Here is a 57,098-nt window from a genome sequence, read left to right as displayed (position 1 = left end):
GACTTCGTGCGCCGAGCCACCGCGACGTTCGCGCTGTCCCAAGAGCCGATCGACAAGGCCTGGTACGACGAGTTGGCGGCGGTGTCGGCGGTGGCTGCCGACATCGCCGGTGTGCAGACCACCCACATCAACCACCTCACGCCCCGCGTGCTGGACATCGACGAGTTGTACGCCCGGATGACCGCTCGCGGCGTCACCATGATCGACGCGATCCAGGGACCGCCACGCACCGCCGGGCCCGCGGTGCTGCTACGCCAGACTTCTTTTCGGGCGCTCGCCGAACCGCGACGGTTCCGCGGTCGGGATGGCGCGGTGACCGACGGCACGCTGCGAGTGCGCTTCGGCGAGGTCGAGGCACGCGGTGTGGCGCTCACCCCGGCGGGTCGCGAACGTTACGACGCGGCCATGGCCGATCCCGGTCGCTGGCACGCGTACTTCCCGGACACCCATGCGGCCATGGCCGCCGAGGGTCTCGCGTACTACCACGGCGGGGATCCGGCGAAACCAATTGTCTACGAGGACTTCCTGCCGGCATCGGCAGCCGGCATCTTCCGCTCCAACCTCGATACCGATGCCGAACCGGTGCACGAATCCGACGCGTCGGGCTACAACCTCGATTGGATGTCGGGCGCCATCGACCATCACATTCACGACCCTTACGCCCTCTACGAGAAAGCGGCATCATGACCGTCATGCAGACCAGTACCCTCCCCACCGCCGATGACCTCCGTGACCGGGTACGCGTCGCCTTGCAGGCGATCGGCGCCGACGCCCGGCTTGAGGCACCGAACGGGCCGGGGCTGCCCGCGGGCAGCCCGATCAGCGGCGCCGTGCTCTTCACTGTTCCCGAGCACACCGCGGCCGAGACCGATGACGCCATCGCCGCCGCCGCGGCGGCCTTCCTCGGCTGGCGGACCACTCCGGCTCCCGTGCGCGGTGCGTTGGTGGCGCGGCTCGGGGAACTGCTCACCGAGCACAAGTCCGATCTCGCCACGCTGGTGACGGTGGAGGCCGGCAAGATCACCTCCGAGGCGCTCGGCGAGGTGCAGGAGATGATCGACATCTGCCAGTTCGCCGTCGGGTTGTCCCGCCAGCTCTACGGCAAGACGATCGCCTCCGAACGGCCCGGCCACCGACTCATGGAAACCTGGCACCCGGTCGGTGTGGTCGGCGTCATCACCGCCTTCAACTTCCCGGTAGCGGTGTGGGCGTGGAACACCGCGGTCGCGCTGGTGTGCGGGGACACCGTGGTCTGGAAACCGTCGGAATTGACCCCGTTGACCGCCATCGCGTGCCAGGCGCTGCTCGAGCGCGCCTGCGCCGACGTCGGCGCGTCGGAGAACGTCGCCCGCCTCATCCAGGGTGGCCGCGAGATCGGTGAACAACTCGTCGACGATCCCCGGGTCGCGTTGGTGAGCGCGACCGGTTCGGTGCGAATGGGTCAGGCGGTCGGCCCGCGGGTGGCTCGCCGTTTCGGCAAGGTACTGCTGGAACTCGGCGGCAACAACGCCGCCATCGTCACCCCGTCAGCGGATCTCGACCTCGCGGTGCGCGCCATCGTGTTCTCGGCGGCCGGGACGGCCGGGCAGCGGTGTACGACGATGCGACGGGTGATCGCGCACTCCTCGATCGCCGACGAGCTGTGCCGACGGATCGCCGCGGCATACAAGACGCTGCCCATCGGTGACCCCTCCGTCGAGGGCACCCTGGTGGGCCCGCTGATCCATGCCCGCGCCTACCGCGACATGGTCGGTGCACTGGAGGCCGCCCGCGCCGACGGCGGCGAGGCCATCGGCGGGCACCGTCACGACATGGGTGACGAGGGCGCCTATTACGTGGCACCGGCGCTGGTCCGGATGCCCGAGCAGACCGAGGTGGTACACAACGAGACCTTCGCCCCGATTCTGTACGTGCTGACCTACGACGATCTGGACTCCGCGATCGAGCTGAACAATGCGGTGCCGCAGGGACTTTCGTCGGCAATCTTCACCACCGACGTCCGTGAGGCAGAGCGGTTCATGGCCGCCGACGGTTCGGACTGCGGTATCGCCAACGTCAACATCGGTACCTCGGGCGCCGAGATCGGCGGCGCGTTCGGCGGCGAGAAGCAGACCGGCGGCGGCCGGGAGTCCGGATCGGACTCCTGGAAGGCCTACATGCGCCGGGCCACCAATACCGTCAACTACTCGTCCGAGCTGCCGCTCGCCCAGGGCGTGCAGTTCGGCTGAGCGGGGCCGGGTCCAACCCCGGGTCGATGCGCTCCTGCCCGCCGCACGTAATATCGCGGGCTGTGAGCGAGCAGGTCGAACAGAGAGAATTCCAGGCCGAGGCCCGTCAGCTGTTGCAGCTGATGGTGCACTCCATCTACTCCAACAAGGACTCGTTCCTGCGGGAACTGGTCTCGAACGCCTCCGACGCGCTGGACAAGTTGCGGCTCGCGGCGTATCAGGACAAGGACCTGGACGTCGACACGTCCGACCTGCACATCGAGATAGATGCAGACAAGGCCGCAAGGACGCTGACCATCCGCGACAACGGGATCGGCATGTCCCGCGACGAGGTCGTCGACCTGATCGGCACGCTCGCCAAGTCGGGTACCGGCGAGTTGCGCCGAAAGCTCAGCGAGGCGCAGCAGCAGGGCGAGGTCAGCGACCTCATCGGTCAATTCGGTATCGGTTTCTATTCGACGTTCATGGTGGCCGACTCGGTCGTCCTGCTGACCCGCAAGGCCGGCGAGAGCACCGCCACCCGTTGGGAATCCAGCGGCGACGGCACCTACACCATTGCGGCCGTCGACGATGCTCCGCAGGGCACGTCGGTCACCTTGCACCTCAAGCCCGAGGATGCCGACGACGAGTTGCACGACTACACCGCGCCGTTCAAGATCCGGCAGCTGGTCAAGAAGTACTCGGACTTCATCTCCTGGCCGATCCGGATGCAGGTCGAGAAGACGGCCCCGGCCACCGAGGACTGTGGCGAGCCGACCGTCACCATCGAGACGGAGACCGTCAACTCGCGCACCGCCTTGTGGGCGAAGTCCAAGAGCGAGGTCTCCGAGGAGGAGTACCGGGAGTTCTATCGGCACATCGGCCATGCGTGGGATGAGCCACTCGATGTCATCGCGATGAAGGCCGAGGGCACGTTCGAGTATCAGGCGCTGTTGTTCATCCCTTCGATGGCACCGTTCGACCTGTTCAACCGCGACGGGCACACCGGCGTGCAGCTGTACGTCAAGCGGGTCTTCATCATGAGCGACTGCGACGAGCTCATTCCGGAGTACCTGCGGTTCGTCAAGGGTGTCGTCGACGCACAGGACATGTCGCTCAACGTGTCTCGTGAGATTCTGCAGCAGGACCGCCAGATCAAGGTGATCCGGCGCAGTCTCACCAAGAAGGTGCTCTCGGCGATCAAGGAGCTGCAGGCAAACCGCCCGGATGACTACGCGACCTTCTGGACGCAGTTCGGCCGCGCGTTCAAGGAGGGGCTGCTCTCCGATACCGACAACCGCGACACCGTGCTGGGCCTGTCGTCATTCGCGTCCACGTTCAGTCCGGAAACGCCCACGACGCTGGCCGACTACGTGGGACGAATGAAGGACGACCAGGAACAGATCTTCTATGCGACCGGCGAATCACGCCAATTGCTGGAGCACTCTCCCCATCTGGAGGCTTTCAAGGCCAAGGGCTATGAAGTACTGCTGCTCACCGACCCGGTCGACGAGGTGTGGGTCGAATCGGTGCCGGAGTTCGGCGGCAAGGCACTGCAGTCGGTGGCCAAGGGCGAGGTCGATCTCGGCTCCGCAGACGACAAGGCCGATACCGACCGCAGCGACTTCGCCGATCTGCTCACTTGGCTGCAGGAGACGCTCGACGAACACGTCAAGGAAGTGCGGCTGTCAACCCGACTGACGTCGTCGCCGGCCTGCCTGATCACCGACGCCTTCGGCATCACCCCGCAGTTGGCGCGCATGTACCGCGCCTCCGGTCAGGAGGTGCCCGTGGGCAAGCGGATCCTGGAGCTCAACCCCGATCACGCCCTCGTCGCGGGTCTGCGGGACGCCCTGGCGTCGTCACCGGACAGGCTCGCCGATACCGCCGAGTTGCTGTACGGCACCGCTCTTCTCGCCGAGGGCGGGTCCCTCGACGACCCGGCGCGCTTCGCTGCCATTCTCGCTGACCGGTTGGCCAAGACCTTCTAGGGCCGGCCACACAGGCCACGGGTCGCCTCTGACCGGGGCACGTTGGCGTGGTTCGCCGTGGCGGGTCCGGCGGCGTGCTCCCCGCCGGCCCCGCCTGCGTGGGCGGTGTTCTCTGTGGAGTTGTCAAGGTGCCGTGCGGGTTTGGTTATGCGGCGGTGGGCAGGTCGGTCATGGTGCGTCGGGCGTGGGATCGCAGATGTGCCGGTTCGGGGCCGGCCGGGTCATGGGGCGGGATGAACCAGGGGTGGCGGTCGGCGCCGAGGTAGACCTGCCAGCCGCCGTGGTGGATCGCGGTGTGGTGCAGTCGGCACAGCAGCACCCCGTTGTCGATGCTGGTGCGCCCGCCGCTGCTCCAGGGTTGGATGTGGTGGGCGTCGCACCACGACACCGGACGCCCGCACCCGGGGTGCGCGCACCCACGATCGCGGACCGCCAACCCTTTCCGGATGGCGGGTGTGAACAGTCGCTCGCTGCGCCCGACGTCCAGCGGTGCGCCGGCGGCGTCGATGGTCACCGAGGTCAGGGTGCTGTCGCACATGATGAGGTCGGCGGTGCGGGTGCTGACGGGCCCGCCGAATCCGAGAAAGTCCACGGATCCAGCTGCGGCGGGGCGGGTGAGGGTGACGTGCGGGAGCACGCCCCCGCTCATCGGGCGCAGGGAGCTCGACAGGTAGGTCCGCATGATCTGACCGAACGCGTCGGCGCGGCGGCGCCCGGTCGGGCGTGGGTCCGGGGACCCGTCGGGCAGCGGTATCGGCCGGCACAACGGGTCCAGCGCGGCGAGCAGTTCTTCCGCGGTGAGCGCGTCGAGATCCAGGCTGGCCGCGACCCGCCCGTCCTCGGTCTGCACCACAGTCATGTCGTTGAGGTCAGTGTTTTCGGCGACCGGCACCACATCCTCAGCCTGCGGCGATACGGCGGCCTTCGCGATGGCGATCTCGCGGGCCTTCTTATCGACACCGGAGGGTGTGGTCTCGATCATCAGCGTCGTCACGACAGCGGCCCGGTCCTCATCAGACAACGCGACCCTGCCGGACACATGCGCGACGCCCTTGCCGACCGCGTCGGCGAACTCGATACCGACCCCACCAAGGCGCTGCAACTGCGTCAACGCCGGCAAGGTGTGCGCCGCCCGGCCCACCCGCGCAGCCCGGTACGCCGCACCCGGCGCCACACCCAGACTGGTGAGCAGATCGGCCCCCGTGCGCAGGTGCTTGCGTGGCGGGATCCCAGCCCGCTCGGCGGCCGCGACCGCTTGGGCGATCACATGATCGAACAGATTGCGCAAGGTCACCGCCGCCGCCAGCACCGCCAACAGGGGTGGTTCATCAACGATCCGGCGGGGACTGTCGAGCAGATGACACAACCGGCGATCGGCGTCATCCTCGGGTGCAGGCACCGGGGTGAGGTCATCAATCAACGCATCAATGAACGTGTCGAGATCAGTGGCGTCCATGTGGATACCGACTTTCACAGAAGGTGCCCAACGGGCACGATCAGTCAATACGGTCCGGGGGTCCCCACAGGAGCCATCGAACCTCGCGGCGACCGGAGTCGCGGTCTGTGCTCACCGAGTGGTGATGGGAGCAACGTCGCATTCGAACTTGTGTTCGATGCTACGCCGAGTCTTCGCCCCGTGCAAGGGTGATGGTCAGGACACCGGTGAGCAACACCATTCCCGTACGACAAACACCTGCTAATGCCGCGGCAGCGCCTGAAGTTCAGCCATCACCTTCTCGGTGTCGGCGCCCAGCTCCGGTGCCGGCCCGTGCACGCGGCCGGGTGTCCGGGAGAACCAGGTCGGCACGCCCGGCAGACGAATCGGGCCGTGCGCGGTCTGGATGGTCTCGAACAGTCCGACGGCATTGAGATGTTCGTTGTCGAACAAGGCGTCCGGGGTGTTGACGGCGGCGGCCGGGATCTCCAGTTCGCGGAACAGTTGCAGCCACTCTTCGGTGGTGCGTTCCTTGAGCGTCTGCGCCACCAGCCCGTACACGGTGTCGATCTGCTTGGCGCGCTGCTCGAGCGTGGCGAACTCGACGCTGTTCCAGACGGGCTGCACCCGCTCGATGAAGGCGTGCCAGTGCTTGTCGTTGTAGATCAGCGCCGCGATCTGACCGTCCTTGGTCTCGTACGGCTTGCGGTTGGGCGCCACCGCGCGGGGATACACGGCCGGGCCGAGCGCGGGGTCGAACATGGCGCCGTTGGCATGCTCGACCAACATGAACGATGCCATAGTCTCGAACATGCTGACCTCCACCTCCTGCCCCTCACCGGTGCGCTCGCGGTGGAACAGCGCCATCGTGGTGGCGTACAGGGCCGTCAGACCCGCCACCTTGTCGGCCATGATGGTGCCGACATAGCTGGCCTCACCGGTCAATTGTTCTTGCACCGCAGGCAATCCGCATTCGGCCTGGATGGTGTCGTCGTAGGCGGGGCGGTCGGCGTCCGGGCCCCGCCTGCCGTACCCGTAGCAGTTCGTGTAGACGATGGACGGGTTCAGCGCGGCGACGTCCTCATAGGCGAACCCCAGCTTGGCGATGGCCTTGGCCCGCATCGAGTGGATGAACACGTCGGCGGTTTCGATCAACGACCGCAACGCGGCCTTGCCCGCATCGGTCTGCAGGTCCAGCATCACGCCCCGCTTGCCGCGGTTCACGTTGATGAAGACACCGCTCAACCCGGCCACGGGACCGACCGAGATGTAGCGGGTGTTGTCGCCGGCCGGCGGTTCCACCTTGATCACATCGGCGCCCATATCGGCCATGATCTGGGTGCAGTACGGCCCCATCACCATGGCGGTGAGGTCGATGACCCGCACCCCTTTGAGCGGCCCCTGGAATTCGGTCATTGGGCGGCCATCCCGAATGAGAAGCGGATGTGGTCGGTGTGTCCGTCGGGCACCGGCGCGAACTCCAACGGTGCGGTGCCACCGCGGATGGCATCGATGTTGGTCGCGACGTCCTCGATGGACCAAGATGGCTGATACACCCCGGGCGTCTCCGCTATGAACGCGCGGGCGACCCGGCCGGCGATCGCCACGAACAGTTCGCCACTCACCGAACACGATTCATGCGCCAGCCAGCCGACAGCAGGCGCCACCAGATCCGATCCCATCGGCGGGTATGCCGAGGTGTCCAGTCCCTCAGCCATTCTCGTGACCGCGCCCGGGACGATCGCATTGCAGGTCACGCCCTCGGCGGCGCCTTCGAGTGCGGCCACGTTGGTGAGACCGATGATTCCGGCCTTGGCAGCGGCGTAATTCGCGACACCGTGGTTGCCGTACAGACCGCCGATCGAGGAGGTGAGCACGATCCGCCCGTAGCCGGCGGCACACATGAGCGGAAACGCCGGACGCACCACATGGAAAGCGCCGCGCAGGTGCACATCGAGTACGGACTCGAAATCCTGATAGCTCAATTCCTTGAGTGAGCCGCGGCGCACGATACCCGCATTGTGAATGAGGATGTCGATGCGCCCGAAGTTCGCAATGGCGGCGTCGATGATGGCCTTGCCGCCGTCAGGGGTGGCGACCGATTCAGTGCAGGCGACGGCTTGCCCACCGGCAGCGATGATCTCGCGCGCCACGTCATGGGCCGGGCCCTCATCCGACCCGTCGCCGGTCAGGCTGCCGCCGGGATCATTGACGACGATCCTGGCGCCCCGCGATGCCAGCAGCAGCGCGTACTCCCGGCCCAGACCGCGTCCACCACCGGTGATGACGGCGACGCGGTCGTCGAAGCGCAGCTGGCTGGTCAAGCGAACGGTTCCTCGCCCTCGAGCTTGGTGCGCTGCAACAGCCGCCCCGAGCTGGGATCATACGGTGTGGCCCGGTGCATGGTGCCGGTGTTGTCCCAGATCACCAGGTCCCCGACGGTCCACTTGTGCCGGTAGGTGAACTGCGGTTGGGTCGCCCAATCGCGCAGGCGCACCAGCAGTTCCGCACTCCGGGTGTAGTCGATGTCGGTGATGTGGCGCGCGGTCGCCCCCAGCACCAGCGACTTGCGACCCGATTTGTGGGTCCACACCAACGGCAGCTCCCGGTCACCGATGGCCATCATCTGCTTGAGGGTCTTCACCGAAGGCTCTGGGTTGTAGTAGAACAACGTGTTCCACGCCGAGTGCATCACCCGCAGATCCGCGATCTCGGCCTTGTCCTCATCGGGCAGGTCGTCATAGGCGGCGTAGGTGTTGCAGAATTCGGTGTCGCCTTCATCCGGGTTCCCCAGCGCCACGCTCTGCAGCAGCGAGGCGAGGATCGGCACCTCGTTCATGGTGCCGTCCAGGTGCCAGTACAGCGACCCCTTCAGATAATCCGCCTGCTTGTTGACTTCGGTGTCCAACGACACCTTGTACAGCTTCTCACCGCGAGCCTCGGGGGCGAAGGTACCGAGCGTCTCGGTGAAGGCGATCTGCTCCTCATCGCTGAATCCGATCTGCGGGAGGACCAGCACTCCCCGCTGCTCCAGCAGCTCCCGGATCTCACCGGCGTATTCTCCTGACAGCAAGGTGTCTTTGTCGGCGCGCACCTCCGATCCGATGCGCTCCTTGATAGCCCGTGTCTGCAATGCCTCAGTGGCGGTCGTCATGGGGTGAGCTCCAGTCCGTCGAGGTCGCCCGCGGCCCGCCATTGCGCGATCAGGTCGTCGAAGGCGTAGAAACCCGGCGAGTAGAAGTCACCGAGGAAGGAGCCGTTGCGCTCCGCGCCACCGCGGCCCTCGTTGTTGTAATATCCCGGCGTGCAAGATAATTCGAATGCCGAGTTGTCGATCGACAGTTCGCGAACCGTGGCGACCCAGGCATCCTGGCCCTGCTGGCTGGGTTCGACCGTCCTGGCGCCGCGGTTCTGAGCTTCGGCAATGATGTAAGCGATGTGCTCGGCCTGCTGCTCGAACATCGCGGTGGTGTTGGCCGACACGCCGCCCTGGATGAAGCCCATGAAGAACTGGTTCGGGAACCCGCGGGTGGTCATCCCGTGCAGCGTCTTGTAGTCGTTCTGCCAATAGTCGAAGAGCGACAACCCATCCCGGCCGACGATGCTGTCGATCGCGAAACGCCGACTGATCTCGGTGGAGATCTCGAAACCGCTGGCGAAGATCACGCAGTCGACCTCGTATTCGACACCGTCGGCGACGATGCCGTTGGCGGTCAGCCGTTCCACGCCCTTGGAGGCCGACACGTCGACGAGTGTCACATTCGGCCGGTTGAAGGACGCCAGGTACTGCTCACTGGAGGTCGGCCGCTTGCACATGAAGCGGTAGTACGGCTTCAGCGCCTCGGCAGTCTCGGGATCCTCGACGATCTCGGCGACCCGGCGGCGCAGCCGCTCCATGATCTTGTAGTCCTCTTCCTCCCGGAACGCCATGATCTGTTCGATGGTCACCGACGCGGGATCCTCGCTGGCCGCGATCCGGGCCGTCAGGTTGCGTCCGAGCTCGGTCCAGAAGTCGCAGACCAGATCCGGTTCACCGAACACCACGCCGACGAACGGTGACCAGTTGTGGAAGTTGCGCTTGCGCTCCGCCTGCCAGCCCGGTTGCAGGGACGCCGCCCACTCCGGATCGGTGGGCGGATTGGACCGCGCATCGACCGAGGACGGTGTCCGCTGGAACACGAAGAGCTCCTTGGCGTCCCGACCCAGATGCGGCACCAGCTGGATGCCGGTCGCACCGGTGCCCACCAGCGCGACACGTTTGTCGGCCAGCTTGCCCAACCCGCCGTCGGCGTCACCGCCGGTGTAGTCGTAATCCCAGCGGGCGGAATGGAACACGTGCCCCTCATAGTCCTTGATCCCGGGGATTCCGGGCAGTTTCGGACGGTTGTAGGACCCCTGCGCCATCACCACGAACCGGGCCCGGATATCGTCGCCGCGATCGGTGCTGATCTGCCAGCGCTGGGTGGAATCCTCCCAGCGCAGATCGCGTACCTGCGTCGAGAACAGCGCGCCGTCGTACAACCCGAAGTGCTTGCCGATGTTGCGGCAGTGCTGGAAGATTTCGGCGCCGTCGGCGAACTTCTTCGACGGCATGAAGCCGAGTTCCTCGAGCAGCGGGACGTAGCAGTAGGCGTCGTTGTCGCACTGGATGCCCGGGAAACGGTTCCAGTACCAGACACCGCCGAAATCGCCGGCCATCTCGATGACGCGGATACCCTCGACGCCGGCCTTCTTCAGGTGGGCCCCGGCCAGCAGCCCGGCGAAGCCACCGCCGAGGATCACCACGTCGACGTCTTCGGTGACGGCGTCCCGTTCGGTGACCGTCGTGTACGGGTCGACCTCGTAGAATTCGGCGAAATCGCCTTCCAGTTCCAGGTATTGATCGGCGCCCTCGGAGCGCAACCGCTTCGCCCGCTCGGCGGCGTACTTCTCCCGGATCGCCGGGATGTCGATATCGGTCGGGGTGTCGGTCGGCCCGCAGGTCTGCTGGTCGGTCATACGGTGGCGTTCTCCGGCAGGGCGGCGGGATGCAGCGGGGCTGCGAGTTCGTGTACGGCCGGCAGCACCTCCTTGGCGAACAGCTTGGTGCTCTCGAAGGCGTCCTCGTAGGGCATGGTGCCGAACTGCGGGACGATGGTCACCTCGGAGAACGAGCACGCCTCCTGGGCGGCCTTGAGCTTCTCGAAGACCACCTCGGGGGTGCCGATGAGCAGGTTGGAGGCGTGGTACCCGGGCGGGCCGCCCTTCTTCTGGTCGCCGGTGACCGAGGAGGCGAGCACCGCGGTGGCGGTCGCCTCGCGGGCCGCGTAGGCCTCATAGCCGCTGACGCCCTTGAAGTTCGACGCGTCGGCGAAGCCGTAGTGGACGTTGACGTCGCGATTGGCGGTCCAGATCCACTGCTCGGTGAGTGCGGCGAGGGTGTCGTCCTCCTTCTCCGTGACGTACATGAACATCACGTTCTTGGGCTGACAGGGCTCGAAGCCCTCCTCCGCGCGGAAGGTGTTGACCTTGCGGACCTCCTCGCCGGCATCCCAGATGGGCTTGTTGCCGACGAACAGCGGCACCATGCCGCGCCGGGACAGGATCTCCAACGATTCGGCGGTCGAAGACGAGCTGAAGATGCGGGAGAACAGATCCTTGCTGAGCGGCTCGGGGCGCAGCGACATCTCCGGGAACTTGAAGATCTCACCGTCGTAGGAGAACCGCTCGCCGGAGAATGCCAGTTCGAGGATGTCCAGCGTCTCGTTGAACCGTTGTCTGCTCTGCTCGCGGGGTACACCGACGGCGTCGAACTCGCTCTTGGACACCCCGCGGCCGATGCCGATGGTGTTGTAGCGGCCATTGGAGACGATGTCGAGGTAGGCGATCTGGTGGGCCAGCCGCACCGGGTTCCACCACGGCGCGACGGCGACGAAGGTGCCCAGGCTGACCCGCTCGGTGCGGCCCGCGAAGTAGGTGAGCGCCTGAATCGGGTTGGGCGTCATGCCGTACGGAGTGCCCTGATGCTCGGGGAACCAGATGCCGTCGTAACCGAGCGGCTCGGCCAGGTCACCCAATGCCAGCGCGGCTTGCACACACGTGTAGTCCGGCGTCGCGGGCGGGCTGCTGAAATCGCCCGCCATGACCCGTTCCCAGTCCTGCGAGTTCTGCGCACCGGTACCGAGATTGACCTTCATAATCGTCTCCTTGCTGAGGTGATTTCGGCGTGATTCGCTGCGCTCAGCGCGTCCGATCAGGCCGAAATCGCTAAATATCTTGAGGTTCGCCGCTGCCCATGTACTTGGACAGCTGTAGATGCAGATTCACGGTGCTGCGCTCGCGGTATGGATTGGGCAATGTGCCGGGGAATCCCGCCGACTTCATACCCTGTTGCACCGCAGCCATATTGGAGAAGTCCTGCGGTAGCACCGACAGCCAGTTCGGTGAATCCTTGGGGGTGTAGGCCCACTCCGTCGCGGGCTCTTCGCCCTTGGGATACAGCTCGAACACCGCGACCTCGAAGATGCACTTGTTCGGGTCATAGCTCGGGTCGGGGCGTGCGGAATAGCACAAAGCACTGGTCAGGCCCTGTCCCACCTGGAAATTCGGGAAGATCTGCCACGCGGTGCCGCTCTGGCCGAGAATGTCGGGCGGAATGGTCGGCCAGATCACGCCTCGGGCCTCGTCGTCACGGCGGGCCGAGGCCAGCCAGTGCTGCAGCACCTGATCGGCCGGGGTGCCTTCGGGCAGTTCGTCCACGAGTCGCTTGGCGGCGTTGACCAGAGTCTTGGTCGTCGTGGCGTTGGTCTCTTCCATGGTGTAGACCTGCATCTCGGCGGTGGAGATACGCGGATCGCCGGTGCCCAGGCGGATCTTGGACTTGGTCTCGTCCATCCCCTTCGGGGCGTCGTAGCCGATGTTGCTGTGCTTGCCCTGCGCCTTGGCCCAGCCCTTGAATTCACCGAACTTGTTGAATTCCGGATGGGTGGTGAACACGTGGTAGGTCTCGTTGAAGGCCTCCATCGCGACTTTCCAGTTGCAGTCGAAGTGCAGCCATTTGCGCCATTTGTAGCGCATGTTCTCCAGGCCGAACGGGTCGAGGATCTTCGCGGCCGGGTGCAGGTAATCGACCAAGGACTCGCAGTGCGGGTCCATGTTGACGAAAAGCCATCCACCCCAGGTGTCCACCTGCACCGGGGCCAGATGAGTGGTGCCCGGGGTGAGCTTGCCCTGCCAGTCGTCCTGTTCACGGATATGGGTGCAGGCACCGTCCAGACCGTAGGTCCAGCCGTGGAAACCGCAGACGAAGGACTTGCGTGCGCGGCCGGTCGCGTTCTTGGCGCCCTCGGGGTTGTCGATCAGTTTGCGACCGCGGTGCATGCAGACGTTGTGGTGGGCGGCAAAAGTGTCCGCTCCGGTGCGCACCACGATGATCGAGTCGTCGAGGATGTCGTAGGTCAGGTAGCTACCCACCTCGGGGATCTCCTCGACCCGTCCGACCTGCTGCCAGACTTTGCGCCACAACCTGTCTCGTTCGTTGCGCGCATACTCCGGAGAGATATAGGCATCGACCGGGATGGTCATCGCCGTCGACAGATCCTCGGCGATCTCACCCGTGGAATCGTCGGGTTCGGCGTCGATCTCGATCGCGGCGTCGAGATCGGATTCGGTGTGGGTCATGTGCCTGTCCTCTCAGATCCGGCTGATCGCTTCGCGGAAGTTCTGGTCTTTCAAGAACAACGACGTGTTGTCTGCTCCCAGATGCGTCCACCGCAGATTGAGTCCACCGTCGACCAGCAGCGTCTGCCCGGTGACATAGCCAGAAAGATCCGACAGCAGGAACAGGATCGCCCCGGCCTGTTCCTCGGGGGTGCCCCGGCGGCCCATGGCAATGGCCCGCTGATCGCGGTCCGGGTCCGCGTCGACGTAGGTGGCCGATGCCGCGGTCTCGGTGACCCCGGGCGCCACCGCATTGACACGGATGTCGTGGGGGGCCAGCTCGACGGCCAAGGTTCGGGTGGCGGCCACGATCGCGGCCTTCGCAGTGCCGTACGCGATGTGGAACGGTGCGCTGTTCATCCCGCTGATCGAGGACACCGACACGATGGAGCCGGGGTGACCGGCGGCGCGGATCTCGGCGGCCACCGCCTGGCTCATGAAGAACATGGTCTCCAGGTTCGCGGTGAACAGCTCACGCCAGTCCGAGCGGGAGACTCGGGTGGCCGGCATCCAGGTTCCCGGTGCGGCACCGCCGGCGATGTTCACCAGACCGTAGAGCGTGCCGTCGGCCGTGCGCGTCGCGTCCAGCACCGTCTCGATGCCTTCATCGGTCGAGGCGTCGGCGGCCACCGGGATCACCGGCAGGCCGCGGTCGGCCAGCGGGGTGACGTGGGTGTCGAGATTGTCCTTGGAGCGGCTCACCGCGATCACCGTCGCTCCGGCCTCGGCCGCCAGTCGAGTCACGGTGGTGCCGATTCCACCACCACCGGCGCCGGAGACCACCACAATGCGGCCATCCAGGCTCAGGAGATCAGTCATAACCGCCTTCGGTCAGGTGTCTCTATTTGTCCGTACAACATATGTCACTCTGCACAACGGAGAACACTATTCCGCAGCACTTATCTGCTCGTCAAGGGCGGGCCGTCGCCACTGCCGGACTATTGTCTGGACTAGCAGGGGCTTGATAGCGTCCAGCCCATGAGCACCCCGCAGGCCGGCCGGTACCCGGCCGCGTCGTCACCGGAAGCCGCCACCGGCTGGACCCTCACCCGCCTCACCCAGCCCAGCCGGCTGTTCGGCGCCAACGGCCTGCGCACCGGCCCCGACGGCCGGCTCTACATCGCGCAGGTGACCGGCAGCCAGATCAGCGCGCTGGACGTGACCACCGGCGAGATCGAGACGATCAGCGCCAAGGGCGGCGACATCATCGCCCCCGACGATCTGGCCTTCGGAGCCGACGGCAGCCTCTTCGCCACCGAGGTGATGGACGGCCGGGTCAGCGCGCGCGATGCGTCCGGGACCACCCGGGTGCTACGCGACGATCTGCCCTCGGCCAACGGCATCACCACCCATCAGGGCCGGCTGTTCGTCAACGAGTGCCGCGACGGCGGCCGCCTGGTCGAGATGGACCTCGACGGCGGCGAGCCGCGGCTGATCCTGGCCGACCTACCCTCCCCCAATGCCATGGAATTTGGACCGGACGGGCTGTTGTACTTCCCGGTGATGAACGCCAATCAGATCTGGCGGGTGCACCCCGATGGCGGGGACGCCGAAGTGGTCGCCGGCGACCTCGGGGTGCCGGATTCGGTCAAGTTCGACGCCGACGGCAGCATCGTTTCCACCCAGGTCGCCAGCGGTCAGGTGCTGCGCATCGATCCGCGCACCGGCGCCCAGACCGTGCTGGCCACCCTGACACCGGGGCTGGACAACTGCGCGTTCGTCGACGGGCGGCTGTTCGTCTCTCACTTCACCGGCGCCATCACCGAGATCCTCGGCGGCGGAGACACCCGCGCGCTGCTGCCGGGCGGGCTGAACTGGCCGCTGGACATCACCGTCGGCGCCGACGGCGTGCTCTACATCGCCGACGGCACCTATCTCTACAGTCTGGGTGACGGAGGCGCACTGCAGACGGTGGGCATGTTGTTCAGCCCCGGCTACCCGGGATTCGTCCGCGGGCTGACCCCGGCGGGCCCCGGCGAGTTCGTGGTCACCACCTCCGGCGGGCAGGTGGCCCGCTACCGACCCGCCGACAACGAAACCGACTATCTGGCAGACGGTTTGGATCAGCTCTACGGGGTAACCCTGCTGCCCGACGGCACCGCGGTCGTCGCCGAACAGGGCACCGGGCGAGTGCTCGCCATCACCGACAACGGCATCCAGGTGCTGGCCGCCGATCTGGACACCCCGGTCGGGGTGACCACCGACGCCGATGGCAGCATGCTGGTCTCGGTGAACTCCGCGGTGCTGCGGGTGACGGCATCAGGTACCGACACCGTCGTCGACGGGCTGATCACCCCGCAGGGCATCCTGGTGCGCGACGGCCTGCTCTACATCGTGGACGCCGGCAGCAAGGCGGTCATCGCAGTCGAGTTGGCCACCGGAGCCCGCCACACCATCGCCGCCGGGCTGCCGGTCGGCGCGCCACCCGGGGTGAGCGTCAAGCCGCTGCGCGGCATGCCACCGTTCTCCGGACCGCAGGGCCCGTTCGCCGGTATCGCCGCCGGACCCGATGGCACGCTGTATGTTTCGGCCGACGGCGAGGGAAGCGTGTACGCGCTGCGGAAGTGGTGACGCCGAAACATGACCACTGAAGGCGAGCGCGAAGTGAAGATCGCAGCGGAGCGAGGACCGGAGCGACCGGGAGCCGAGCTATGACCACTGAAGCGACAGAACACCGCTATCTGCAGGTGGCGCGGACGCTGCGCAAGGAGATCGTGGACGGGGTCTACCCCGTCGGCTCCCAGCTGCCCACCGAGCACGAACTGTGCGATCGCTTCGCGGTCAGCCGGTACACCGTGCGCGAGGCGCTGCGCCGGCTGCGCGACGACAACCTGGTGTCCTCGCGTCCGCGGACCGGCACCCTGGTCGTACCGCGTCCGTCGTCGAGTTCCTATGCCCAGGACGTGATGTCGATCGATGACCTGCTGGCGTTCGCGGCGGGCGCACAGTTCGAGATCGACTCCCATGCGATGGTCACCATCGACGCCGAGCTGGCCGACCGCACCGGCTTGGGGCTCGGCGAGCAATGGCTGGCCGTGCGGGGATACCGGCGGGATGCCGCGACCAACACTCCGATCTGCCGCACCGAGTACTACATCAATCGGGCTTTCGCCGCCGTCGGCCGGATGCTGCAACGTCATTCGGGACCGATCTTCCCGCTGATCGAGGATCTCTACGGTGTCAGCATCACCGAGGTGCACCAGGAGATCACCGCGATCGCGCTTTCGGCCGAACTGGCCGACCTGCTGTGCATCGAGACGGGTGCCCCCGCCCTGCAGATGCAGCGCAGCTACACGACCTCCGATGGTGAGGTCGCTCAGGTCACCGTGAACACCCACCCGGCGGCCCGGTACCGCCATTCGATGACGATGCGCCGCGTCAAGGGCCGGCCGTGAGCACACTCGCCGACGCGCTTCGCGTTGCGGCGCAGGACACTCCGGACCGGGTCCTCATCGTCGACGGCGACGTCGACCTGACGGTCGCCGCGTTGCACCGGCAGGCCGGGGCTCTGGCCACCGAGATGGCGCGACGGATGCCCACCGGCAGCGTGGTGTCCTTCATGCTGCCCAATTGGCACGAGGCCGCGATCGTCTATCTGGCCGCGACCATGGCGGGCATGGTGGTCAACCCGATCCTGCCGTCGCTGCGCGACCGCGAGCTGCAGTTCATCCTCACCGACGCCGACGTCCGAATGATCTTCATTCCCGGGCAGTTCCGAGGATTCGACTATGCCGCCATGGTGTCGCGGGTGGCGACCACCGTGTCCTCGCCACCGGAGGTCGTCGTGGTCCGCGGGGAACATCCGGGGCAGACACCGCTGCCGGAGCTTCTCGCCGCACCGCCCGCCGATCCCGTGGACCTGGACTCCGACGCGGTGCGGATGATCATGTACACCTCCGGCACCACCGGGCGACCCAAGGGGGTTCTGCACAGCCATGTTTCGCTCCATGCCCTGATACGCCAGCTCGGTGAGCACTGGCGCATTGACGAGGGTGACGCCTTCCTGGTGCCCTCCCCCATCGCCCATATCGGCGGTTCGATCTACGCCTTCGAGTGTCCGCTGCTGCTCGGATCGGTCGCCGTCCTCATGGAGAAGTGGGATCCCGACGAGGCCGTGACCCTGATGCGCACCCACCGCTGCACCCACACGGCCGGCGCCACACCGTTTCTGGTCGGGCTGCTCGATGCGGCCGAACGCGCCGGCAGCCGGTTGCCCGATCTCAAAGTGTTCGTCTGTGGAGGCGCGTCGGTGCCGCCCTCGCTCATCCGCAAGGCCACCGGGTATTTCGACAAGGCGATCGTCACCCGGGTGTACGGCTCCACCGAGGTCCCGGTGTCCACCGTCGGCTCGCCGGAGGACGCGGAGCGCGCGGCGGACACCGACGGCCACCCCGGGGTCGCCGACATCAGGGTCGTCGACGGCGAGATCAGGGTTCGCGGACCCCAGATGCTCACGGGCTACCTGCACGAGGAGGACGCCTCGGAGGCCTTTGATGACGAAGGCTACTTCCGCACCGGCGATCTCGGCCACCTCACCGAGGACGGCCACCTGGTGGTGACCGGACGCGCCAAGGACATCATCATCCGCAACGGCGAGAACATTTCCCCGAAGGAAGTCGAGGACATCCTGATCGGGCATCCCGGTATCGCCGAGATCGCCGTCGTGGGGATTCCGGACTCCCGCACCGGTGAGCGGGCCTGCGCGGTGATCATTCCCGCGGCAGAGAGCACGCCCGGGGTTCAGGATCTGCGGGATCTGCTGAGCGCGCACGGCCTGGCCACGTTCAAGGCCCCCGAGCAGGTGGCCATCTGGGATGCACTGCCCAAGAACGACGCCGGGAAAGTCCTCAAACACCAGATCCGAGCGACGCTGACGAAAGGGCTCCACTGATATGCAGGTAGCGATCGTGACCGGAGCCAGCAGCGGGATCGGCTTCGGCTGCGCCGTCAAACTTGCCGAGGCAGGCATGGCGGTGCTGGGCGCGGGCCGGGACCGGGACCGGCTGGCCGAACTCGAAGACCGCGGTCGGCGATCCGGACCGGATCGCGACGCTGGCCGTGGACCTCACCGCCGACGAGGCACCGGCGCAGATCGTCGAGGCCGCGGTGTCCCGTTGGGGTCATGTTGATTTCCTGGTCAACAACGCCGGCGTGGGCAGTCCGAAACCGCTGCACGAGACCGATGACGAGTCGCTGGACTACTTTCTGGGCCTGATGCTGCGGGCACCGTTCCGGTTGGCCCGCGATGTGCTTCCGCACATGGGGCCGGGCTCGGCGATCATCAACGTGACATCGACATTCGCGGTGGTCGGTGGGATGCGTGGCGGCGCCTATTCCGCGGCCAAGGGCGGACTGACCGCGCTGACCGGCCACATCGCCTGTCAGTACGGCGCCGAAGGCATCCGCTGCAACGCGGTGGCGCCCGGAGTCACCCTGACGCCGATGGTCGCCACCCGGTTGGAGGACGAGCGCTTCCGCAAGATCAACACCGAGATGACACCGCACACCCGCCTCGGCACGGTCGACGATATCGCCAGCACGGTGGCGTTCCTGTGTTCTCCCGGAGGCGCTTTCATCAACGGCCAGACCATCGTCGTCGACGGCGGCTGGAGCTCGACGAAGTACCTGTCGGACTTCGCGCTTACCTCCGAGTGGGTTGCCAGGTGAATCTGTTTGCGGTACTCGACCAGGCCGCGGCGCGCTTCGGGGAGCGCGGCGCGGTGTACCGCGGTACTGAACAGTTGCACACCTTCGCCGAACTCCGGGACCGCGCGCTGCGGCTGGCCACGTCGGTGACAGGCCATTCCCCTGTCGCTGCGGTCGCCCCGCGCGGCCTCGATACCGGCGCCCGAATCGCCATCGCCAGCGAGAACCGGCCCGAGATCATCGAGCTGATGTTCGCCGTGTGGGCCGCCGGCTGCGCCGTGGTCCCGATCAACTTCAAACTGCACCCGCTGGAAATGGCGCAGATCCTCGATGATTCCGGCGCCGCGGTGGTGTTCGCGTCACCGAAGATCGCCGCCGCGCTCGCGGGGGTCACCGGCGTTCCGGTCGAGGACATCGACTCCCCCGCCTACGCCGCCCGCCTGGGATTCGACCCCGCGGTCCCGGCCAACACCGATCCCGGCGCCCTGGCCTGGCTGTTCTACACCAGCGGTACCACCGGCAGGTCCAAGGGCGCGATGCTCTCGCACCGCAACCTGATGGCGATGACGGTGTCGCATCTGGCCGACTTCGACTCGCCGGACGAGAATTCCAGCTTGGTGCACGGCGCACCGATGTCGCACGGCTCTGGTCTCTACATCGCGCCGTACATCCTGCGTGGTGCCCGGCAGGTCATTCCGGCATCGTCCGGCTTCGAACCCGACGAGTTCCTCGACCTCTGTGACCATCACCCCGGCGCCAGTTGCTTTCTGGCGCCCACGATGGTGCAGCGGCTGGTCGCCACCGGCCGGCCACGCCCGGCGAACCTCACGACCGTCGTCTACGGTGGCGGCCCGATGTACGTGGACAGTCTCAAGAAGGCGATGGCGGCGTTCGGCCCGATCTTCGTCCAGCTCTACGGCCAGGGCGAGGCCCCGATGACCATCACCGGGTTGCGTAAGCAGGATCACCCGGATGCCGATGACGCGGTGCTCGGCTCGGTCGGCTACCCGCGCTCGGGTGTCGAAGTCGCGGTACTCGACGCCGACGGCAACCCGGCCGCCGTCGACGAGATCGGCGAGATCGCCTGTCGTGGCGACGTCGTCATGTCGGGCTACTGGAACAACCCGGCGGCCACGGCGGCCACCCTGGTCGGCGGCTGGCTGCACACCGGGGACATGGGATCGTTCGACGCGCGCGGATACCTCACCCTGCGCGACCGCAGCAAGGACGTGGTGATCAGCGGCGGCAGCAATATCTACCCGCGCGAGGTGGAAGAGGTGCTCATCGAGCACCCCGGAGTCATCGAGGCCTGTGTCGTCGGTGCACTCGATGAGGAGTGGGGCGAGGTGGTGGTGGCGTTCATCGTGGGCACGGCTGCCGAGGATGCCCTCGATGCCCATCTGCTCGAGCGGATCGCCCGGTTCAAGCGGCCGAAACGCTACGTCTACGTGGACGAATTGCCGAAGAACAGTTACGGCAAGGTGCTCAAGCGGGAGTTGCGCGAACTGGTGGCGGGGCGAGCGAAGCGACGGGGATCGATGCGGTAGACACGTCCCATGCAGATCGAAGGCAAGGTCGTGGTCATCACCGGGGCGGGTTCCGGAATCGGTCGCGCCCTGGCGCAGCAATTCGCTGACGCCGGGGCCTCGGTGGTCGCCGGGGACATCGATGCCGACGCCGCCGACGCGACCGCTGCCGGGATCGGCGAGCGCGCGGCAGGTGTCGGCGCGGACGCCGCCTCCGTCGCGGGTATCGCCACCCTGCTCGACGCCGCACGGGAGGGGTTCGGCCCTGTCGACATCTACGTGGCCAACGCGGGTGTCATCGGCGCTTCCGGGTTGGGGTCCGATGGCGACTGGGACCGGGTATTGGAGGTGAACCTACGCGCACACATTCGGGCCGCCGATGCGCTGCTGCCGGACTGGATCGCCCGCGGCAGTGGCCACTTCGTGAGCGTCGCCTCGGCGGCCGGTCTACTCACCCAGGTCGGGGCCGCCGGCTACGCGGTGTCCAAGCACGCCGCGGTCGGGTTCGCCGAATGGCTGTCGATCACACACGGCGACAACGGTATCGGCGTGACGTGCGTGTGCCCGATGGGGGTGGCCACCCCACTGTTGGACGCCATCACCGACTCCGCCGATGCCACCGCGCGGGTCGCGGCCGCATCCATCACCACCGCCGGTGACGTGCTGAGCGCCGAGGACGTGGCGTCGGCGACCCTGGACGGCATCCGCGAAGGCCGCTTCCTGGTGCTACCGCACGCGTCGGTACTCGACATGTACCGCGGCAAGGGCGCAGATTACGACCGCTGGATCTCCGGGATGCGCCGTTATCAGCGGGCGTTGGGTGGCTGAGCCCGCGCGATCATCCGGTGAAGACCGACAACTCGTTGCCACGGGCTCCGCCGATAGGCAGCGTCAGTGACGTGAACGCCTGACGCGGCCTCGGCGCTGGTCCTTCCGAGACTCAGTCCATGTACTCGGTGGAACAGGACAGATCCACGTACACGGTGGAACCAGGAGCGTCGCTTGACATTCCGCGCACCGCATCCACCGAGCAGTTGGACAGCGGCCCACTGCGGGTGCCGTTCACCTGCACGTTGTACCCCCGGGCGCGCAGGTCCTCGACGGTCTCGGTGGCCGATGCACCCGACGGCGCCGCCGAGGCGGTACTCGCCATCCCAAATGCTGTGACTGCCAACGTGATAAAGGTCGCCGCGGAGATGAGTGTCTTCTTCATGTCGAAATCCTCTTCTTGTTCGGCCATTCCCTGCTGATATGTCAATGCGACAGCGGGAGTGGTCCGGGTGAGTGTGCGCCGGACGGCGCAGAGCGTTGTTGCTGCCGACATATTCGATTGTTTCTCAGAGGCTTTGAGTTCGACGATTCGCACCTCGCGAAACCGGTCCTCTCACACCCTCAACGGTATGGGCTCACCCGGACACTGTCATGGGACTCATAGGAACTACCAATACTTCTCCGGAGAAGGAGCTTTCGGCGCCGGCGCTTCCCGGTCGGGAGCAGGAATCGGCGGTGTCAGCCCGACAGCGGATCAGAGCCTCGCGCACCGCATTCGATGCGCGGAATATGCGACAGCGCGCAGAGCAACTCCTCGGGGAGGTCGCGGCCGAACGTCACGAGGACGGTGACCCCCGAAACCAGGCTCCGATCTTGTCGAGTGGGAGGACGCGAGGACACAGGCATCGCCAGTACCAGTCAGCACGGCACTGCCGGTCCTACCGTGATGGAACGGTGTCGCTGTCGCCGATGAGCCACCGTCGGGTCCGCCGTTTAGGCTGGGGTGACGGATGGGTACAGCGTTGGTACCGCGTTCCCGGTTCAGGATTGCTCAGAGGAGAAATATGCGTCGGCGGCTTCGTCATCGCACGATGACAGCGATGGCAATCGTAGGTGTGGCGCTGCTCGTCAACGGTTGCGAGGCGCGGTCCTGGGGTGCGCCACCGGCCACCGAGAACGTCCCGCAGGCTCCGGTCGTCGCTCCCGCTCCGCCCGAGGCGCCGCCCGGCCCGCCTCCCACGTTCGCCGGACTCGAGGCGCGCGTGCAGCAGGCTGCCGCGGATGCGGCCAGGTCCGGCGCCGACATCACGGCGGTCGTGCTGGACCGCAACACGGGCCAGACCGCTGCGACCGGGGCGAACCAGTCCTTTCCGATCGCGTCCGTGGTGAAGCTGTTCATCGCCGACGATCTGCTGCTGCAGGAAGCGGAAGGCAAGACCACACTCTCGGCTGCCGATCGCAGCTCCCTCGACGCCATGCTGCGCTCCTCGGACGACAGCGCGGCCCAGAACTTCTGGGATCGTAGCGGCGGCAACGCCGTCATCGCCCGCATCAAGGCACGGTACGGGTTGGCCGGCACCACAGCGCCCTACAACGGGCGCTGGGACGTAACCACAAGCACCGCAGGCGATCTGGTGCGTTACTACGACATGCTGCTCAACGGCAGCGGCGGGCTGCCGCCCCAACAGGCCAGCATCATCATGAGCAACCTCGCGCAATCCACCCCGACCGGCAACGACGGCTACCCACAGCGGTTCGGCATCCCCGAGGGGCTCTACGCCGAACCGGTGGCGGTCAAGCAGGGCTGGTTCTGCTGCTGGAGCGGCCCCAACCAGCTACACGTGTCCACCGGCGTGATCGGCGCCGACCGCCGCTACGTGATGGCGATCAGCTCGCTGGACCCCACCAGTGAGTCCGCCGCCCGCCAGGACATCACCCAGGCCGTCAAGACGATGTTCCCGGGCGGCACGATCTAACCGCCGGCCGCCGCCGCGATGTCGGCGGCGCTGATCCCGGAGAGATCGGGCACGTTCTGCATGAGTTCGATGCGCGTGCCGTCGGGGTCGGTCAGATAGATGAACCGGCCCGAGGTCGGGTCCGCGGCATCACCCAGCACGGTGCGCGTCGACTCCACCAGAGTCCCGCCCGCGGCAAGGATCGCCTCGGTGAGGCCGTCGACGTCTTCCACCCGGAACGAGAGGTGGGTGAAACCGAGCTCCGTCATCGGCTTGCGCTGCCCCGACCCGGTGATCGGGACGTCGACCCACTGCAACAATTCGATCCGGATGTCGTCGCGGATGAGCATCGCGGAACGGAATCGCCCCTCCTGCTCCATGGTGGCGGCCACTTCGTTGTTGTCGAAGTCGAGCTGGTAGAGCTGCGCGAACCCGAATACCTCGGTGTAGAAGCGGATCGAACGGTCGAGATCGGTGACACCGATGCCGATATGGGAGAAGCCCTGGATCATGACTGGAGTGTGACAGACCGGGAGGCTCGCACGGTCGCTGGTCCGGATCTACGGTGGCACGCGTGCGCACTACGATGCCTGCGTGGGCGAAACCCGGCGCCGGCTCTCCCCCGGCGATCGACGCAGCGAACTGCTGATCCTGGGCGCCGAGGTCTTCGGTCAACGCCCATATGACGAAGTCCGGATCGACGAGATCGCCGAACGTGCCGGGGTGTCCCGCGCCCTGATGTATCACTACTTCCCGGACAAACGCGCCTTCTTCGCCGCGGTGGTCCGGGCCGAGGGCGAGCGGTTGTTCGAAGCCACCAACGCCCCGGCCGATCCCGGACAGTCGCTGTTCGACCAGGTCCGCGCAGGCGTGCTGGCCTATCTGCACTACGACGAGCAGCATCCGCACGGCGCGTGGGCGGCATACCTGGGGATGGGGCGGGCCGATCCGGTGCTGGGCGGCGTGGACGATCTGGTCGAGACGGCCAATGCCAAACAGGCCGAACGGATCATCGATCGCCTGTGCGCCGCCGCGGGCCGACCGTTGGACGGCACCACGGCCCGCGACCTGCGGGCCACCGTGTACGGCTGGCTGGCGTTCACCTTCGAGCTGTGCCGCCAGCGTGTGCTCGACCCCACCCTGGACGCCGATGTCGTCGCCGACACCTGCACCCACAGCCTGCTCGACGCCGTCGGGCGGGTGCCGGGTATCCCGGCACCCCTCGCCGCGGCGGTATCGGCCGCGAACCGTTAGCCGCCGCAGCGCGCGCGGAAGTCCCTGGTGGGTTGTCGGATACCCCGAAGTTCGTCGCGGACTTGCGGATTGGCGTCCAGGTAGGTGCCGAGCTCGGCTCGGCGCTCGTCCTGTGTCTTACCCTTCAGACCGGTGAAGAAATCGTTCACCGGAGGGTGGGTGAACAGATAGGCCGATGTCGCCGCGGTGACTCCGGCGATCACCCCGGCCAGATCTGCGGCGGTGCAGTTGGGCGGTGGTGGAGGCGGAGGCAGCGGCTCCGCGGATGCCGTTGCGACGGAGCAGAACACGGCGAGCGCAGCGAACGCCCCCGCCACTACCCGCCGTGCCGGGATGGGATTGATCAGCATGCCGCTCTCCTCGATCGATCTCTGGTCGTTCATCGACGGCCGCCTCCTCGCCCGCCACCGCGGCCACCGCCGGCGTTGGGCCGGCCGCCACCGGGCAGTCCGATATCAGGTCCGACAGGTCCACCCGGCCCGCCGAAGTCCGGGTCCAGATTGACGTCGATCTCCCATCCCCAGGCGTCGTTGCAGTCCGTCCAGTCGTAGTCGCAGGGGTAGGGCACGTAGGGCCCCGACGATCCGCTCGGACCGTCGCCGGTGTTCGAGCCGCGGACATCGCCCTGCGAGCAGATGGTCGTGCCACCGGCGCTGGTGCAGTCGGCGACGGCGAGGGGGGTGGGGGTTGCGGTGAGGCCCGCGCCGATCAGCACGGGCACGGCGAGCATCTTGAACAGTCGCATCACTGACTCCTTCAGTCGTCGTGAGCGAAACTGACGGCTTCGAAAAGAGCATATGCCTGTTCGAGCGCCATGAACAGGTGTTTGCGCAGGTCATCGTCACTTGTCGGTACCGGGGTGCACCATGGAGGACGTGCCCGCCCAGATCGACCCGCTGGCCCGGTTCAGTCCGCTGACCCGGGACTGGTTCCGTGGCACCTTCCCGGCCCCCACCGCGGCCCAGGAACAGGCCTGGTCGGCGATCGCCGACGGGGACAACACGCTGGTCATCGCCCCCACCGGCTCGGGCAAGACATTGGCCGCCTTCCTGTGGGCGATCGACGACCTGGCCCAGCATCCCGGCGAGCCGGCTGCCGGTACCCGTGTCCTCTACGTCTCACCGCTCAAGGCACTGGCCGTCGACGTCGAACGCAATCTGCGCACCCCGCTGACCGGACTGGCCCGGGTGGCCGAACGCGCGGAGGTGCCCGCACCGAGCATCACGGTCGGCGTCCGCTCCGGGGACACCACCCCCAAGGACCGCCGCGACCTGATCTCCAGGCCCCCCGACATCCTGATCACCACCCCCGAATCACTGTTCCTGATGCTCACCTCGGCGGCGCGCGACACCCTGGCCGATGTGCGCACCGTGATCATCGACGAGGTGCACGCCGTCGCCGCCACCAAACGCGGTGCACACCTTGCCGTTTCGCTGGAACGGCTGGACGCCATGTTGGAGCGGCCGGCGCAGCGGATCGGGTTGTCGGCGACGGTGCGCCCCGCCGAGGAGGTCGCCCGGTTCCTGGCCGGGACGGCTCCGACCACCATCGTCGCCCCGCCTGCGGACAAGACCTTCGAACTGCAGGTCCAGGTTCCGGTGCCGGACATGACGAATCTGACCGAGGGCTCGATCTGGCCCGATGTCGAGGAACGCATCGTCGACCTGGTCGAGGCGCACCACTCGTCGATCGTGTTCGCCAATTCGCGCCGCCTCGCCGAACGTCTCACCTCACGGCTCAACGAGATTCACGCCGAACGCAACGGTGTCGAACTGTCGGGCGGGCACAACACGAAGGTGGCCGGCGGCGCGCCGGCACACGTCATGGCCAGCGGGCAGAGCTTCGGCGCCCCGACGGTGCTGGCCAAGGCCCACCACGGCTCGGTCAGCAAGGAGCAGCGCGCCCTGGTCGAAGATGACCTCAAGAGTGGGCGGCTCAAGGCAGTCGTCGCCACCTCCAGCCTGGAACTCGGTATCGATATGGGCGCCGTGGACCTGGTCATCCAGGTGTCGGCGCCGCCGTCGGTGGCCAGCGGCCTGCAGCGCGTCGGCCGGGCCGGGCACCAGGTCGGTGAGATATCCCAAGGCGTGCTCTTCCCCAAGCATCGCACCGATCTGATCGATTGCGCCGTCACGGTGGAGCGGATGCGGGCCGGCCAGATCGAGACCATGCGGGTGCCGGCGAACCCACTGGACGTGCTCGCCCAGCACACCGTGGCCGCCGCGGCACTCGAACCGCTGGACGCCGATGCCTGGTTCGATACGGTGCGGCGGAGCGCCCCCTTTGCGAGCCTGCCGCGCAGCGCCTTCGAGGCGACGCTGGATCTGCTGTCAGGGAAGTACCCATCGACCGAATTCGCCGAGCTACGCCCGCGACTGGTCTATGACCGCGATGCCGGAACCCTGAACGCACGGCCCGGCGCCCAGCGGCTGGCGGTCACCTCCGGTGGTGCCATCCCGGACCGCGGCATGTTCACCGTCTACCTCGCGTCCGAGTCCGAAAAGCCCTCACGCGTAGGTGAACTCGACGAAGAGATGGTCTACGAGTCGCGGCCCGGCGATGTGATCTCGCTGGGGGCCACCAGTTGGCGCATCACCGAGATCACTCACGACCGGGTGCTGGTGGTGCCCGCACCGGGCCTGCCCGCGCGGCTACCGTTCTGGCGTGGTGACAGTGTCGGCCGCCCCGCCGAACTCGGCGCGGCGGTCGGCGCGTTCACCGGCGAACTCGCCCAACTGAGCTCTGACGACTTCCGGAAACGATGCCAGGAAACCGGATTCGACGAGTTTGCCACCGATAATCTGTGGCAACTGCTCGACGAGCAGCGCCAGGCCACCGGCGCGGTCCCCAGCGACACCACCCTGATCGTGGAGCGCTTCCACGACGAGTTGGGCGACTGGCGGGTGATTCTGCACTCGCCCTACGGCTTACGCGTGCACGGCCCGTTGGCGCTGGCGGTCGCGCGGCGGCTGCGGGAACGCTACGGCATCGATGAGAAACCGACCGCCTCCGACGACGGCATCATCGTGCGCCTGCCCGATGGCGGCGACGATCCACCCGGGGCTGAGCTCTTCGTGTTCGACGCCGACGAGCTGGAACCGATCATCACCGACGAGGTCGGAGGCTCGGCGCTGTTCGCATCCCGCTTCCGTGAGTGCGCCGCCCGGGCACTGCTGCTGCCCCGCCGCCACCCCGGAAAGCGGTCCCCGCTGTGGCACCAACGCCAACGCGCCGCGCAGCTGCTCGACGTGGCCCGCAAGTATCCCGAATTCCCCATCGTGCTCGAGACCGTCCGGGAATGCCTGCAGGATGTCTACGATGTGCCCGCGCTGACGGAGGTGATGAACAGGGTCGCCCAGCGCAAGATCCGGCTGTTGGAGGTCGAGACCGCCACGCCCTCACCGTTCGCCGCCGCCGCACTGTTCGGGTACGTCGGCGCATTCATGTATGAGGGCGACAGCCCGCTGGCCGAAAGGCGCGCCGCCGCACTGTCGTTGGACACCGTGCTGCTGGCCGAGTTGCTGGGCCGGGTGGAACTGCGCGACCTGCTCGACCCCGATGTCGTCACCGCGACGACCAGGCAGCTGCAACATCTCGATGTCGATCGAGCCGTCCGCGACGCCGAGGGGGTTGCCGATCTGCTGCGCCTGCTCGGGCCGCTCACCGAGGCCGAGATCGTCGAACGCTGCGTGCAGGACGATATCGGCGGTTGGCTGGAAGGGTTGCGGGCAGCCCGCCGGGCACTGACGGTGTCCTACGCGGGCTCGACGTGGTGGGTGACTGTCGAAGACGTCGCGCTGCTCCGGGACGGAGTCGGGGTCGCGGTACCGGTCTGGGTGCCGGCCAGCCTCACCGAAACCGTCACCGACCCCCTTGGCGATCTGCTCGGGCGCTACGCGCGCACCCGCGGACCCTTCAGCACCGAGGATGCTGCCGCCCGGTTCGGGCTGGGTATCCGGGTGACCGCCGACGTGTTGGGCAGACTTGCCGGTGACGGCCGGTTGATCCGCGGCGAGTTCACCGAGGCGATCGCCGGATCCTCCGGGCAGTGGTGTGACACCACGGTTCTCAAGATTCTCCGGCGCCGGTCATTGGCGGCCTTGCGCGCCGCGGTGGAACCGGTCAGCACCGCGGCGTACGGCCGGTTCCTACCTGCTTGGCAGCATGTCGGCTCCACCCGCAACCGTGGGGTGGACGGTCTGGCCGTCGTGATCGAGCAGTTGGCCGGCCAGGCACTGCCGGCCTCGGCGATCGAGACACTGGTGTTCCCCCAGCGGGTGGCCGACTACCAACCCGCCATGCTCGACGAGCTGCTGGCCTCCGGTGAGGTGACCTGGTCGGGTATGGGTCAGATCGCCGGGTCCGACGGCTGGATCGCCTTCCACCTCGGCGATTCGGCGCCGATGACGCTCGCTCCGCCCGCCGAGATCGAGTTCAACGACCATCACCGCGCCATCATGGCGTCACTCGGCCACGGTGGCGCCTACTTCTTCCGCCAACTGGTCGACGGATCGTCCGAGGGCGACCTGAAAACAGCGCTGTGGGAACTGATCTGGGCCGGCTGGGTGACCGGTGACACGTTCGCCCCGGTGCGCGCCCTGCTGTCGGGCCCACGCCGCACCGGCGCCCCGTCACACCGTCAACGCCAGCGCCCCCCACGACTGAGCCGCTACAGCCTGACCCAGGGCCAGCCGCGCACCGACCCGACGGTGGCCGGCCGCTGGTCGGCATTGCCCGCCGCCACCCCGGATTCCACGGTGCGCGCACACTTCCAGGCCGAGCTGCTGCTGAACCGCTTCGGCGTGCTCACCCGAGGTGCCGCCGATGGCGTGCCCGGCGGCTTCGCGATGCTGTACAAGGTGCTCACCGCCTTCGAGGACGCCGGGCGCTGCCAGCGCGGCTATTTCGTGGAATCACTCGGCGGCGCCCAGTTCGCCGCGGCGTCCACCGTCGACCGGCTGCGGTCGTATCTGGACGGTATCGACCCGCAGCGTCCGGAGTTGCACGCCGTGGTGCTGGCAGCCACCGACCCCGCCAATCCGTACGGCATGGCGCTGCCGTGGCCGGATGACACCGAGGTGACACACCGCCCGGGACGCAAGGCCGGGGCACTCGTCGCGCTGGTCGACGGACAGCTGGTGTGGTTCCTGGAGCGCGGCGGTAAGTCGCTGCTCAGCTTCGGCGCCGAGCCCGAAGCCCAGGCGGCCGCCGCAGCCGCTCTGGCGAACCTGGTCGCGTCGGGACGGATCCCGTCACTGCTGGTGGAACGCATCAATGCGGTGACCGTGCTCGATCCCGGCGCCGGTGCGGAGCACGCCATCGTGATGGAGGCACTTGTCACCGCCGGTTTCGCCCGCACACCGCGGGGGCTTCGCCTGCGCTGAACTTGTCAAAAGTGACAAAACTTGCGGCGCGGCTGGCCGATACTCCGAGCATGGTCTCGCTCATCGTTCACCTCGTTCTGGGCATCGGCGTCATCGCCTGGATCGTGCGCGCCAACCACCAGGTTTTCGCCCGCCCCGCCGATGGCGGCGCGATGTTCTCACCGCTCGAAATCCTGTTCTACGTCATCGGCATGGCATCGGTCGCTCTCGGCTACTACTTCAACCACCAGTTCGTCGCGACCTATGCAGTCGAGGGCGGCAACCCGATCTGGGGTCCCGGCAGCTGGCAACAGTTCATCGTGCTCGGTTACGCGAACCCGGCAGCCGCATCGGCCAGCCAGGACTACACCATCATCAACGTCATCCTGTTGCCGCTGTTCACGATCATCGACGGTCACCGGCGCGGCATCAAACGCCCGTGGCTGTACTTCGTGTCCAGCCTGTTCACCAGCTGCGCGTTCGCCTACGCGTTCTACTTCGCCACCCTGGACCGGGTGCACCGGCAGCAGAAGGCGCTCACCACCGTCTGAATCTGTTCGCGAAGGCGTGAGCATGTTCAATGGGTTATGCCCGAAGGTGACACCGTCTTCCGTACTGCCGCCAAGCTGCGCGAGGCGCTGGTCGGGAAAACGCTGACCCGTTGCGACATCCGGGTACCCCGCCATGCGACGGTGGACCTGACCGGGCAGGTCGTCGAGGAGGTCCTCAGCCGCGGGAAGCATCTGTTCATCCGGGTGGGCGAGGCCAGCATCCATTCTCATCTCAAGATGGACGGCAGCTGGGTGATCGGCGGGTTCCGCGGTCCCCAGCACCGGATCCGGATCGTGCTGGGCACCGCCGACACCGCGGCGTTCGGGATCGATCTGGGCATCCTGGACGTCCTGGCACGCGACCATGATCAGGACGTGGTCGCCCACCTCGGACCCGACCTGCTCGGCCCGGACTGGGATCCGCAACGTGCGGCGGCGAACCTGATCGCCGAGCCGGATCGCCAACTCGCCGACGCCCTGCTGGATCAGCAGGTGATGGCCGGTGTCGGAAACGTCTTCGCCAACGAACTGTGTTTCGTGTTGGGCCGCGGCCCCGAAGCACCCGTGAGCTCCCTTGCCGATCCCCTACGAGTCGTGCAGCGCGCGCGGGAGATGTTGTGGGTGAACAGGAACCGGCCGAATCGCATCATCACCGGCAATACCCGCCGCGGTCAGCAGTTCTGGGTGTACGGCCGGGCCGGAGAGCCATGTCGCCGCTGCCGTACCCCCATCAGGAGGGACGACAGCGGCGACCGGATCAGATATTGGTGCCCGAACTGTCAAGCAGCCTGAAACACTTCGGATTCCGCAGTGGCCGGCTTACGGTCCGGCAGAGCCAGCCGCAGGATCTTCTTGACCACCGTCCCGAACTGCTTGTACAGCGGTCCACTGTTGTAGGGCAGGCCGTAGCGCTCGCAGATCTCGCGGACCTCCACCGAGATCTCGGCGTGCCGGTGGGCCGGGATGTCCGGGAACAGGTGGTGCTCGATCTGGAAGGACAGATTGCCCGACAGAATGTGGAACCACTTGCCGCCCGTCAGGTTCGCCGAGCCGAGCAGCTGGCGGAAGTACCACTGGCCGCGTGATTCGCTCTTGGTCTCCTCGATGGAGAATTCCTGCGTCCCTTCCGGGAAATGCCCGCAGAAGATGATCATGTAGGACCACACGTTGCGCATCAGATTCGCGGTCAGATTGCCGGTGAACACCCACGGCGCGAACGGCCCGGCCAGCAGCGGGAACGCCACATAATCCTTCAGCGTCTGCTTCTTGGTCTTCTGCCAGATGCCGCGGATGATGTCGCGCTTGTCGGCAACGCTGATCTCGCCGGAGCGGATGCGTTCGGTCTCCAGCTCATGCAGCGCCACGCCGTACTGGAACAGCACCATCAGCAGGAACGCGTACACCGGGTTACCCAGGTAGTACGGCGACCACCGCTGGTCCTCGCTCATCCGCAGGACGCCGTAGCCGATGTCGCGATCCATGTCGACGATATTGGTGTAGGTGTGGTGCATGTAGTTGTGCGAGTGCCGCCACTGATCGGACGGGCAGGCGTTGTCCCACTCGAACGCCTTGCTGGCCAACGCCGGATCACCGGTCCAGTCGTACTGGCCGTGCATGATGTTGTGGCCGATCTCCATGTTGTCGAGGATCTTGGCGATCCCGAGCATGGCGGTGCCGGCCAGCCAGAACGGCGGGAAGATGCCACCGAACAGCAGGGCCCGGCCACCGACCTCGAGGGTGCGCTGAGCCTTGATGACCTTGCGGATGTAGGTGGTGTCGCGCTCGCCGAGATCGGCGACCACGCGCTCGCGGATCGCGTCGAGTTCGGCACCGAACGCGTCGGCCTGCTCGGGGGTCAGGGAGTACTTGTCGGAGCGCACCGCGCGGTTGCGGATGGTGGCCTGGGAAATGTCTTCCGGGCGAGCGGAGCGACGGGAAATATCCTCGGGGCGAACGGAAATTGTGTCAGTCATTGCTGTTCCTTCCGGTCTCAGAGATCGATGGCGACGTCACCGACGGCGGCGGTGACGCATATCTGGATGTCTTCACCATCAGCGGTGGACACCGCTCCGGTGATGAGGTTTCGTACGGCACCGCTCTTCTTGAAGCGGGTGCAGCTGTGGCAGATGCCCATTCGGCAGCCGCTCTCCGGGTTGAGCCCGGCGGCCTCGGCCTGGGCCAGCAGCGGCTGACCGTCATCGACGACCTCCACGCCGCTGTCGGCGAAGGTGATGGTGCCGCCGCTGGTTTCGGTGGGTAGCGCGAACTCGGGGGGCACGAAGCTCTCCGAGTACGCCTGCGGGAAGAGCTCCCGCACGGCCTCGATGAGCACCGCGGGACCGCATACGAACACGGCATCCGGGTCGGGCATCGCGGCCGCCAGGTGCTCGGGCCCGAACCGGCCGTCCAGCTCGGAGCCGGCGGTGTCGCGGGTGTAGCCGTGCAGCACCCGGACGCCGGGCAGCGCGTCGAGTTCCTGCCGATAGCAGGCCTCCGCGGCGGAACGCGCGTAGTGAATGAAGGCGATCTCTCCGGAGAATCCCTCGGTACGCAGCGTGCGCACCATGGACAGCACCGGGGTGATGCCGCTGCCGCCGGAGACGAACAGGATGCGCCGCGGACGAACGGCCGGCATCACGAAGTCGCCGCCGACGGAGTCCAGGCCCACGACCATGCCGGGCCGGGCGTGATCGCAGAGGTAGGTGGACACCAGGCCCTCGTCGTGCCGGCCGATGGTCAGTTCGATCAGCGGGCTGCCTTCGGCGCTTGCCGGTGAGTAGCAGCGGGTGCGGCGACGGCCGTCGATCTCGACGGAGAGGTTGATGTGCTGGCCGGCGCGAAAGCCGGCGAAGGCGCGGTTGGGCTGCAGCGTCAGGGTGACGCTGCGTGACGTCTGACGGCGGACGGCGACGACGCGTGCGCGGGCCTGTCCCTGCGTCCAGGTCGGGTCGACGATCTCGGTGTAGCGGTCGACACCATGGGGTCCGGTGAGCAGGTTCAGCAGCGAGGACCGGGACATCCGCCGCGTCAATGTTTCGGTGAACATATGTACACTCTGATCGTGCTAGAGGTTGTTGGTCAAGGAAAATCTGCAGGCTGTGATGGGCGCAACATAGTGAACACTCGTACTCTTGAATCACAAACAACTGATAACGGCATCGACGGAGCTCAGGCCGGGTATACGCCGGTAGGCTCTGTGGTTGTGGCAAGTGACGTTTCGAGATCGCGAGCGGGTCGATCAGACCGCTCAAGCAAGTCACGCTCGCGAGACACGCTGTCGCGCGACGAACGCAAGGAAGTCACCCGCCGCGCGATCGTCGCCGCCGCCCTGCATCTGCTGGAGGAAGGCAGCTTCACCGGCCTGAGCCTGCGCGAGGTCACCCGCGAAGCGGGCATCGTGCCCGCCGCGTTCTACCGGCACTTCGATTCCATGGAGTCCCTCGGCCTCGTTCTCATCGACGAATCGTTCCGCTCCCTGCGGGACATGCTCCGCGGCGCACGGGCCGGCAAGCTCGACCCCAACCATGTCATCGACTCGTCCGCCGAGATCCTGATCGCCGGTATCAGCGAGCGCCGCGAGCACTGGCGCTTCATCACCCGCGAACGGTCCAGCGGCACCGCCTCCCTGCGCTACGCGATCCGTACCGAAATACGGCTGCTCACTTCCGAACTCGCGATCGACCTGGCCCGGTTTCCCGGGCTGAAGAACTGGAGCAGCGAGGACCTCAACATCCTGGCCAACCTGTTCGTCAACGCGATGATCTCCATCGCCGAACTGGTCGAGGATGTCGCCGACCCGGCAGCGCTGGAGGCGATCAAACAGACCGCGATCAAACAGATGCTGATGATCGCCGTCGGTGTCCGAGGATGGCGCAGCGACGCCACATAGTGTGTCGCACATGTCACAACTGGAGCTGACCCATCCGCGGCCCGAGATCGCCGTGATCACGCTCAACCGACCGGAGAAACTCAACGCGTTGTCCTCGACGCTGGTGGAAGAGCTGCACGGCACCCTCGACGCCATCAAGGCCGACAACGACTGCCGGGTGGTGGTGCTGACCGGTGCCGGTCGCGGATTCTGTGCCGGCCTGGACCTCACCGACCCCAACCCGCCGGCGGTCTCGGCAGGCCTGGAGGCGCCCCGCGCCGGGATGCGCTGGCAGGAACGTATCGCCGAGCTGACCGTGAAACTGCATCGGTTGCGCCAGCCGGTGATCGCCGCGGTGAACGGCCCCGCCTACGGCGGCGGCTTCGCGCTGGCCATGGCCGCCGATATCCAGATCGCGGCCCGCTCGGCGCGATTGTGCACACAGTTCATCAAGCTGGGCATCGGGGGCTGCGATATCGGCGTCAGCTACACCCTGCCGCGCATCATCGGCGCCGGACCCGCGTTCGATCTGATCCTCACCGCGCGCACCGTGGAGGCCGATGAAGCCCTGCGCCTGGGCCTGGTGTCCCGGATCTCCCCGGACGACGCGGTCCTGCAGGACGCCCTCGAGATCGCGGTAACGCTGTGCGGTTACGGCAAGTTCGGCCTGGAGTCCACCAAGCAGGTGCTGTGGGCCAACCTCGACGCCGGCAGCCTGGAGAACGCGCTGCACGTCGAGAACCGCAGCCAGATCCTGGCCGGCACCAGCGGTGAGATGCGGGCCTTCGCCCAGGCCTTCGCCGACCGCAAGAAGGACTAGCGGGGCGTCCCGCCACCATCGACGATGACGACCTGACCGGTCATATAGCTGCCGGCACCCGAACACAGCAGCAGCGCCGCACCGACCATCTCGTCGGGCGAGGCGAGCCGCTTCATCAGGGTGCCCGCGGCCATCGCGTCGATGGCCTGCTGAGGGTTGTTGCGCATCATGTCGGTGTCGACGGGCCCGGGCGCAATGGCGTTGACCCGGATTCCCGACGGCGCGAGTATGGCCGCCATCGACCGGGTCACCGACATCAACGCCGCTTTGCCGGACGCGTATATCGCCAATGACGGTGCGAAATTGAAAGCGCCGACGGACACCATGTTCAGCACCGCGGCCGACGAACTCTCTTTGAGGTGCGGTAATGCATGCTGCACCAGAAATACCGGGCCCTGCAGATTGACGGAATACGACTTGGTCCACGCTTCGGGCGTCATCTCACCCAGCGGCTGAGCGAGGGCGTTGGCGGCGTTGTTGACCACCACGTCGACACCGCCGAACTCCTCCACGGTGGCCGAGACCAACGCGGCAAGCGAGTCGGGATCACCGACGTGTGTCGGGACGCCGAGAGCCTGCCCGCCCAGCCCACGCAAGTGCTCGGCGGCCGCCTCGCACGCGTCGTCCTTCCGACTTGCCACCACCACTCGCGCACCGGCCAAGATGAATCCCTGCGCCAGCGCCAGACCGATGCCGCGAGTGCCGCCGGTCACAATCACCGTGCGATCCGACATGTCGAACAGTTGGTCAAATCCGGTGCGATCCACGCCGGTCAGTAGATCAGATCATTGCTGTCAGGTGCAGTGACCCGCCGTTCAGCAACCATCGGCGAACGACGATGGCAGCCCTGGCAAGGTCACTGCTACGTCACACATAGGTGGCCCTCCGCTGTGAAACACCGCGCTTGCGACTAATCTCAGTCGGAACCGGGGATACCTACCGCAAGGTTGATCCCGTCACTCTGGAGGTGGAATGCAGATCGCTGGGCGCGGGTTCGGCAAAATTGCCGGTTCTGTTCTGCATCGCCGCAACTACCTCGCTGCACGCAACATGCTGCGGGTTTACGAGCATCCCTGGGAGATCTTCCGGCGCTACCTCACCGGCTCTGGCACCTATCCCACCATCGTCCGCGTCCGTACCCCGCTGGGCTGGGTGTCGCTGCAGTTGTACACCGCGCATGACGTGTTGACGGTGAACGAGATCTTCTGCCGATCCGACTACCACGCCGACACCACCGACCGCGTCATCGTCGATTTCGGCTCCAACATCGGCATTTCGGCGGCGTACTTCCTGTCCCGAAGCCCGGAGGCGTTCACCTACCTCTTCGAGCCGCTGCCACGCAACGTCGCGCGCCTGCAGAACAACCTGCGCCCGTTCGAGGATCGCTACGCGCTGCAGGAAGTGGCGGTCGGCGCCGTTGCGGGCGAGGTCGAATTCGGCTTCGAGGAAACCGGCCGCTATGGCGGCGTGAACGCCGAACTCGGCAATTCACTGACCGTGACATGTGTCAATTCGCAGCAGATTTTGCGCGACGTGGTGGAAAAGCACGGCCATATCGACATCCTGAAGATCGATATCGAAGGATTGGAAGCGGCCGTCATCGGCAATATTCCGGTCGATTTGGCGCGCAATATCAAAAAGCTCTACGTCGAATGGCTCTTCGCCGAGAACCCGCTGGCACAGACGCACACGTTGCAGCACTGGGGCGGTATCGCCCAGTTCACGCTCAAGGAGAGCTGACCTCCTCAGACGGTGCAATCGACGCCGGCGACGTCACGCGCGATGACGCACGCCGACGGGTTGGACAACTTCCATGCGCCGTCCTGATTGATCCAGTAGATGTTGTGCGTCTTGGTGCCGAACAGCGGGATCGTCACCGCGATCTGCGCGTCCACCTGTTCGCCGTTGAGCACCGGATTCTGCACCTGCCAGTTGACCATGCCGCTATAGGCATTCAGCCGGTTGGCGATGTTGTCCGCGGTCGGTACCGCGGCGTCCCCGCCTGCCAGCTTGGCGGCGCGGACGGCGGCCGGGGCACCGGTATTCAGTACCTGCTGCAACTCCGCGGTCAGCTCCTGCGCGCTGGGGGCCACGGGCGCAGCCCACGCAGCACCCGTCCCACCCATGACCCCCACAGCCAACATCGACAACGCAGCCACCGCAGCACGCATGAACGAACCCTTCCGAAACAATCGAGCCGACCCGTGGCCCACCAGACCACGTCGGAGGCCGCCCGGCAAGACCTACGTCCCGGCGAGCAATGCCCTGCCGCTGGTGAACCGTCGCGGCTCGCCGCTGAGCGGGTCCTCGAACTCGAGCGTGTGCGCCAGCAGCTGCAACGGCCGGGTGAAATCGTCGGCTGCCACCTCGATCACGTGCGGATACAGGGAGTCGTTGTCGATCGGCACACCGAGCGAGGCCATGTGCACCCGCAGTTGGTGGGTGCGGCCGGTGCGCGGTGTCAGCCGGTACAACCCGCCGTGGAGGCGTTCGACGTAGGTTTCGGCGTTCGGATCACCGGGCTCCTCGTAGGCCTGTAATTGGCCGCGCACCTTGATGATCCGGCTGCTCACCACCGCCGGAAGCTCGATCGTGGGTGTGCCGGTGGCGCGGGCGAGATAGGTCTTACGAGTTTTTTGCTCGGCGAACAGGGTCTGGTACGCGCCACGCACCTCGCGCCGCACCGTGAACAGCAGCACCCCGGCCGTGAGCCGGTCCAACCGGTGTGCGGGGCTCAATTCCGGCAGGCCGAGCTCGCGCCGCAGGCGCACCACCGCGGTCTGCACGACGTGCCCGCCGCGGGGCATGGTGGCCAGGAAATGCGGCTTGTCGACCACCACAATGTCGTTGTCGCGGTGCAGGATCGGCATCTCGAACGGGACCGGAACCTCGTCGGGCAGGTCGCGATAGAGGTAGACGACGGCACCGGGCGGCAGCACCGTCGACGCCTCGACCACCGTGCCGTTCGCGCAGACCACTTCCCCGGCAAGAACTTTGGTGGCTGCGCCCTCGCCGAACCGGTCGGCGAGTTCGACGAGCACCGCACCACCGCGCAGGCGTATCCGCGTCGGTCCCAGCCCGTCACGGTCGGGCAGCGGGGCGCTCAATTCAGTGGGACCGGTTCCAGAATCTCCGCGCGCGCCTCGGGTGCCGCGGCCCGCAGGGCGTCCGCAGATTCGTCATCGGGCTGCGTCTGCGACATCACCTCGGCCTCGACGCGGGCCAGGTACGTCGCCACCTCGCGGTCGACGTCCTCGGCGCTCCACCCCAGAACGGGCGCTATCGTCTCGGCCACCTCGCGCGCACAGTCCACACCGCGGTGTGGGTACTCGATGGAGATCCGCATCCGCCTGGCCAGGACGTCCTCCAGGTGCAGCGCCCCCTCGGCGGCCGCGGCATACACCGCCTCCACCTTCAGATAGACCGGTGCGTCGGTGATCGGTTCCAGCAGTTCGGGTTTGCCGTCGGCAGTCGAGAGCACCTCGCTGATCAGCGAACCGTAACGGTCCAGAAGGTGGCGCACCCGGTACGGATGCAGGCCGTAGTGTGTGCCGACGTGCTCGGTCTGGTTCACCAGCGCGAAATACCCGTCGGCGCCGACCAGTGGCACCTTCTCGGTGATGGACGGCGCCACCCGGGTGGGCACGAATTCGGCGGCCGCGTCGATCGCGTCCTGCCCCATCACCCGGTAGGTGGTGTACTTCCCGCCGGCGATCGCGACCAACCCGGGCGAGGGCACCGCGACGGCGTGTTCCCGCGAGAGCTTCGACGTCGACTCGCTCTCACCGGCCAGCAGCGGACGCAGACCGGCGTACACACCGTCGATGTCGTCGTGGGTCAACGGCGTCGCCAGCACCGTGTTGACCGTCTCGAGGATGTAGTCGATATCCGCTTTGGTCGCCGCCGGATGGGCAAGGTCGAGATTCCAGTCGGTGTCGGTGGTGCCGATGATCCAGTGCGTGCCCCACGGAATGACGAAGAGCACCGACTTCTCGGTGCGCAGGATGATCGCGACCTCGCTGACGACGCGGTCACGCGGGACCACGATGTGCACCCCCTTGGAGGCGCGCACCCGGAATCGGCCGCGTTCCTTGGACAACGCCTGGATCTCGTCGGTCCACACACCCGTGGCGTTCACCACGACATGCCCGCGAACGTCGGTCACCGCGCCGTTCTCGGAGTCACGCACCTTCACCCCGGTCACCCGGTCACCCTCGCGCAGCAGCGCCACCACCTGCGTGGAGGTCCGCACCACGGCACCGTAGTGCGCTGCGGTCCTGGCCACCATCATGGTGTGCCGGGCGTCGTCGACCACGGTGTCGTAGTAGCGGATTCCGCCGATGAGTGAACTGCGCTTGAGCCCAGGCGCCAGCCTCAGCGCGCCCGCCCTGAGCAGATGCTTCTGCGCCGGCACGGATTTCGCGCCACCCAGCTGGTCGTAGAGGAAGATGCCGGCCGCGATGTAGGGGCGTTCCCACACCCGCTTGGTCAGCGGGAACAGGAACGGCAGCGGCTTCACCAGGTGCGGGGCCAGGGTCGTGAGCGACAACTCGCGTTCGTGCAGCGCCTCGCGCACCAGACCGAACTCCAGCTGTTCCAGATAGCGAAGGCCGCCGTGGAACATTTTGGAGCTCCGGCTGGACGTACCCGACGCGAAGTCGCGGGCCTCGACGAGCGCGACCTTCAGTCCGCGGGTCGCCGCGTCCAGGGCCGCACCGGCACCGACCACACCACCGCCGATGACGACGACGTCGAACTGTTCGCTGCCGAGCCGTTCCCAGGCTGCCGCTCGCTGGGTGGGCCCGAGCTGGGCTTGCGCAGTGCCTGAGATCGGGTCGGTCACGCCTTCGAGCCTACGTGGCACAACCGGCCGATGTGGGCCGTCAGGGACCAGTCCTCGCCTTTAGTCGAGGTCGTCGTGGGCCATCAGACGGCGCGCGGCTTCCACCGTCGAACCGGACAGCGACGGGTACACCGAAAGAGTCTGGGCCAGGTCGGTGACGGTCAGGTTGTTCTGCACCGCCAAGGCGATTGGCAGGATGAGCTCGGAGGCGATCGGCGCCACCACCACGCCGCCGATCACTACACCGGTGGCCGGCCGACAGAAGATCTTGACGAAGCCGCGCCGCAGCAGCGACATCTTCGCGCGGGCATTGGTGGTCAACGGCAGCATCAAGGTGCGCGCCGGTACCGCGCCGCTGTCGATCGAGGTCTGCGGGACGCCGACGGCAGCGATCTCCGGGCGGGTGAACACCGCGGCTGCCACCGTGCGCAACCGGATCGGCGACACGCCCTCACCGAGTGCGTGGTACATCGCGATGCGGCCCTGCATCGCGGCGACCGAGGCCAGCGGCAGCAGACCGGTGCAGTCGCCGGCGGCGTAGATCCCCGGCGCGGTGGTGCGCGACACCCGGTCCACACTCAGGTAGTTGCCCGGTCCGAGCTCGATGCCGACCCGGTCCAGGCCCAGGCCGCCGGTGTTGGGCACCGAGCCGACCGTCATCAGGGCATGGCTGCCCTCGACCACGCGCCCGTCGGCCATCGCGACCTTGATGCCGTTCTCCGTGCGGGTCACCGAGTCGGCGCGGGCGTTCTTCACCAGCTTCACGCCGCGTTCGGCGAAGGCCTCCTCCAGCACGGCGGCGGCATCGGAATCCTCGTGCGGCAGGATCTGGTCGCGGCTGGCCACCACCGTCACCTTCACCCCGAGCTCGGTGTAGGCGCTGCAGAACTCCGCGCCGGTCACACCCGAGCCCACGATCACCAGGTGCTCGGGCAGCTCGGTCAGGTCGTAGAGCTGGCGCCAGTTCAGGATGCGCTCACCGTCGGGCCGGGCGTTGGGAAGTACCCGCGGCGTGGCACCGGTGGCGATGAGGACCACGTCGGCCTTGAGCACGCCGCTCTTGCCGTCGGTGGCGGTGACCTTGACCCGGTGGTGCGCCATGCCGGGGACGTCGTCGACGAGCTCGCCGCGGCCGCGCACGACCGAGACCCCTTGGCTGAGCAGCTGTGAGCCGATATCCGCGGACTGGGACCTGGCCAACGTCTTGACCCTGTTGTGGATCTGTCCCAGCGAGATCTTGGCGTCGTCGATGGCGATGTCGAAGCCCAGGCCGTTGGCGCGGCGCAGTTCGGTGCGCACACCGGTGGACGCGATGAACGTCTTGGACGGGACGCAGTCGAACAGCACGCAGGCGCCGCCGATGCCGTCGGAGTCGACGACGGTCACCTGGACGGCCGGTCCGCGGGCCGCGGCGACGAGGGCTGCCTCATATCCGGCGGGACCGCCGCCGATGATCACGATGCGGGTGGGCACGGTGATAAACGTAGTGGGTCGCTGCGCTCGCGCCCACATGACCGATCCGCCGGGTCGCTGCGCTCCTGCCCGCCGTACCTATCTCCCGGGTCGCTGCGCTCCTGCCCGCCGTACCCTTTAAAGTTGGGCCCGTGCCGCTCTACGCCGCTTACGGATCGAACATGCATCCGGAACAGATGCTGCAGCGGGCTCCGCATTCACCGATGGCGGGGACCGGCTGGCTGTATGGCTGGCGGCTGACCTTCGGCGGTGAGGACCTCAGCTGGGAGGGCGCGCTGGCGACCCTGGTCGAGGACCCGTTGTCCCGGGTGTTCGTCGTGCTCTACGACGTCACCCCCGAGGACGAGGAGAACCTGGACCGCTGGGAGGGGTCCGAGCTCGGGTTCCACAAGAAGATCCGCTGCCGGGTGGACCGCCTGACCTCCGACACCACCACCGACCCGGTGCTCGCCTGGCTGTACGTCGTGGACGCCTGGGAGGGCGGTGTGCCGTCGGCGCGCTACCTCGGGGTGATGGCCGACGCCGCGGAGATCGCAGGCGCCCCCGCGGAGTACGTGCACGAACTGCGCATCCGTCCCGCGGGCAACGTCGGGCCCGGCACTTAGACCACTCGGCCAAGTCGCAATGTCACTCTGACAGCGTCGTCATGCATATATATCCACGGCGACGCTGTCAGAGTGACATTTGCCCGCGCTACACGAGGCCGGACTGCTCGACCAGGTTGACCATCGTGCGCACACCCACCGCCAGTGCACGCTCGTCCAGGTCGAAGGTCGGCTGGTGCAGGTCCAGCTGAGCGCCCTTCCCCGACCACACCCCCAGGCGTGCCATCGCGCCGGGCACCTCCTCCAGGTACCAGGAAAAGTCCTCGCCGCCCCCGGACTGATGGGTGTCGGCCAGCGCGGTCGGCCCGAGCGCCTCGATCGCATGGGTGAGGATGCGGGTGGACACCTCTTCGTTGACCACCGGCGGCACGCCCCGGCGGTAGTTCACGCTGTACTCCACGGCCAGCGGCGCCAGCAAGGACGAAACAATATCGCCGACAAGCGATTCCAGAGTCAGCCAGGTTTCGCGGCTGGAGGTCCGGATGGTGCCCGCCAGCGTGCCGGTCTGCGGGATCGCATTGGCCGCCACGCCGGCGTTGACCGCGCCCCACACCATGACGGTGCTCTTACGGGGGTCGATACGCCGTGACAACACCCCGGGCACACCGGTGATCAGGGTGCCCAGCGCGTACACCAGGTCACCGGTCAGGTGCGGCCGGGACGTGTGCCCACCGGGCGAATGCAGGGTGATCTCGATCGAATCGGCCGCCGAGGTGATCGGGCCCAGTCGCACCGCCACCTTGCCCACCTCCAGGCGGGGATCGCAGTGCAGCGCGAAGATCCGCGCCACACCGGCCACCGCTCCGGCCGCGACGGCGTCGATCGCGCCGCCGGGCATCAGTTCCTCGGCCGGCTGGAAGATCAGCCGCACGCCCACCGGCAGTTCGGGCGCCGACGCCATCGCCAGCCCGGCTCCGAGCAGCACGGCGGTGTGCCCGTCGTGCCCGCAGGCGTGGGCCACGCCGGGCACCGTCGACGAGAACGGCAGGCCGGTGCGCTCCGCCATCGGCAGTGCATCCATATCGGCGCGCAACGCGACACGCGGACGGTCCTCCGGCCCGAAATCACATGTCAGGCCGGTGCCCCCGGGCAACACCTTCGGGTTCAGGCCGGCATCGGCCAGTCGGGTCGCGACGAATTCGGTGGTCGCGAACTCCTGACGGCCGAGTTCGGGATGCGTGTGGATGTGGCGGCGCCAGGCCACCAGGTCATCGTGGTGGGCGGCCAGCCACGCGTCGGTGTGTGTACGCAGGGTCATGACGCCCTCCGCCGGACCTGTGCCTCCAACACCCGTTCACGTTCGACATCGTTCTGCGCCAACGCAACGACGGTGCGCGCCAACATGATCGACCCGTCGATGACCGCCTTGTCCGCGCTGGGCCCGGCAGCGGCGGCCGCGAACTGCGGCTGGTGCAGCGAGGCACCGCCGGCGTCGATGCCCACCACCGGGTGGATACCCGGCAGCACCTGGGTGACGTTGCCCATATCGGTACTCCCCAACGGCAAGGCCGCCTCCAATTCCACCGGCAGCGGATGCCGGCCGTTGCGGATCATCTCGGCGCGGAACACCTCGGCCAGGAACCGGTCGGGCGCCAGCGCGTCATAGGGTGGCGCGGTCTCCCGGACACCGTGCTCGCAACCGGTGGCCACCGCGCCGGATGCGAAACACCCGGCCATCTTCGCCTCCAGCAGACGAAGCGAATCCATATCGGTGGCGCGCATCGTGTACTTCATTTCGGCATGTGCAGGAATGACATTGGTGGCCTGACCGCCGTTGGTGACGATGCCGTGCATCATCTGCCCGGGCGCGAGCTGCTGACGCAGCAGCCCGACGGCCACCTGGGCTACGGTGACCGCGTCGGCGGCGTTGACACCCAGGTAGGGCGCGACCGCGGCGTGCGACTCACGCCCGGTGTAGCTGACCGCGACCTCGGAGAGCGCCAGCGAACGGGCCGCGGCCATGTCGGCGGGCCCCGGGTGCAGCATGACCGCCGTGGCGATGTCGTCGAATGTTCCGGCGTTGAGCAGCAACACCTTTCCGCCGCCGGCCTCCTCGGCGGGCGTGCCGATGAGGACGACCGTCAGATCCAGTTCGTCGGCTACCTCGGCGAGCGCCAGCGCGGTGCCCACCGCCGAGGCCGCGATGATGTTGTGCCCGCAGGCGTGCCCCATCTCGGGCAGCGCGTCGTATTCCGCGCAGATGCCGATCACCAGGGAGCCGCTGCCGTACTCGGCACGGAACGCGGTGTCCAGGCCGCCGGGCGCGGCCTCGATGGCGAACCCCCGTTCGGCGACCAGCGCCTGAGTCTTGGCGCAGCTGCGGTGCTCGTCGAATGCGAGTTCCGGTTCGGCGTGGATGTCGTGCGACAGAGCGACGAGGTCACCGCGGCGGCGGTTGACGGTGTCCTCGACGATCGACGACGCGCTACCCGTGGACATCCTGGCAGTATCTCACTCGTGTCAGATCCACAAGCGGCCGCCAATGAGGCCGCCACCGCGATCAGCGAACAAACCGGGGTGCCCACCCACGACATCGCCCTGGTGCTCGGGTCGGGCTGGGCGCCGGCGCTGAGCGCGCTGGGCGAGCCGACGGCGTCCGTGCCGATGGCCGACCTGCCCGGATTCACCCCGCCCACCGCGGCCGGGCACCGCGGTCAGGTGCATTCGGTCACCGTCGGCACGCACCGGGTGCTGGTGCTGGTCGGGCGCATCCACGCCTACGAGGGCCATGACCTGCGGCACGTGGTGCATCCGGTGCGGACCGCGTGCGCCGCCGGGGCCGGCACCGTCATCCTCACCAACGCCGCGGGCGGGTTGCGCCCCGAGTACGGCGTCGGCCAGCCGGTGCTGATCAGCGATCACCTCAACCTGACGGCCCGCTCCCCGCTGGCCGGTGCGCAGTTCGTCGACCTTGTCGACGCGTACGCCCCCCGCCTGCGCACGATCGCGCGCGAGATCGACCCCACGCTGGCCGAGGGTGTCTACGCCGGGCTGCCCGGGCCGCACTACGAGACGCCCGCGGAGATCCGGATGCTGCGCACCCTGGGCGCCGATCTGGTCGGCATGTCCACGGTGCACGAGACGATCGCCGCCCGCGCCGCCGGTGCCGAGGTGCTCGGGGTGTCGCTGGTGACGAACCTGGCCGCGGGCATGACGGGTCAGCCGCTCAGCCATGACGAGGTGCTGGAGGCGGGCCGTCAGTCGGCGGCCCGGATGGGCGCGCTGCTGGCCGGGGTGATCGCGCGGCTCTGAAGTATCCGGTCAGACAGCGCTGCAGGGTCGGCCCGATCCACTCGACCACCTCGTGACGTGTCATCTCACGCAGCGGCGGGAACGCCGGCACACAGCGGTAGTGCGCCATCCCGAGCACCCGTGAGGCGGCCACGTTGCCGCACAGCCGATCATCTACCGGCGAGTGCGGCGCGAGGCCGCAAGCGGTCGCTGACCCGCACGATGGCCTTGGCCAGTAACGGCGCGGCGAACAACATCAGCAGGATGCGCACCACCTGCGCGGCGATGATGAAGGTGACGTTGGACCCGGTCTCGACGGCGGTGGCCAGGACCGCATACACCCCACCCGGACTGGTGGCCAGATACCCCTCGAGCGGGGTCAGCCCGGCGAAGCGGGCCAGTAACACGCCGAGACCGGCGGTGGCGACGGTCAGCACCACGATCAGTGCCAGCGCCGCCGGAAGCGTGCGTCCGACCGCACGCAGCGAATCACGGGTGAACGCCACGCCGGCCTGCCATCCGATCACCAGGTAGCCGACCTGAACCAGCATGGCTGGCACGGTCAACTCGAAGGGCACCGGACTCAGTTGCAGCACCACCGTCAGCGCCAGCGGCCCGAGCAGCCCGGCACCGGGCAACCGGACCAATCTGCCGGCCGTGGCTCCGACCAATACCAGACCGACGAGCACCAAGACGCTGAGATACCAAGGTAACGAGGTGGATTGGTCTACCAGTGCGGCGTGATGGGTGCGCTCGGCGCGATAGATCACGGTGACGGCGATCGGCATGGAGGCCGTCACCAGTGCCACCCGCAGATACTGCACGACGGCCACCACGCGGTCGTCGGCACCGAGTTCGCGGGCGATGGCCACCAGCCCGGAGGCCCCGCCGGCGACCATGGCCAACGAACCGGTCAACGGACTGACGTCGCGGCGCAGACCGAGCAGCGCGCCGGACACCACGCTGATGAACAGGGTCGCCACGGCCACGCCGAGCACGATCAGCCAGTGCGGCCCCAGTGCGCCCACGGCGTCGCGCGACACCATGGTGCCGATGTAGGCACCGAGCACCCCTTGGGCACCGATGCCCACCGTGCGCGGCACCGCCGCGGGGGCCAGATTCGCCAGCGCGAGGACGATGCCGACCACGAGGGCGGCGAACAGGCCCGCCGAGGGCACGCCGAGCGCGGTGAGCGGAATCGTGGCCGCGACACTGACCGCCGCCAGCAGTACCCACTTGGCCATCGCGCGCCACTTCCCCATCGACACGACCTCCTCCTCGATAGCAAGTATGCCCTTGTCTTTATCGAGCCACAAACTGGGGTCTTACTGAATATTAGTAAGGTATAACTTGGTATATGGCACTGCCTGACACCTCGACAGCGACCGAATTGCGGGAATCGGTGATGGCGGTCGCCCGCCAACTGCGGCGTCATCGACCCGATCACGGCCTGACCTTGAGCCAGATGCAGGTACTGGCCGAAGTGACCCGCACCGGCGCCGCCACCCCTGCCGAACTGGCCGCCCGGATGCAGGTCCGCGTGCAGTCCCTGACCGACAGCATCAACGGACTCGCCGCGGCCGGACTGGTGTCCCGCCGCGCCGACGACGGTGATCGGCGACGCCAACTCGTCGAACTCACCGGCGAAGGGCGCGCGCTGCTGGCCGCCGACCGTGCCGAACGCGACGCGTGGCTGGATACCGCCATGCGGGAGAGCCTCACCGAACTCGAGTTCGGGCTGCTGCTTCTGGTGGCCCCGGTGTTGCGCAAGCTGGCCGACGCCGACACAGGCACAATCGGGACATGACCTCGGCACAGGACTGGATCGCGCACGACCCCGACCCGGTCACCGCCGCGGAACTGGCGTCCTGCGATGCCGATGAGATCGCCCGCCGGTTCGCGCACCCGCTGACGTTCGGCACCGCAGGATTGCGCGGACCGCTGCGCGGCGGCCCGGACGGTATGAACCTGGCCGTCGTCATGCGCACCACCTGGGCGTTGGCCCGGGTCCTCAAGGACAGCTGCCTGGGCGGCTCGCCCGTGGTCGTCGGCCGCGACGCCCGGCACGGTTCCGAACAGTTCGCCAGGGCTGCGGCGGAAGTCCTTGCCGCCGAAGGGTTTACCGTCACCTATCTCTACACCCCGGCGCCGACGCCGGTACTGGCGTTCGCCGTGCGGCACCTCGGCGCGGCGGCCGGTGTGCAGATCACCGCATCGCACAACCCGCCGGCCGACAACGGTTACAAGGTCTTCGTCGACGGCGGCCTGCAGATCGTCTCCCCCACCGACCGGGAGATCGAATCGGCGATCACCCGCGCCCCGTATGCCGACGAAATCGCCCGCTCCCCGGTCGAACCGGCCGGCGCCGACCTCGTCGCGGCCTACCTGGAGCGCGTCGCGACCGTGCGCCGTGCGGCCGGCAACGTCCGGCTGGCACTCACCCCGATGCACGGGGTCGGTGGTGAGTTCGCACTGGATGCACTGGCGTTGGCGGGAATCGACGATGTGCACGTCGTCGATGCACAGTTCGCCCCCGACCCGGACTTCCCCACCGTCGCCTTCCCCAACCCCGAGGAGCCCGGCGCCACCGACCTGCTGCTGACGCTGGCCGCCGAAGTGGGCGCCGAGGTCGCGATCGCGTTGGATCCCGACGCGGATCGCTGCGCGGTCGGCATACCCGACGGGGGAACACACGGCTGGCGCATGCTGACCGGTGACGAAACAGGTTGGCTGCTCGGCGATTACCTGCTATCACTGCGCAACGATCCGGCATCGGCACTGGTGGCCAGCACGGTGGTGTCCTCCCGGATGCTGGCCGCCATCGCCGCGGGATACGGGGCTCAGCACGCCGAGACCCTCACCGGGTTCAAGTGGCTGGCCCGCGCCACCGCGCCCGGTGCCGCACTGATCTATGCCTACGAGGAGGCGATCGGGCACTGCGTCGACCCGGATGCCGTGCGCGACAAGGACGGCATCAGCGCCGCCGTGCTGATCTGCGATCTGGTGACGTCACTGCGATCGCAGGGGCGCACGCTGACCGGCGCACTGGACGAGCTGGCCCGGCGGCACGGTGTGCACCTCACGTCGTCGGTCTCGCGCCGGGTGCAGGATGCGGGTGTGGCGATGGCGGCGCTGCGCGCCGACCCCCCTGCCCGTCTTGCCGGTATCGCAGTGCACCTGGAGGACCTGGGGCAGCGCCGCGGCCTGCAACGCACCGATGCGCTGGTGTTCACCGGCGACGGAATCCGGGTGGTGGTGCGGCCGTCGGGCACCGAGCCGAAACTGAAGTCGTATATCGAGGTGCGCCGCGCGCCGACCGACGACCTGTTCACTGCACGCGCGCGGGCCGAGCAGCTGCGCACCGAACTGGTGGCCGCCGTCTCGATGTGGTGACGCTCAGCGAGGCCCGAACTGCCGGTCCCCGGCATCCCCGAGACCCGGCACGATGTAGGCGATCTCGTTGAGTCCGTCGTCGACGGTCGCGGTCACCAGCCTGATCCCGGGAGCCGCCTTCTCCAGCGCGGCGATGCCTTCCGGCGCGCACACCACGCACACCGCGGTGATGTCGACGGCGCCGCGCTCACGCAGCAGATCGACGGTATGGACCATGGACCCGCCCGTGGCCAGCATGGGGTCGAGGACGAAAACCGCACGCGCACTGAGATCGTCGGGCAGTGACGCGAGATACGGCGTGGGTTGATGTGTCTCTTCGTTACGCGCCATCCCGACAAAACCGACCTGCGCCTCGGGGATCAGCGCATGCGCCTGGTCCACCATGCCCAGGCCGGCCCGCAACACCGGCACCAGCAGCGGCGGATTGGCCAGCCGCGCGCCGGTGGTCTCGGTGAGCGGGGTACGCACCTGCACCGGTTCGGTCGCGGCATCGCGCGTCGCCTCATAGATCAGCATCAGTGTCAGGTCACGTAGTGCCGCACGGAAGCCCGCGTTGTCGGTGCGCTCGTCACGCAGCGTGGTGAGCCGGGCAGCGGCGAGCGGGTGGTCAACGACGCGACAGTCCATACGGCGAAGATTAATGGAACCGAACGGCCGCGGCGCGCGTCATAACCACATGTTCGCTGATACCGCGGCCATCCGAGCCGCCGGCGCCGGCCTGCACCGCACGGCCGCCGAGTTCGAGGCCATCGCCGCCGCGCTGCCCGCCGCCGCCGATCCGTGCGCTGAGGCCCTCGGTCCGGTCGGCGCGGATTTTCTGGCCGCGCTGTCATCTGCGTTGAGCGAGGCGGCGCGGGAGCTGGCCCGGCTGGGCGCGGACCTTGCCGGGGCGGCGGGCATCGCCGCCCAGACCGCCGCGTCCTACGTCGACACCGAACGGCGGTCGGTCGTCGTGCTCGGCGGGTGACGATGCCGGGCGCCGTCGCTGCCGCGCTCAGCGCGCCGCTGCACCGGCTGCTCGCGCTGGTCGGCAGCGGGCAGGCCGCCCCGGCGTCGGCCGCGTTGGCCGCTGCACAGCAGCGCCTCGACGAGGAGGCGGCCGCCCTGGGGCGCACCGCCGGACACCTGCTGGGGTCGTGGACCGGAGCAGGTGCAGCATCGGCCGGGGACCGCCTGGAACGCGCCATCGCGAACACCCACACGTTCGCCGCCCGGGTCGGTGCACTCGGCGAGGATGTTCGCGCCGCCGCGGATGCGGTGACCCGGGTGCGCGCCGCGTTGGAGCGCCTCATCGCCGACTTCGAGGCCCGGGCAGCCTCCCTGGAAGCGGAGCTGGACACACCGGGCGCGGCCGAGCAGCTCGCCGAGGAAGCGCGTCGCGCCCTGGCGGCGGCCGAAGAGTTGCTCGACGGCTTGCGGGCCGAGCTCTCGGGCGGCGCACAGTCCGTCACCGCGGCGTCGCCGCAGGCCGCTCCGCCCGCTCCGGCAGGCACGTCGGCGGGACTGTCCACCGCGGGCGGCGGCGGGTTCGCCCCGGCGGGCGGTCTCGGCTCCGGGTTCTCGCCGGGCCCGACGCCGGGGTTCGATGCCGCGCCCACCGAGGCGATACTGGCGGCCCAACGCGGCGACCTGCCCGAGGCCGCGCAGTTCGGCGCCGGCGAGGCGGTCACGCTGCCGGACGGCAGCACCGCCATGGCACCCAACGCCGTGGCCGCCGGCGCCGTGCGGCACGCACTCACCCAGCTCGGTGTGCCCTATCAGTGGGGCGGCACCGCCGCCGGTGTGGGACTGGACTGCAGCGGGCTGACCCAGTGGGCCTACCGTGAGGCCGGGCTGAACATCCCGCGGCTGGCACAGGAACAGGACATCGGCGCAGCCGTCGACAGTGGCTCACTGCGACCCGGCGACCTGGCGGTATGGGACGGCCACGTCGCGATGATCGTCGGGAACGGCACCATGATCGAGGCCGGTGACCCCGTGCAGCTGTCCCCCATCCGAACGGCCAACGCCGGGCAGGGGTTCCAGGGTTTCTGGCGGCCCACCGCGTGACCGTCGGTGCGCCGCGGTGTGGCTCGAGCCGGCAGATGAACCGGACGACTCGACCGTTTGGGTGGATGACCCTCCGAAGACCCCAGGTGGCATCGCTACGCTGTGCGCCATGGCGGCTGACATCGTCCCGGTCCGGATCGGGCTGACCAACGGCGACCTGTACACCCTGTGGGCACCACGCTGGCGCGACGCCGGCGACGAATGGGAGGCGTTCCTCGGCAAGGACGAGGACATCTTCGCGTTCGAGTCGGTTGCCGACCTGGCGGCGTTCGTGCGCACCGACAGCGACAACGACCTCACCGATCACCCGGCGTGGGAGAAGCTCACCCAGGCCAACGCGCACCGGTTGGATCCCGCCGAGGACCAGCAGCACGACCTGATCGGCGTGCCGGAACTCGTCGCCGAGAAGCCCACCGAGGAGTCCATCACGACGCTGCGCGGCACCCTGGGCTTCGTCTCGGCGATCGGATCGGTGTGCGACCTGCCGACGGTCACCAAGATGTTCAACGGCAACCCGGTGCTGGGCACGATCGGCGGCGGCCTAGAGGCCTTCAGCGGCCGCGCCGGACGCAAACGCTGGGCCGAGATCGAGGCGGTGATCGGCCGCGCCTGGGACGGTGTCGTCGACGCCATCGACGCCCTGGTGAAGACCCCGGACGTTCCCGAGGCGGAGTCGGCGAAGGCCGAAGCCGAATTGGCCGAGCCCGCCCCCGAGATCGACGACATCATCATCGATGACGACGACGACGACGATGTCGTCATCGAGGGCGTGGTGGACACCGACGAGGAGAGCGACGCGCTGGAGGCCGAGGCCGAACGCCAGGTACTCGGCAGCGACGAGGACTTCTGGACCCAGGTCGGTATCGACCCGATCCGGATCATGACCAGCAGCGGCACCCTGTACACGCTGCGCTGCTACTTCGGCGACGAGCCGCGGTTCCTGGGCCGCAACGGCCGCATCAGCGTGTTCAGCTCCGAGCGTGCCCTGGCCCGTTACCTGGCCGACGAACACGAGAGCGATCTGTCCGGTTTCAGCTCCTACGAGATCATCCGCACCGCGGCGACCGACGGTTCGCTGCGCGTCGAGGTGACCGACGAGAACATCTACGTGCTGTCCGGTCTGGCCGACGACATCGCCGACGGCCCCGAAGCCGTGGACCGTGACCAGCTCGATCTCGCACTGGAATTCCTCAGGGACGTCGGCGATTACGCGGAGGACCCGAGCGTGTCGAAGGCCCTGGAGTCCGATCAGCCGTTGGGCGCCTTCGTCGACCATGTGCTCGACGCCAAGAAGCCCCGGCCCAAGGGTTCCTCGGTCGACGCCGTCGAGCAGTGGGAAGAGCTGGAGCGCTTCGTCGAATCCCGGCTGCGCACCGAGTGATCCGTGGAGTCTGAGCCGTCACCATGACGGCTCAGACGCCACACGTCGCAAGGGTGCTCAGCCGATCAGCACCGCATATCGCGGTTTGATCACCCCGTCGATGATCGCCAGCCGTTCCCGGAACGGCACGAACGCCGATTTCATCGCGTTGATGGTGAACCGCTCCAGATCGCTCCATCCGTAGCCGAACGCCTCCACCAGCCGCAGCATCTCCTGGCTCATGGTGGTGTCACTCATCAACCTGTTGTCGGTGTTGACCGTCACCCGGAAGCGCAGGCGGGCCAGCAACGCGAACGGGTGTTCGGCGATGCTGGGCACCGCTCCGGTCTGCACGTTCGACGACGGGCACAACTCCAAGGGAATCCGCTTGTCCCGCAACAGCGATGCGAGCCGGCCCAGCGTCGCATCATCGTCGGAATGCACGTCGATATCGTCGACGATGCGCACTCCGTGCCCCAGCCGATCGGCACCGCAGAACGCGATCGCCTCGTGGATGGAGGGCAGCCCGAACGCCTCTCCGGCATGAATCGTGAAACGCGCGTTGTTGTTCCGCATGCACTCGAACGCATCCAGGTGCCGTGAGGGTGGGTAGCCGGCTTCGGCTCCGGCGATGTCGAACCCCACGACACCCTTGTCGCGGAAGCGGATCGCCAGTTCGGCGATCTCCCGCGACCGGGCCGCGTGCCGCATCGCCGTCACCAGGCACCGCACCACGATCGGGCGCCCTTCGGCCTCGGCCGCCTTCTCACCGTCGACGAACCCGGCCAGCACGGCCTCGGTGACCTGGTCCAGGGACAACCCACGGTCGATGTGCAGTTCCGGCGCGAAGCGGATCTCGGCGTACACCACGTTGTCGGCGGCCAGGTCCTCGACAGCCTCCCTGGCGACCCGATACAGCGCCTCCGGTGTCTGCATCACGCCGACGGTGTGCGCGAACGGCTCGAGGTAACGCACCAGGGAACCGCTGTGAGCCTGGGTACGGAACCAGTTGGCCAGTTCCTCGACGTCGGTGGTCGGCAGCCCGTCGTAGCCGAACTGCTCGGCGAGCTCGACGACGGTGCCCGGCCGCAAACCACCGTCGAGGTGGTCGTGCAGCAGCGCCTTGGGGGCTTGTTGGATGAGATCCAGCGTCAATGGCGTACTCATCTATCCATCTTGCCCGCGGCGCCACCATCCGGCAGGCCAGTTCACCCAACCGTCGCCGACCTGACCGCTAACCGATGCGGTCAATGATCAGCGGTCCGATCACCGGGTCCTGCGGCCCGACCGTCCAGCCACCGTCGAGCTCACCCAGCGCGGGCGCCAGCCGTTCGGGGGTGTCGGTGTAGAGCGTGAACAGGGTCTCGCCGGCGGCGACCGGCTCGCCGGGCCGGCGATGGATCTGCACGCCGGCGCCGAACTGCACGGGGTGGCCCGGTGCGGCCCGGCCGGCCCCGAGGCGCCAGGCCGCCATCGCGACGGCCATCGCATCGATATCGCCCATCACGCCACCGGTGGGGGCCGGCACCGACTCCGAATGGGCCCCGATCTGCAGCGGCGCGGACAGATCGCCGCCCTGCGCGGCGACCAGCGCACGGAACCGGTCCATCGCGGTACCGTCCCGCAACGTCTGCGCCGGATCCACCCCGTCCAGACCCGCGGCGTCGAGCATCTCGGCGGCCAGCGCCAGCGTCAGCTCCACCACGTCGTCCGGGCCGCCGCCGGCCAGCACCTCCAGGGACTCCACGACCTCGACGGCGTTGCCGACCGCACGGCCCAGCGGCCGGTTCATATCGGTGAGCAAGGCTCTCGTCGGCACCCCGGAGTCGTTACCGAGCGCCACCATCGTCGCGGCCAGCTCCCGCGACTCGGCCTCGGTCTTCAGGAACGCCCCCTTGCCCACCTTCACGTCCAGCACCAGCGACCGGGCGCCCTCGGCCAGCTTCTTGCTCATGACCGAACTGGCGATCAGCGGCAACGACTCGGTGGTCGCGGTGACATCACGCAGGGCATAGATCTTGCGGTCGGCGGGCGCCAGGTCCCCGGCGGCGAAGATGGCGGCGCCGATCTCGGACAGTTGTTGGCGGATGCGGTTTTTGGATAGCTCGGCGGTGAAACCGGGAATGGCCTCCAGCTTGTCGAGCGTGCCGCCGGTGTGGCCGAGGCCGCGCCCGGCGGCCTGCGGAACCGCAGCGCCGCAAGCCAGTACCACCGGTACCAGTGGGATGGTGATCTTGTCTCCGACACCCCCGGTGGAGTGTTTGTCGACCAGCGGCCGGCCCAGATCGCCGAAGTCGAACCGTTCCCCCGAGGCGATCATGGCCGTCGTCCACCGGGTGATCTCCGCGCTGGTCATACCGCGCAGGAAGATCGCCATCAGCAGGGCCGACATCTGCTCATCGGCGACCCGACCGTCGGTGTAGGCGGCGATCACCCAGTCGATCGCGGCATCAGAGAGCACGCCGCCGTCGCGCTTGGTCCTGATCACCGAGGGCGCATCGAAACTCACGCTCGGGCTCACGCGCGCTCCAGATCGGCCGGGCCGAACGCATCCGGCAGCAGGTCGGCGAGGGTGCGGGGGCCGTCGGGATGATCGATCAACAACTCGGGGCCACCATGCTCCAACAGCACCTGCCGGCACCGTCCGCAGGGCATCAGCGGGGCGCCATCGGCGGCCACACAACTGAGCGCCACCAGCCGTCCGCCACCGCTGGAATGCAGGGCGCAGACCACAGCGCACTCGGCACAGAGACCTAGGCCATATGAGACATTCTCCACATTGCATCCGAGGATGATCCGGCCATCGTCGACAATCGCCGCGGCACCGACCGGGAACCCGGAATACGGCGCGTATGCATGCGCGGACACGCCGATCGCACTGTCCCGCAATGACTTCCACTCGAATTCAACCGTCATTGGACCCCTGTTCACCACGTTCTGAATGCATTCCGAAAGCCCCACTCCCGAAGCGGGGAACCAACATAGGTCACCCTAACTTTGTGGTATGGGGCCCGCTTTCACCCCAACGCTAGTTCTTCAAGCACCCGATTTGGGATTAGAGTCGCCCCCGAGGTTTGGGGACGGATTCAGCCTTGTCCCCGCCGTCCACCGAAGGCGTTGGAGGTACGAAATGGGGCCGTTGACATGACCCAGGTGGCCGCGGATTCCGCCATACCGGCACCGCGATCAAAACCGGCGCGTCGCCGCAGTTTGTACCGCGGCGACCCAGGCATGTGGTCCTGGGTATTGCACCGGATCACCGGTGCCACGATCTTCTTCTTTCTCTTGGTGCACGTGCTCGACACGGCACTGGTCCGGGTGAGCCCCGAGGCCTACAACTCGATCATCGAGACGTACAAGACCCCGATCATCGGCCTGATGGAGATCGGCCTGGTGGCCGCGGTGCTGTATCACGCACTCAACGGCATCCGGGTCATCCTGATCGACTTCTGGCAGAAGGGTCCCAAGTATCAGCGCACGATGCTGTGGGTCATCGCCGGCGTGTGGCTGGCCGTGATGATCCCCTCACTAGGAGTGATCGGCATGCACATGGCGGAGCGTTTCCTGTGAGCGAGGCAGCGGGCGGGTCGGTGGGAGAGAAGTGGACTCCGCACCACAAGGAGGGGCGCATCGCCCCGGTGCAGGAGAAGGAACACGACCGCCCGGCGAGCCTGGATCACCCGCGCGCCCCCCGCAAGCCGCGCGGTATCCCGTACTTCGAGAAGTACGCCTGGTTGTTCATGCGCTTCTCCGGTGTGGCGCTGGTCTTCCTGGCGCTCGGCCACCTCTTCATCATGCTGATGTGGGAGGACGGCGTGTACCGGATCGACTTCAACTACGTCGCCGAGCGGTGGGCCTCACCGTTCTGGCAGATCTGGGACATGGCCCTGCTGTGGCTGGCGATGCTGCACGGCGCCAACGGCATGCGCACCATCATCGGCGACTACGCCCGCAAGGACACCACCAAGTTCTATCTGAACTCACTGCTGCTGCTGGCGACCGGATTCACCCTGGTGCTGGGCAGCTACGTGCTGGTCACCTTCGACGCCAACATATAGCCCCGGTCGAGCGAAGCGACGGGGAAGAGTAAGGACGCAGGATGATTCAGGAACATCGGTACGACGTCGTCATCGTCGGCGCCGGCGGCGCCGGGATGCGCGCAGCCGTCGAGGCCGGGCCGCGGGCACGCACCGCGGTGCTGACCAAGCTGTACCCGACCCGTAGCCACACCGGCGCGGCCCAGGGCGGCATGTGCGCCGCGCTGGCCAACGTCGAAGAGGACAACTGGGAATGGCACACCTTCGACACCGTCAAGGGCGGCGACTACCTCGCCGACCAGGACGCCGTCGAGATCATGTGCAAGGAAGCCATCGACGCGGTCTACGACCTGGAGAAGATGGGGATGCCGTTCAACCGCACCCCCGAGGGCCGTATCGACCAACGCCGCTTCGGCGGGCACACCCGTGACCACGGCAAGGCCCCGGTGCGCAGGGCCTGCTACGCCGCCGACCGCACCGGTCACATGATCCTGCAGACGCTGTACCAAAACTGCGTCAAGCACGACGTGGAATTCTTCAACGAGTTCTACGCCCTCGACATCGCGCTGACCGACACCCCCGGCGGCCCGGTGGCCACCGGCGTCATCGCCTACGAGCTCGCCACCGGTGACATCCACATCTTCCACGCCAAATCGATCGTCTTCGCCACCGGCGGCTCGGGCCGGATGTACAAGACCACCTCCAACGCGCACACCCTGACCGGCGACGGCCTGGGCATCATCTTCCGCAAGGGACTTCCCTTGGAAGACATGGAATTCCACCAGTTCCACCCGACAGGCCTGGCGGGGCTGGGGATCCTGATCTCCGAGGCCGTGCGCGGTGAGGGCGGCCGGCTGCTCAACGGCGAGGGCGAGCGCTTCATGGAGCGCTACGCGCCGACCATCGTCGACCTGGCCCCGCGCGACATCGTGGCCCGCTCGATGGTGCTCGAGGTGCTCGAGGGCCGCGGCGCCGGACCGAACAAGGACTACGTCTACATCGACGTGCGTCACCTCGGTGCC

53 protein-coding genes and 1 pseudogene (2 of these 54 only partly in view) are annotated in these 57,098 nt (G+C 67.5%); 27 read left to right on the top strand and 27 right to left on the bottom strand.

Features of this window, described 5'->3' with window-relative positions:
- The 3 genes from C6A86_RS06270 to htpG form a co-directional block, all read left to right on the top strand.
- Positions 1–687, top strand: the 3' portion of a protein-coding gene (locus C6A86_RS06270) for a VOC family protein (RefSeq protein WP_105364442.1). The gene continues 513 nt to the left of window position 1, outside the view; 687 of the gene's 1,200 nt are visible here — the last part of the coding sequence; its start codon lies off the left edge, out of view; its stop codon occupies positions 685–687.
- The gene (locus C6A86_RS06265; protein ID WP_105364443.1) at positions 684–2,228 is read left to right on the top strand and encodes an aldehyde dehydrogenase family protein; all 1,545 of its coding nucleotides are present in this window, start codon (positions 684–686) and stop codon (positions 2,226–2,228) included. Before C6A86_RS06270 ends, C6A86_RS06265 begins: the two co-directional genes overlap by 4 nt.
- Positions 2,229–2,290: 62 nt before the next feature.
- On the top strand, positions 2,291–4,198 hold the full coding sequence (htpG, locus tag C6A86_RS06260; RefSeq protein WP_105361978.1) for a molecular chaperone HtpG: 1,908 nt from the start codon (positions 2,291–2,293) through the stop codon (positions 4,196–4,198).
- A gap of 145 nt (positions 4,199–4,343) precedes the next feature.
- Here the strand turns inward: htpG and C6A86_RS06255 are convergent, their stop codons facing one another.
- The 8 genes from C6A86_RS06255 to C6A86_RS06220 all read right to left on the bottom strand — a co-directional run bounded on the left by C6A86_RS06255 (position 4,344) and on the right by C6A86_RS06220 (position 14,150).
- Positions 4,344–5,654, bottom strand: coding sequence for an HNH endonuclease signature motif containing protein (locus C6A86_RS06255; RefSeq protein ID WP_105361983.1), 1,311 nt, complete (start codon positions 5,652–5,654; stop codon positions 4,344–4,346).
- 240 nt (positions 5,655–5,894) lie between these two features.
- Entirely contained in the window at positions 5,895–7,049 is a 1,155-nt protein-coding gene (locus C6A86_RS06250; protein ID WP_105361979.1) for a CaiB/BaiF CoA-transferase family protein, read from the bottom strand.
- Complete coding sequence (locus tag C6A86_RS06245) at positions 7,046–7,957, bottom strand: SDR family NAD(P)-dependent oxidoreductase (protein WP_199196068.1); 912 nt, start codon at positions 7,955–7,957, stop codon at positions 7,046–7,048. Before C6A86_RS06245 ends, C6A86_RS06250 begins: the two co-directional genes overlap by 4 nt.
- The gene (locus tag C6A86_RS06240) at positions 7,954–8,787 is read right to left on the bottom strand and encodes a TauD/TfdA family dioxygenase (protein WP_105361980.1); all 834 of its coding nucleotides are present in this window, start codon (positions 8,785–8,787) and stop codon (positions 7,954–7,956) included. The genes C6A86_RS06245 and C6A86_RS06240 overlap by 4 nt, the downstream gene beginning before the upstream one ends.
- On the bottom strand, positions 8,784–10,631 hold the full coding sequence (locus C6A86_RS06235; RefSeq protein WP_105361981.1) for an NAD(P)/FAD-dependent oxidoreductase: 1,848 nt from the start codon (positions 10,629–10,631) through the stop codon (positions 8,784–8,786). Before C6A86_RS06235 ends, C6A86_RS06240 begins: the two co-directional genes overlap by 4 nt.
- Positions 10,628–11,809, bottom strand: a complete 1,182-nt coding sequence (locus C6A86_RS06230; RefSeq protein ID WP_105361982.1) for an LLM class flavin-dependent oxidoreductase — start codon at positions 11,807–11,809, stop codon at positions 10,628–10,630. Before C6A86_RS06230 ends, C6A86_RS06235 begins: the two co-directional genes overlap by 4 nt.
- Before the next feature lie 70 nt (positions 11,810–11,879).
- Entirely contained in the window at positions 11,880–13,292 is a 1,413-nt protein-coding gene (locus C6A86_RS06225; protein WP_311101058.1) for an aromatic ring-hydroxylating dioxygenase subunit alpha, read from the bottom strand.
- 12 nt (positions 13,293–13,304) lie between these two features.
- The gene (locus C6A86_RS06220) at positions 13,305–14,150 is read right to left on the bottom strand and encodes an SDR family NAD(P)-dependent oxidoreductase (RefSeq protein ID WP_105361719.1); all 846 of its coding nucleotides are present in this window, start codon (positions 14,148–14,150) and stop codon (positions 13,305–13,307) included.
- Between the two features lie 159 nt (positions 14,151–14,309).
- Here C6A86_RS06220 and C6A86_RS06215 point away from each other — a divergent pair, with 159 nt between their 5' ends.
- From C6A86_RS06215 to C6A86_RS06190, 6 genes and pseudogenes are all read left to right on the top strand, one after another.
- Complete coding sequence (locus C6A86_RS06215) at positions 14,310–15,902, top strand: SMP-30/gluconolactonase/LRE family protein (RefSeq protein ID WP_105361718.1); 1,593 nt, start codon at positions 14,310–14,312, stop codon at positions 15,900–15,902.
- Between the two features lie 80 nt (positions 15,903–15,982).
- The gene (locus C6A86_RS06210; protein WP_105361717.1) at positions 15,983–16,726 is read left to right on the top strand and encodes a GntR family transcriptional regulator; all 744 of its coding nucleotides are present in this window, start codon (positions 15,983–15,985) and stop codon (positions 16,724–16,726) included.
- The gene (locus C6A86_RS06205) at positions 16,723–18,222 is read left to right on the top strand and encodes an AMP-binding protein (RefSeq protein ID WP_105361716.1); all 1,500 of its coding nucleotides are present in this window, start codon (positions 16,723–16,725) and stop codon (positions 18,220–18,222) included. The genes C6A86_RS06210 and C6A86_RS06205 overlap by 4 nt, the downstream gene beginning before the upstream one ends.
- A 1-nt stretch (position 18,223) precedes the next feature.
- Positions 18,224–18,998, top strand: a pseudogene (locus C6A86_RS06200) (SDR family NAD(P)-dependent oxidoreductase).
- Positions 18,995–20,524 (top strand): AMP-binding protein, encoded by a 1,530-nt coding sequence (locus C6A86_RS06195; protein WP_311101057.1) that lies wholly within the window; start codon positions 18,995–18,997, stop codon positions 20,522–20,524. Before C6A86_RS06200 ends, C6A86_RS06195 begins: the two are co-directional and overlap by 4 nt.
- A gap of 9 nt (positions 20,525–20,533) precedes the next feature.
- Positions 20,534–21,331, top strand: coding sequence for an SDR family oxidoreductase (locus C6A86_RS06190; RefSeq protein WP_105364997.1), 798 nt, complete (start codon positions 20,534–20,536; stop codon positions 21,329–21,331).
- Positions 21,332–21,443: 112 nt separating this feature from the next.
- Here C6A86_RS06190 and C6A86_RS06185 read toward each other — a convergent pair whose 3' ends face one another.
- Positions 21,444–21,743, bottom strand: coding sequence for a hypothetical protein (locus C6A86_RS06185; protein ID WP_105364998.1), 300 nt, complete (start codon positions 21,741–21,743; stop codon positions 21,444–21,446).
- Positions 21,744–22,338: 595 nt separating this feature from the next.
- Between C6A86_RS06185 and C6A86_RS06180 the strand changes: the two genes are divergently transcribed.
- The gene (locus tag C6A86_RS06180; protein WP_105364999.1) at positions 22,339–23,250 is read left to right on the top strand and encodes a serine hydrolase; all 912 of its coding nucleotides are present in this window, start codon (positions 22,339–22,341) and stop codon (positions 23,248–23,250) included.
- Here the strand turns inward: C6A86_RS06180 and C6A86_RS06175 are convergent.
- The gene (locus C6A86_RS06175; protein ID WP_105365000.1) at positions 23,247–23,741 is read right to left on the bottom strand and encodes a VOC family protein; all 495 of its coding nucleotides are present in this window, start codon (positions 23,739–23,741) and stop codon (positions 23,247–23,249) included. The genes C6A86_RS06180 and C6A86_RS06175 overlap by 4 nt on opposite strands.
- 82 nt (positions 23,742–23,823) lie before the next feature.
- Between C6A86_RS06175 and C6A86_RS06170 the strand changes: the two genes are divergently transcribed.
- On the top strand, positions 23,824–24,483 hold the full coding sequence (locus C6A86_RS06170) for a TetR/AcrR family transcriptional regulator (RefSeq protein WP_105365001.1): 660 nt from the start codon (positions 23,824–23,826) through the stop codon (positions 24,481–24,483).
- On the opposite strand, the gene C6A86_RS06165 is transcribed toward C6A86_RS06170, so the two are convergent.
- Positions 24,480–24,833: a heme-binding protein gene (locus C6A86_RS06165; protein ID WP_105365027.1), complete on the bottom strand. Its 354-nt coding sequence runs from the start codon at positions 24,831–24,833 to the stop codon at positions 24,480–24,482. The genes C6A86_RS06170 and C6A86_RS06165 overlap by 4 nt on opposite strands.
- A gap of 29 nt (positions 24,834–24,862) precedes the next feature.
- A complete protein-coding gene (locus C6A86_RS06160; protein WP_105365002.1) occupies positions 24,863–25,228 on the bottom strand; it encodes a hypothetical protein in 366 nt (121 codons plus the stop codon).
- 130 nt (positions 25,229–25,358) lie between these two features.
- On the opposite strand from C6A86_RS06160, the gene C6A86_RS06155 reads away from it, so the two are divergent.
- From C6A86_RS06155 to nei2, 3 genes are read left to right on the top strand one after another with little or no spacing between them, the layout of a single operon-like run.
- Positions 25,359–29,867, top strand: coding sequence for an ATP-dependent helicase (locus tag C6A86_RS06155; RefSeq protein ID WP_396834821.1), 4,509 nt, complete (start codon positions 25,359–25,361; stop codon positions 29,865–29,867).
- Between the two features lie 50 nt (positions 29,868–29,917).
- On the top strand, positions 29,918–30,397 hold the full coding sequence (locus C6A86_RS06150) for a DUF2834 domain-containing protein (protein WP_105365004.1): 480 nt from the start codon (positions 29,918–29,920) through the stop codon (positions 30,395–30,397).
- A 36-nt stretch (positions 30,398–30,433) separates the two neighbouring features.
- Positions 30,434–31,189: an endonuclease VIII Nei2 gene (nei2, locus tag C6A86_RS06145; protein ID WP_105365005.1), complete on the top strand. Its 756-nt coding sequence runs from the start codon at positions 30,434–30,436 to the stop codon at positions 31,187–31,189.
- Here nei2 and C6A86_RS06140 read toward each other — a convergent pair.
- Positions 31,177–32,370 carry a fatty acid desaturase family protein gene (locus C6A86_RS06140; RefSeq protein ID WP_396834818.1) on the bottom strand — a complete coding sequence of 398 codons (1,194 nt, stop codon included), beginning with the start codon at positions 32,368–32,370 and terminating at the stop codon, positions 31,177–31,179. The genes nei2 and C6A86_RS06140 overlap by 13 nt on opposite strands.
- A 17-nt stretch (positions 32,371–32,387) precedes the next feature.
- Complete coding sequence (locus C6A86_RS06135) at positions 32,388–33,443, bottom strand: ferredoxin reductase (protein ID WP_105365006.1); 1,056 nt, start codon at positions 33,441–33,443, stop codon at positions 32,388–32,390.
- A gap of 156 nt (positions 33,444–33,599) precedes the next feature.
- On the opposite strand from C6A86_RS06135, the gene C6A86_RS06130 reads away from it, so the two are divergent.
- The gene (locus C6A86_RS06130) at positions 33,600–34,286 is read left to right on the top strand and encodes a TetR family transcriptional regulator (RefSeq protein WP_199196326.1); all 687 of its coding nucleotides are present in this window, start codon (positions 33,600–33,602) and stop codon (positions 34,284–34,286) included.
- Between the two features lie 10 nt (positions 34,287–34,296).
- Complete coding sequence (locus tag C6A86_RS06125) at positions 34,297–35,085, top strand: enoyl-CoA hydratase/isomerase family protein (RefSeq protein WP_105365029.1); 789 nt, start codon at positions 34,297–34,299, stop codon at positions 35,083–35,085.
- Here the strand turns inward: C6A86_RS06125 and C6A86_RS06120 are convergent.
- The gene (locus C6A86_RS06120) at positions 35,082–35,852 is read right to left on the bottom strand and encodes an SDR family NAD(P)-dependent oxidoreductase (protein ID WP_105365008.1); all 771 of its coding nucleotides are present in this window, start codon (positions 35,850–35,852) and stop codon (positions 35,082–35,084) included. The two genes, C6A86_RS06125 and C6A86_RS06120, sit on opposite strands and share 4 nt — an antisense overlap.
- 205 nt (positions 35,853–36,057) lie before the next feature.
- Between C6A86_RS06120 and C6A86_RS06115 the strand changes: the two genes are divergently transcribed.
- Positions 36,058–36,825: an FkbM family methyltransferase gene (locus C6A86_RS06115; RefSeq protein ID WP_105365009.1), complete on the top strand. Its 768-nt coding sequence runs from the start codon at positions 36,058–36,060 to the stop codon at positions 36,823–36,825.
- Positions 36,826–36,830: 5 nt separating this feature from the next.
- Here C6A86_RS06115 and C6A86_RS06110 read toward each other — a convergent pair whose 3' ends face one another.
- The 4 genes from C6A86_RS06110 to C6A86_RS06095 all read right to left on the bottom strand — a co-directional run bounded on the left by C6A86_RS06110 (position 36,831) and on the right by C6A86_RS06095 (position 41,401).
- Entirely contained in the window at positions 36,831–37,256 is a 426-nt protein-coding gene (locus C6A86_RS06110) for a hypothetical protein (RefSeq protein ID WP_105365010.1), read from the bottom strand.
- Between the two features lie 72 nt (positions 37,257–37,328).
- Positions 37,329–38,192, bottom strand: a complete 864-nt coding sequence (locus C6A86_RS06105) for a pseudouridine synthase (RefSeq protein ID WP_105365011.1) — start codon at positions 38,190–38,192, stop codon at positions 37,329–37,331.
- Positions 38,189–39,928 (bottom strand): glycerol-3-phosphate dehydrogenase/oxidase, encoded by a 1,740-nt coding sequence (locus C6A86_RS06100; protein WP_105365012.1) that lies wholly within the window; start codon positions 39,926–39,928, stop codon positions 38,189–38,191. Before C6A86_RS06100 ends, C6A86_RS06105 begins: the two co-directional genes overlap by 4 nt.
- Positions 39,929–39,988: 60 nt before the next feature.
- Positions 39,989–41,401 (bottom strand): NAD(P)H-quinone dehydrogenase, encoded by a 1,413-nt coding sequence (locus C6A86_RS06095; protein WP_105365013.1) that lies wholly within the window; start codon positions 41,399–41,401, stop codon positions 39,989–39,991.
- Between the two features lie 131 nt (positions 41,402–41,532).
- Between C6A86_RS06095 and C6A86_RS06090 the strand changes: the two genes are divergently transcribed.
- Positions 41,533–42,006 (top strand): gamma-glutamylcyclotransferase, encoded by a 474-nt coding sequence (locus C6A86_RS06090; protein WP_105365014.1) that lies wholly within the window; start codon positions 41,533–41,535, stop codon positions 42,004–42,006.
- Positions 42,007–42,094: 88 nt separating this feature from the next.
- Here the strand turns inward: C6A86_RS06090 and C6A86_RS06085 are convergent, their stop codons facing one another.
- Positions 42,095–43,264, bottom strand: a complete 1,170-nt coding sequence (locus C6A86_RS06085) for an amidohydrolase (protein ID WP_105365015.1) — start codon at positions 43,262–43,264, stop codon at positions 42,095–42,097.
- Complete coding sequence (locus tag C6A86_RS06080; protein ID WP_105365016.1) at positions 43,261–44,445, bottom strand: M20 family metallopeptidase; 1,185 nt, start codon at positions 44,443–44,445, stop codon at positions 43,261–43,263. The genes C6A86_RS06085 and C6A86_RS06080 overlap by 4 nt, the downstream gene beginning before the upstream one ends.
- Positions 44,446–44,463: 18 nt before the next feature.
- Here C6A86_RS06080 and C6A86_RS06075 point away from each other — a divergent pair, with 18 nt between their 5' ends.
- Entirely contained in the window at positions 44,464–45,258 is a 795-nt protein-coding gene (locus C6A86_RS06075; RefSeq protein WP_105365017.1) for a purine-nucleoside phosphorylase, read from the top strand.
- Here C6A86_RS06075 and C6A86_RS06070 read toward each other — a convergent pair.
- Positions 45,173–45,367 (bottom strand): hypothetical protein, encoded by a 195-nt coding sequence (locus C6A86_RS06070; protein ID WP_158263304.1) that lies wholly within the window; start codon positions 45,365–45,367, stop codon positions 45,173–45,175. The two genes, C6A86_RS06075 and C6A86_RS06070, sit on opposite strands and share 86 nt — an antisense overlap.
- 40 nt (positions 45,368–45,407) lie before the next feature.
- Entirely contained in the window at positions 45,408–46,499 is a 1,092-nt protein-coding gene (locus tag C6A86_RS06065; RefSeq protein ID WP_233213147.1) for an AbrB family transcriptional regulator, read from the bottom strand.
- 95 nt (positions 46,500–46,594) lie between these two features.
- On the opposite strand from C6A86_RS06065, the gene C6A86_RS06060 reads away from it, so the two are divergent.
- Together C6A86_RS06060 and C6A86_RS06055 are read left to right on the top strand one after the other, a co-directional pair.
- Entirely contained in the window at positions 46,595–47,044 is a 450-nt protein-coding gene (locus tag C6A86_RS06060) for a MarR family winged helix-turn-helix transcriptional regulator (protein WP_105365019.1), read from the top strand.
- Positions 47,041–48,630 carry a phospho-sugar mutase gene (locus tag C6A86_RS06055; RefSeq protein WP_105365020.1) on the top strand — a complete coding sequence of 530 codons (1,590 nt, stop codon included), beginning with the start codon at positions 47,041–47,043 and terminating at the stop codon, positions 48,628–48,630. The genes C6A86_RS06060 and C6A86_RS06055 overlap by 4 nt, the downstream gene beginning before the upstream one ends.
- Positions 48,631–48,633: 3 nt before the next feature.
- On the opposite strand, the gene upp is transcribed toward C6A86_RS06055, so the two are convergent.
- On the bottom strand, positions 48,634–49,257 hold the full coding sequence (gene upp / locus C6A86_RS06050; protein WP_105365021.1) for a uracil phosphoribosyltransferase: 624 nt from the start codon (positions 49,255–49,257) through the stop codon (positions 48,634–48,636).
- Between the two features lie 49 nt (positions 49,258–49,306).
- On the opposite strand from upp, the gene C6A86_RS06045 reads away from it, so the two are divergent.
- From C6A86_RS06045 to C6A86_RS06035, 3 genes are all read left to right on the top strand, one after another.
- On the top strand, positions 49,307–49,597 hold the full coding sequence (locus C6A86_RS06045) for a hypothetical protein (RefSeq protein WP_105365030.1): 291 nt from the start codon (positions 49,307–49,309) through the stop codon (positions 49,595–49,597).
- Between the two features lie 2 nt (positions 49,598–49,599).
- The gene (locus C6A86_RS06040) at positions 49,600–50,679 is read left to right on the top strand and encodes a C40 family peptidase (RefSeq protein WP_105365022.1); all 1,080 of its coding nucleotides are present in this window, start codon (positions 49,600–49,602) and stop codon (positions 50,677–50,679) included.
- 109 nt (positions 50,680–50,788) lie between these two features.
- On the top strand, positions 50,789–52,060 hold the full coding sequence (locus tag C6A86_RS06035) for a primosomal protein (protein WP_105365023.1): 1,272 nt from the start codon (positions 50,789–50,791) through the stop codon (positions 52,058–52,060).
- A 57-nt stretch (positions 52,061–52,117) separates the two neighbouring features.
- On the opposite strand, the gene C6A86_RS06030 is transcribed toward C6A86_RS06035, so the two are convergent.
- The 3 genes from C6A86_RS06030 to C6A86_RS06020 form a co-directional block, all read right to left on the bottom strand.
- Complete coding sequence (locus C6A86_RS06030; protein WP_105365024.1) at positions 52,118–53,206, bottom strand: adenosine deaminase; 1,089 nt, start codon at positions 53,204–53,206, stop codon at positions 52,118–52,120.
- Positions 53,207–53,273: 67 nt separating this feature from the next.
- Positions 53,274–54,560, bottom strand: coding sequence for a thymidine phosphorylase (locus tag C6A86_RS06025; protein ID WP_233213146.1), 1,287 nt, complete (start codon positions 54,558–54,560; stop codon positions 53,274–53,276).
- Positions 54,557–54,955: a cytidine deaminase gene (locus tag C6A86_RS06020; RefSeq protein WP_105365026.1), complete on the bottom strand. Its 399-nt coding sequence runs from the start codon at positions 54,953–54,955 to the stop codon at positions 54,557–54,559. Before C6A86_RS06020 ends, C6A86_RS06025 begins: the two co-directional genes overlap by 4 nt.
- Positions 54,956–55,183: 228 nt before the next feature.
- On the opposite strand from C6A86_RS06020, the gene sdhC reads away from it, so the two are divergent.
- The 3 genes in view from sdhC to sdhA are tightly spaced (at most 41 nt apart) and all read left to right on the top strand, a layout consistent with a single transcriptional unit that may run on beyond the window.
- On the top strand, positions 55,184–55,609 hold the full coding sequence (sdhC, locus tag C6A86_RS06015) for a succinate dehydrogenase, cytochrome b556 subunit (RefSeq protein ID WP_199196323.1): 426 nt from the start codon (positions 55,184–55,186) through the stop codon (positions 55,607–55,609).
- Positions 55,610–55,629: 20 nt separating this feature from the next.
- Positions 55,630–56,097 carry a succinate dehydrogenase hydrophobic membrane anchor subunit gene (locus C6A86_RS06010; RefSeq protein ID WP_105365032.1) on the top strand — a complete coding sequence of 156 codons (468 nt, stop codon included), beginning with the start codon at positions 55,630–55,632 and terminating at the stop codon, positions 56,095–56,097.
- Between the two features lie 41 nt (positions 56,098–56,138).
- Positions 56,139–57,098, top strand: partial view of a succinate dehydrogenase flavoprotein subunit gene (gene sdhA, locus C6A86_RS06005; RefSeq protein WP_168141530.1) — the 5' portion only. Its footprint extends 795 nt past the window's final position; only the first 960 of its 1,755 coding nucleotides appear in the window; the start codon lies at positions 56,139–56,141; the stop codon falls past the right edge of the window.

It is taken from the genome of Mycobacterium sp. ITM-2016-00316 (genome assembly GCF_002968335.2).
Classification (GTDB): domain Bacteria; phylum Actinomycetota; class Actinomycetes; order Mycobacteriales; family Mycobacteriaceae; genus Mycobacterium.
The sequence above is the reverse complement of the archived record's forward strand: the minus strand, read 5'-3'. Positions and strand labels throughout refer to the sequence as shown.

What these genes read in the sequence shown, in the direction of transcription:
- C6A86_RS06125 (WP_105365029.1), top strand. Translation starts at nt 34,297, where the DNA reads ATGTCACAACTGGAGCTGACCCATCCGCGGCCCGAGATCGCCGTGATC.
- C6A86_RS06055 (WP_105365020.1), top strand. Translation starts at nt 47,041, where the DNA reads ATGACCTCGGCACAGGACTGGATCGCGCACGACCCCGACCCGGTCACC.
- C6A86_RS06150 (WP_105365004.1), top strand. Translation starts at nt 29,918, where the DNA reads ATGGTCTCGCTCATCGTTCACCTCGTTCTGGGCATCGGCGTCATCGCC.
- C6A86_RS06020 (WP_105365026.1), bottom strand. Translation starts at nt 54,955, where the DNA reads ATGACGGTTGAATTCGAGTGGAAGTCATTGCGGGACAGTGCGATCGGC.
- C6A86_RS06140 (WP_396834818.1), bottom strand. Translation starts at nt 32,370, where the DNA reads ATGACTGACACAATTTCCGTTCGCCCCGAGGATATTTCCCGTCGCTCC.
- C6A86_RS06265 (WP_105364443.1), top strand. Translation starts at nt 684, where the DNA reads ATGACCGTCATGCAGACCAGTACCCTCCCCACCGCCGATGACCTCCGT.
- C6A86_RS06190 (WP_105364997.1), top strand. Translation starts at nt 20,534, where the DNA reads ATGCAGATCGAAGGCAAGGTCGTGGTCATCACCGGGGCGGGTTCCGGA.
- C6A86_RS06255 (WP_105361983.1), bottom strand. Translation starts at nt 5,654, where the DNA reads ATGGACGCCACTGATCTCGACACGTTCATTGATGCGTTGATTGATGAC.
- C6A86_RS06180 (WP_105364999.1), top strand. Translation starts at nt 22,339, where the DNA reads ATGCGTCGGCGGCTTCGTCATCGCACGATGACAGCGATGGCAATCGTA.
- C6A86_RS06070 (WP_158263304.1), bottom strand. Translation starts at nt 45,367, where the DNA reads ATGGCGCACTACCGCTGTGTGCCGGCGTTCCCGCCGCTGCGTGAGATG.
- C6A86_RS06230 (WP_105361982.1), bottom strand. Translation starts at nt 11,809, where the DNA reads ATGAAGGTCAATCTCGGTACCGGTGCGCAGAACTCGCAGGACTGGGAA.
- C6A86_RS06080 (WP_105365016.1), bottom strand. Translation starts at nt 44,445, where the DNA reads ATGTCCACGGGTAGCGCGTCGTCGATCGTCGAGGACACCGTCAACCGC.
- C6A86_RS06225 (WP_311101058.1), bottom strand. Translation starts at nt 13,292, where the DNA reads ATGACCCACACCGAATCCGATCTCGACGCCGCGATCGAGATCGACGCC.
- C6A86_RS06185 (WP_105364998.1), bottom strand. Translation starts at nt 21,743, where the DNA reads ATGGCCGAACAAGAAGAGGATTTCGACATGAAGAAGACACTCATCTCC.
- upp (WP_105365021.1), bottom strand. Translation starts at nt 49,257, where the DNA reads ATGGACTGTCGCGTCGTTGACCACCCGCTCGCCGCTGCCCGGCTCACC.
- nei2 (WP_105365005.1), top strand. Translation starts at nt 30,434, where the DNA reads ATGCCCGAAGGTGACACCGTCTTCCGTACTGCCGCCAAGCTGCGCGAG.
- C6A86_RS06040 (WP_105365022.1), top strand. Translation starts at nt 49,600, where the DNA reads ATGCCGGGCGCCGTCGCTGCCGCGCTCAGCGCGCCGCTGCACCGGCTG.
- C6A86_RS06085 (WP_105365015.1), bottom strand. Translation starts at nt 43,264, where the DNA reads ATGACCCTGCGTACACACACCGACGCGTGGCTGGCCGCCCACCACGAT.
- C6A86_RS06035 (WP_105365023.1), top strand. Translation starts at nt 50,789, where the DNA reads ATGGCGGCTGACATCGTCCCGGTCCGGATCGGGCTGACCAACGGCGAC.
- C6A86_RS06175 (WP_105365000.1), bottom strand. Translation starts at nt 23,741, where the DNA reads ATGATCCAGGGCTTCTCCCATATCGGCATCGGTGTCACCGATCTCGAC.
- C6A86_RS06060 (WP_105365019.1), top strand. Translation starts at nt 46,595, where the DNA reads ATGGCACTGCCTGACACCTCGACAGCGACCGAATTGCGGGAATCGGTG.
- sdhC (WP_199196323.1), top strand. Translation starts at nt 55,184, where the DNA reads ATGACCCAGGTGGCCGCGGATTCCGCCATACCGGCACCGCGATCAAAA.
- C6A86_RS06030 (WP_105365024.1), bottom strand. Translation starts at nt 53,206, where the DNA reads ATGAGTACGCCATTGACGCTGGATCTCATCCAACAAGCCCCCAAGGCG.
- C6A86_RS06160 (WP_105365002.1), bottom strand. Translation starts at nt 25,228, where the DNA reads ATGCGACTGTTCAAGATGCTCGCCGTGCCCGTGCTGATCGGCGCGGGC.
- C6A86_RS06135 (WP_105365006.1), bottom strand. Translation starts at nt 33,443, where the DNA reads ATGTTCACCGAAACATTGACGCGGCGGATGTCCCGGTCCTCGCTGCTG.
- C6A86_RS06110 (WP_105365010.1), bottom strand. Translation starts at nt 37,256, where the DNA reads ATGCGTGCTGCGGTGGCTGCGTTGTCGATGTTGGCTGTGGGGGTCATG.
- C6A86_RS06115 (WP_105365009.1), top strand. Translation starts at nt 36,058, where the DNA reads ATGCAGATCGCTGGGCGCGGGTTCGGCAAAATTGCCGGTTCTGTTCTG.
- C6A86_RS06220 (WP_105361719.1), bottom strand. Translation starts at nt 14,150, where the DNA reads ATGACTGATCTCCTGAGCCTGGATGGCCGCATTGTGGTGGTCTCCGGC.
- C6A86_RS06235 (WP_105361981.1), bottom strand. Translation starts at nt 10,631, where the DNA reads ATGACCGACCAGCAGACCTGCGGGCCGACCGACACCCCGACCGATATC.
- C6A86_RS06165 (WP_105365027.1), bottom strand. Translation starts at nt 24,833, where the DNA reads ATGCTGATCAATCCCATCCCGGCACGGCGGGTAGTGGCGGGGGCGTTC.
- C6A86_RS06045 (WP_105365030.1), top strand. Translation starts at nt 49,307, where the DNA reads ATGTTCGCTGATACCGCGGCCATCCGAGCCGCCGGCGCCGGCCTGCAC.
- C6A86_RS06065 (WP_233213147.1), bottom strand. Translation starts at nt 46,499, where the DNA reads ATGGGGAAGTGGCGCGCGATGGCCAAGTGGGTACTGCTGGCGGCGGTC.
- C6A86_RS06240 (WP_105361980.1), bottom strand. Translation starts at nt 8,787, where the DNA reads ATGACGACCGCCACTGAGGCATTGCAGACACGGGCTATCAAGGAGCGC.
- C6A86_RS06210 (WP_105361717.1), top strand. Translation starts at nt 15,983, where the DNA reads ATGACCACTGAAGCGACAGAACACCGCTATCTGCAGGTGGCGCGGACG.
- C6A86_RS06250 (WP_105361979.1), bottom strand. Translation starts at nt 7,049, where the DNA reads ATGACCGAATTCCAGGGGCCGCTCAAAGGGGTGCGGGTCATCGACCTC.
- C6A86_RS06215 (WP_105361718.1), top strand. Translation starts at nt 14,310, where the DNA reads ATGAGCACCCCGCAGGCCGGCCGGTACCCGGCCGCGTCGTCACCGGAA.